This window comes from Lysobacter humi (ex Lee et al. 2017) (assembly GCF_054781815.1).
Window position 1 is genome coordinate 1 of sequence record NZ_BAAGTR010000007.1, and the last position, 54454, is coordinate 54454.

Annotated in this window: 52 protein-coding genes, 1 other RNA gene and 1 pseudogene (1 of these 54 cut by a window edge); 23 read left to right on the forward strand and 31 right to left on the reverse strand. The window is 70.7% G+C overall.

Features of this window, described 5'->3' with window-relative positions; all coding sequences use genetic code 11:
• Positions 1 to 526: 526 nt before the first annotated feature.
• The 7 genes from rpiA to ACYVJJ_RS06030 all read right to left on the reverse strand — a co-directional run bounded on the left by rpiA (position 527) and on the right by ACYVJJ_RS06030 (position 7629).
• Positions 527 to 1189 (reverse strand): ribose-5-phosphate isomerase RpiA, encoded by a 663-nt coding sequence (rpiA, locus tag ACYVJJ_RS06000; RefSeq protein ID WP_460831954.1) that lies wholly within the window; start codon positions 1187 to 1189, stop codon positions 527 to 529.
• Positions 1190 to 1194: 5 nt separating this feature from the next.
• A complete protein-coding gene (locus tag ACYVJJ_RS06005) occupies positions 1195 to 1665 on the reverse strand; it encodes an EVE domain-containing protein (RefSeq protein ID WP_460831956.1) in 471 nt (156 codons plus the stop codon).
• Positions 1662 to 2243: a 5-formyltetrahydrofolate cyclo-ligase gene (locus ACYVJJ_RS06010; protein ID WP_460832059.1), complete on the reverse strand. Its 582-nt coding sequence runs from the start codon at positions 2241 to 2243 to the stop codon at positions 1662 to 1664. The genes ACYVJJ_RS06005 and ACYVJJ_RS06010 overlap by 4 nt, the downstream gene beginning before the upstream one ends.
• 51 nt (positions 2244 to 2294) lie before the next feature.
• Positions 2295 to 2480, reverse strand: a non-coding RNA gene (gene ssrS / locus ACYVJJ_RS06015) — 6S RNA.
• A gap of 77 nt (positions 2481 to 2557) precedes the next feature.
• Positions 2558 to 2857 (reverse strand): cell division protein ZapA, encoded by a 300-nt coding sequence (locus ACYVJJ_RS06020; protein WP_460831957.1) that lies wholly within the window; start codon positions 2855 to 2857, stop codon positions 2558 to 2560.
• A gap of 44 nt (positions 2858 to 2901) precedes the next feature.
• Complete coding sequence (locus ACYVJJ_RS06025; RefSeq protein WP_460831959.1) at positions 2902 to 3129, reverse strand: TIGR02449 family protein; 228 nt, start codon at positions 3127 to 3129, stop codon at positions 2902 to 2904.
• 30 nt (positions 3130 to 3159) lie between these two features.
• On the reverse strand, positions 3160 to 7629 hold the full coding sequence (locus tag ACYVJJ_RS06030) for an EAL domain-containing protein (RefSeq protein WP_460831961.1): 4470 nt from the start codon (positions 7627 to 7629) through the stop codon (positions 3160 to 3162).
• A 108-nt stretch (positions 7630 to 7737) separates the two neighbouring features.
• Between ACYVJJ_RS06030 and ACYVJJ_RS06035 the strand changes: the two genes are divergently transcribed.
• The 3 genes from ACYVJJ_RS06035 (at position 7738) to ACYVJJ_RS06045 (ending at position 10169) form a co-directional block, all read left to right on the forward strand.
• Complete coding sequence (locus ACYVJJ_RS06035; RefSeq protein ID WP_460831963.1) at positions 7738 to 8286, forward strand: UPF0149 family protein; 549 nt, start codon at positions 7738 to 7740, stop codon at positions 8284 to 8286.
• An 87-nt stretch (positions 8287 to 8373) separates the two neighbouring features.
• Positions 8374 to 9696, forward strand: coding sequence for an aminopeptidase P N-terminal domain-containing protein (locus ACYVJJ_RS06040; RefSeq protein WP_460831965.1), 1323 nt, complete (start codon positions 8374 to 8376; stop codon positions 9694 to 9696).
• On the forward strand, positions 9693 to 10169 hold the full coding sequence (locus ACYVJJ_RS06045; RefSeq protein ID WP_460831967.1) for a GNAT family N-acetyltransferase: 477 nt from the start codon (positions 9693 to 9695) through the stop codon (positions 10167 to 10169). The genes ACYVJJ_RS06040 and ACYVJJ_RS06045 overlap by 4 nt, the downstream gene beginning before the upstream one ends.
• A gap of 81 nt (positions 10170 to 10250) precedes the next feature.
• On the opposite strand, the gene ACYVJJ_RS06050 is transcribed toward ACYVJJ_RS06045, so the two are convergent.
• The 3 genes from ACYVJJ_RS06050 to ACYVJJ_RS06060 form a co-directional block, all read right to left on the reverse strand.
• Entirely contained in the window at positions 10251 to 11189 is a 939-nt protein-coding gene (locus ACYVJJ_RS06050) for a histone deacetylase family protein (RefSeq protein ID WP_460832060.1), read from the reverse strand.
• Between the two features lie 121 nt (positions 11190 to 11310).
• Positions 11311 to 11868: a cob(I)yrinic acid a,c-diamide adenosyltransferase gene (locus tag ACYVJJ_RS06055; RefSeq protein WP_460831969.1), complete on the reverse strand. Its 558-nt coding sequence runs from the start codon at positions 11866 to 11868 to the stop codon at positions 11311 to 11313.
• Positions 11868 to 12446: a hypothetical protein gene (locus tag ACYVJJ_RS06060; protein ID WP_460831970.1), complete on the reverse strand. Its 579-nt coding sequence runs from the start codon at positions 12444 to 12446 to the stop codon at positions 11868 to 11870. The genes ACYVJJ_RS06055 and ACYVJJ_RS06060 overlap by 1 nt, the downstream gene beginning before the upstream one ends.
• An 87-nt stretch (positions 12447 to 12533) precedes the next feature.
• Between ACYVJJ_RS06060 and ubiH the strand changes: the two genes are divergently transcribed.
• Positions 12534 to 13769 carry a 2-octaprenyl-6-methoxyphenyl hydroxylase gene (gene ubiH / locus ACYVJJ_RS06065; RefSeq protein WP_460831971.1) on the forward strand — a complete coding sequence of 412 codons (1236 nt, stop codon included), beginning with the start codon at positions 12534 to 12536 and terminating at the stop codon, positions 13767 to 13769.
• Positions 13766 to 14941, forward strand: a complete 1176-nt coding sequence (locus ACYVJJ_RS06070; protein WP_460831973.1) for an FAD-dependent oxidoreductase — start codon at positions 13766 to 13768, stop codon at positions 14939 to 14941. Before ubiH ends, ACYVJJ_RS06070 begins: the two co-directional genes overlap by 4 nt.
• A 299-nt stretch (positions 14942 to 15240) precedes the next feature.
• Here the strand turns inward: ACYVJJ_RS06070 and ACYVJJ_RS06075 are convergent, their stop codons facing one another.
• The 5 genes and pseudogenes from ACYVJJ_RS06075 to ACYVJJ_RS06095 form a co-directional block, all read right to left on the reverse strand.
• Positions 15241 to 15849 (reverse strand): hypothetical protein, encoded by a 609-nt coding sequence (locus ACYVJJ_RS06075; protein WP_460831974.1) that lies wholly within the window; start codon positions 15847 to 15849, stop codon positions 15241 to 15243.
• A gap of 112 nt (positions 15850 to 15961) precedes the next feature.
• On the reverse strand, positions 15962 to 17041 hold the full coding sequence (rlmM, locus tag ACYVJJ_RS06080) for a 23S rRNA (cytidine(2498)-2'-O)-methyltransferase RlmM (RefSeq protein ID WP_460831976.1): 1080 nt from the start codon (positions 17039 to 17041) through the stop codon (positions 15962 to 15964).
• A 24-nt stretch (positions 17042 to 17065) separates the two neighbouring features.
• A complete protein-coding gene (locus ACYVJJ_RS06085; protein WP_460831977.1) occupies positions 17066 to 17641 on the reverse strand; it encodes a nucleoside deaminase in 576 nt (191 codons plus the stop codon).
• A gap of 32 nt (positions 17642 to 17673) precedes the next feature.
• Positions 17674 to 17913, reverse strand: a pseudogene (locus tag ACYVJJ_RS06090) (hypothetical protein); the annotation flags it as partial.
• Positions 17914 to 18188: 275 nt separating this feature from the next.
• On the reverse strand, positions 18189 to 19934 hold the full coding sequence (locus ACYVJJ_RS06095; protein ID WP_460831979.1) for a glutamine--tRNA ligase/YqeY domain fusion protein: 1746 nt from the start codon (positions 19932 to 19934) through the stop codon (positions 18189 to 18191).
• Positions 19935 to 20006: 72 nt separating this feature from the next.
• On the opposite strand from ACYVJJ_RS06095, the gene ACYVJJ_RS06100 reads away from it, so the two are divergent.
• The 3 genes from ACYVJJ_RS06100 (at position 20007) to msrA (ending at position 21676) form a co-directional block, all read left to right on the forward strand.
• The gene (locus ACYVJJ_RS06100) at positions 20007 to 20264 is read left to right on the forward strand and encodes a putative signal transducing protein (RefSeq protein ID WP_460831981.1); all 258 of its coding nucleotides are present in this window, start codon (positions 20007 to 20009) and stop codon (positions 20262 to 20264) included.
• A gap of 78 nt (positions 20265 to 20342) precedes the next feature.
• The gene (locus ACYVJJ_RS06105; RefSeq protein WP_460831983.1) at positions 20343 to 21002 is read left to right on the forward strand and encodes a glutathione S-transferase family protein; all 660 of its coding nucleotides are present in this window, start codon (positions 20343 to 20345) and stop codon (positions 21000 to 21002) included.
• A 23-nt stretch (positions 21003 to 21025) separates the two neighbouring features.
• Positions 21026 to 21676, forward strand: coding sequence for a peptide-methionine (S)-S-oxide reductase MsrA (gene msrA / locus ACYVJJ_RS06110; RefSeq protein WP_460832062.1), 651 nt, complete (start codon positions 21026 to 21028; stop codon positions 21674 to 21676).
• 19 nt (positions 21677 to 21695) lie between these two features.
• Here msrA and ACYVJJ_RS06115 read toward each other — a convergent pair whose 3' ends face one another.
• From ACYVJJ_RS06115 to ahpC, 4 genes are all read right to left on the reverse strand, one after another.
• Positions 21696 to 22340 (reverse strand): hypothetical protein, encoded by a 645-nt coding sequence (locus ACYVJJ_RS06115; protein WP_460831985.1) that lies wholly within the window; start codon positions 22338 to 22340, stop codon positions 21696 to 21698.
• Positions 22341 to 22371: 31 nt separating this feature from the next.
• A complete protein-coding gene (locus ACYVJJ_RS06120) occupies positions 22372 to 23310 on the reverse strand; it encodes a LysR substrate-binding domain-containing protein (RefSeq protein ID WP_460831986.1) in 939 nt (312 codons plus the stop codon).
• A gap of 172 nt (positions 23311 to 23482) precedes the next feature.
• The gene (ahpF, locus tag ACYVJJ_RS06125; RefSeq protein WP_460831988.1) at positions 23483 to 25072 is read right to left on the reverse strand and encodes an alkyl hydroperoxide reductase subunit F; all 1590 of its coding nucleotides are present in this window, start codon (positions 25070 to 25072) and stop codon (positions 23483 to 23485) included.
• Positions 25073 to 25204: 132 nt separating this feature from the next.
• Positions 25205 to 25768, reverse strand: a complete 564-nt coding sequence (ahpC, locus tag ACYVJJ_RS06130; protein ID WP_460831990.1) for an alkyl hydroperoxide reductase subunit C — start codon at positions 25766 to 25768, stop codon at positions 25205 to 25207.
• Between the two features lie 260 nt (positions 25769 to 26028).
• On the opposite strand from ahpC, the gene prmC reads away from it, so the two are divergent.
• From prmC to ACYVJJ_RS06165, 7 genes are all read left to right on the forward strand, one after another.
• Positions 26029 to 26850, forward strand: a complete 822-nt coding sequence (prmC, locus tag ACYVJJ_RS06135; RefSeq protein WP_460831992.1) for a peptide chain release factor N(5)-glutamine methyltransferase — start codon at positions 26029 to 26031, stop codon at positions 26848 to 26850.
• Positions 26851 to 26880: 30 nt separating this feature from the next.
• The gene (gene pip / locus ACYVJJ_RS06140; protein WP_460831993.1) at positions 26881 to 27825 is read left to right on the forward strand and encodes a prolyl aminopeptidase; all 945 of its coding nucleotides are present in this window, start codon (positions 26881 to 26883) and stop codon (positions 27823 to 27825) included.
• 274 nt (positions 27826 to 28099) lie between these two features.
• A complete protein-coding gene (locus ACYVJJ_RS06145; protein ID WP_460831994.1) occupies positions 28100 to 30412 on the forward strand; it encodes a glycosyltransferase in 2313 nt (770 codons plus the stop codon).
• Between the two features lie 8 nt (positions 30413 to 30420).
• Positions 30421 to 31209 (forward strand): ABC transporter permease, encoded by a 789-nt coding sequence (locus ACYVJJ_RS06150; protein WP_460831996.1) that lies wholly within the window; start codon positions 30421 to 30423, stop codon positions 31207 to 31209.
• Between the two features lie 8 nt (positions 31210 to 31217).
• Positions 31218 to 32351, forward strand: a complete 1134-nt coding sequence (locus ACYVJJ_RS06155) for an ABC transporter ATP-binding protein (protein WP_460831997.1) — start codon at positions 31218 to 31220, stop codon at positions 32349 to 32351.
• A 65-nt stretch (positions 32352 to 32416) separates the two neighbouring features.
• Positions 32417 to 35767 carry a glycosyltransferase gene (locus ACYVJJ_RS06160; protein ID WP_460831999.1) on the forward strand — a complete coding sequence of 1117 codons (3351 nt, stop codon included), beginning with the start codon at positions 32417 to 32419 and terminating at the stop codon, positions 35765 to 35767.
• Positions 35768 to 35919: 152 nt separating this feature from the next.
• Complete coding sequence (locus tag ACYVJJ_RS06165) at positions 35920 to 36831, forward strand: Stf0 family sulfotransferase (protein ID WP_460832000.1); 912 nt, start codon at positions 35920 to 35922, stop codon at positions 36829 to 36831.
• A gap of 64 nt (positions 36832 to 36895) precedes the next feature.
• Here ACYVJJ_RS06165 and ACYVJJ_RS06170 read toward each other — a convergent pair whose 3' ends face one another.
• From ACYVJJ_RS06170 to ACYVJJ_RS06190, 5 genes are all read right to left on the reverse strand, one after another.
• Positions 36896 to 37762, reverse strand: a complete 867-nt coding sequence (locus ACYVJJ_RS06170; RefSeq protein WP_460832002.1) for a methyltransferase domain-containing protein — start codon at positions 37760 to 37762, stop codon at positions 36896 to 36898.
• A gap of 86 nt (positions 37763 to 37848) precedes the next feature.
• The gene (gene galE / locus ACYVJJ_RS06175; RefSeq protein WP_460832003.1) at positions 37849 to 38820 is read right to left on the reverse strand and encodes a UDP-glucose 4-epimerase GalE; all 972 of its coding nucleotides are present in this window, start codon (positions 38818 to 38820) and stop codon (positions 37849 to 37851) included.
• 126 nt (positions 38821 to 38946) lie between these two features.
• Positions 38947 to 39507, reverse strand: coding sequence for an NUDIX hydrolase (locus ACYVJJ_RS06180; RefSeq protein ID WP_460832005.1), 561 nt, complete (start codon positions 39505 to 39507; stop codon positions 38947 to 38949).
• A 30-nt stretch (positions 39508 to 39537) separates the two neighbouring features.
• Positions 39538 to 40479: a 5'-3' exonuclease gene (locus ACYVJJ_RS06185; RefSeq protein WP_460832007.1), complete on the reverse strand. Its 942-nt coding sequence runs from the start codon at positions 40477 to 40479 to the stop codon at positions 39538 to 39540.
• The gene (locus ACYVJJ_RS06190) at positions 40476 to 41084 is read right to left on the reverse strand and encodes a nitroreductase family protein (protein ID WP_460832009.1); all 609 of its coding nucleotides are present in this window, start codon (positions 41082 to 41084) and stop codon (positions 40476 to 40478) included. Before ACYVJJ_RS06190 ends, ACYVJJ_RS06185 begins: the two co-directional genes overlap by 4 nt.
• Before the next feature lie 101 nt (positions 41085 to 41185).
• Here ACYVJJ_RS06190 and ACYVJJ_RS06195 point away from each other — a divergent pair, with 101 nt between their 5' ends.
• A complete protein-coding gene (locus ACYVJJ_RS06195) occupies positions 41186 to 43522 on the forward strand; it encodes a DUF1631 family protein (protein ID WP_460832010.1) in 2337 nt (778 codons plus the stop codon).
• A 114-nt stretch (positions 43523 to 43636) separates the two neighbouring features.
• The gene (locus ACYVJJ_RS06200) at positions 43637 to 44749 is read left to right on the forward strand and encodes an NAD(P) transhydrogenase subunit alpha (RefSeq protein WP_460832012.1); all 1113 of its coding nucleotides are present in this window, start codon (positions 43637 to 43639) and stop codon (positions 44747 to 44749) included.
• Between the two features lie 84 nt (positions 44750 to 44833).
• On the opposite strand, the gene ACYVJJ_RS06205 is transcribed toward ACYVJJ_RS06200, so the two are convergent.
• From ACYVJJ_RS06205 to ACYVJJ_RS06215, 3 genes are read right to left on the reverse strand one after another with little or no spacing between them, the layout of a single operon-like run.
• A complete protein-coding gene (locus ACYVJJ_RS06205; protein ID WP_460832013.1) occupies positions 44834 to 45259 on the reverse strand; it encodes a DUF3106 domain-containing protein in 426 nt (141 codons plus the stop codon).
• Between the two features lie 4 nt (positions 45260 to 45263).
• Positions 45264 to 45641 carry a hypothetical protein gene (locus ACYVJJ_RS06210; protein WP_460832014.1) on the reverse strand — a complete coding sequence of 126 codons (378 nt, stop codon included), beginning with the start codon at positions 45639 to 45641 and terminating at the stop codon, positions 45264 to 45266.
• Positions 45638 to 46186, reverse strand: a complete 549-nt coding sequence (locus tag ACYVJJ_RS06215; protein ID WP_460832016.1) for an RNA polymerase sigma factor — start codon at positions 46184 to 46186, stop codon at positions 45638 to 45640. The genes ACYVJJ_RS06210 and ACYVJJ_RS06215 overlap by 4 nt, the downstream gene beginning before the upstream one ends.
• 204 nt (positions 46187 to 46390) lie before the next feature.
• Here ACYVJJ_RS06215 and ACYVJJ_RS06220 point away from each other — a divergent pair, with 204 nt between their 5' ends.
• Complete coding sequence (locus ACYVJJ_RS06220) at positions 46391 to 46690, forward strand: NAD(P) transhydrogenase subunit alpha part 2 (RefSeq protein ID WP_460832017.1); 300 nt, start codon at positions 46391 to 46393, stop codon at positions 46688 to 46690.
• Positions 46687 to 48129 (forward strand): NAD(P)(+) transhydrogenase (Re/Si-specific) subunit beta, encoded by a 1443-nt coding sequence (locus tag ACYVJJ_RS06225; protein WP_460832019.1) that lies wholly within the window; start codon positions 46687 to 46689, stop codon positions 48127 to 48129. Before ACYVJJ_RS06220 ends, ACYVJJ_RS06225 begins: the two co-directional genes overlap by 4 nt.
• Here the strand turns inward: ACYVJJ_RS06225 and ACYVJJ_RS06230 are convergent.
• Positions 48095 to 48538, reverse strand: a complete 444-nt coding sequence (locus ACYVJJ_RS06230; RefSeq protein ID WP_460832021.1) for a hypothetical protein — start codon at positions 48536 to 48538, stop codon at positions 48095 to 48097. The genes ACYVJJ_RS06225 and ACYVJJ_RS06230 overlap by 35 nt on opposite strands.
• 94 nt (positions 48539 to 48632) lie before the next feature.
• Here ACYVJJ_RS06230 and sufT point away from each other — a divergent pair, with 94 nt between their 5' ends.
• From sufT to ACYVJJ_RS06245, 3 genes are all read left to right on the forward strand, one after another.
• Positions 48633 to 49190: a putative Fe-S cluster assembly protein SufT gene (sufT, locus tag ACYVJJ_RS06235; RefSeq protein ID WP_460832023.1), complete on the forward strand. Its 558-nt coding sequence runs from the start codon at positions 48633 to 48635 to the stop codon at positions 49188 to 49190.
• Positions 49191 to 49542: 352 nt separating this feature from the next.
• A complete protein-coding gene (locus tag ACYVJJ_RS06240) occupies positions 49543 to 51309 on the forward strand; it encodes a S8 family serine peptidase (protein ID WP_460832025.1) in 1767 nt (588 codons plus the stop codon).
• Between the two features lie 112 nt (positions 51310 to 51421).
• Entirely contained in the window at positions 51422 to 52663 is a 1242-nt protein-coding gene (locus ACYVJJ_RS06245; RefSeq protein WP_460832026.1) for a M12 family metallo-peptidase, read from the forward strand.
• Between the two features lie 72 nt (positions 52664 to 52735).
• Here ACYVJJ_RS06245 and ACYVJJ_RS06250 read toward each other — a convergent pair whose 3' ends face one another.
• Genes ACYVJJ_RS06250 through wrbA form a run of 3 tightly spaced genes read right to left on the reverse strand, consistent with a single transcriptional unit; the run spans position 52736 to position 54181 of the window.
• Positions 52736 to 53224: an asparaginase domain-containing protein gene (locus ACYVJJ_RS06250; RefSeq protein ID WP_460832027.1), complete on the reverse strand. Its 489-nt coding sequence runs from the start codon at positions 53222 to 53224 to the stop codon at positions 52736 to 52738.
• A 28-nt stretch (positions 53225 to 53252) separates the two neighbouring features.
• Positions 53253 to 53594, reverse strand: coding sequence for a DUF2069 domain-containing protein (locus ACYVJJ_RS06255; RefSeq protein ID WP_460832029.1), 342 nt, complete (start codon positions 53592 to 53594; stop codon positions 53253 to 53255).
• Positions 53591 to 54181 carry an NAD(P)H:quinone oxidoreductase gene (gene wrbA / locus ACYVJJ_RS06260; RefSeq protein WP_460832031.1) on the reverse strand — a complete coding sequence of 197 codons (591 nt, stop codon included), beginning with the start codon at positions 54179 to 54181 and terminating at the stop codon, positions 53591 to 53593. Before wrbA ends, ACYVJJ_RS06255 begins: the two co-directional genes overlap by 4 nt.
• A gap of 71 nt (positions 54182 to 54252) precedes the next feature.
• Between wrbA and ACYVJJ_RS06265 the strand changes: the two genes are divergently transcribed.
• On the forward strand, positions 54253 to 54454 hold the 5' portion of the coding sequence (locus ACYVJJ_RS06265; protein WP_460832033.1) for a YihY family inner membrane protein. 1067 nt of this gene lie beyond the right edge of the window; 202 of the gene's 1269 nt are visible here — the first part of the coding sequence; it begins with the start codon at positions 54253 to 54255; its stop codon lies beyond the right edge, outside the window.

Consider the following 54454-nt stretch of genomic DNA (forward strand, 5'->3'; position numbering starts at 1 on the left):
CCGATGGTAGTGTGGCTCAAGCCATGCGAGAGTAGGTCATCGCCAGGGTCTTTACCCCACGACCCCCATCCGTGAAAACGGGTGGGGGTCGTCCTTTTGGGGGGCGGAAACAGGGTGCGAGTGGGCCGGGGCTTATGGGCGCAATTGGCCTGCAGCAACGCGGCTGAAACGCGGTATGACTGGGCGCCGGTCGTAAGACCGCCGACGCGATTAGCGTTGGGCATGGTCCGCCGGGCAACGTCGCTGGTCGCGGTCATTTGTCGAGTTGACGCGTCGATTTCTGGGTCGGCTGCGTCGCCTCGACATTGCTACGTCGGTGTCTTGGCCCTAACGGTCAGACTGGCATGTACGCGCAGCACGAATGGCAACACTATTTCAGGTCCCGACGTGCGAACGTCGCGAGCTCGTCGGCGGCGCTTGGTGTAGCCGTGATCGCGCCCGACAACTTCGCGTGTCCTACACCGCGCTTGCTCCTTAGGCCTGCCCCACAGCGCGCGCCTAGGGGGCGTCGTCGCGCGTCTCGCCCTTAAAGGATCCGGGGTGGCTCGCCGCCCACGATCACCACATCCGCCCGCCGCCGCGCGAAGAGCCCGACGCTCACGACGCCGGGGATCTGGTTGAGCTGTGTCTCCAAGGCGACGGGATCCGTGATCGCTACGCCATGGATGTCGAGGATGGCATTGCCGTTGTCGGTGACGACTCCGCGTTCCTGCGCGTCCATCCGCCACACGGGCTGTCCGCCGGTGGTCTCGAGGATCCGGCGGGCCACGAGGCTTCGCGCCATAGGGATGACTTCGACAGGTAGCGGAAAGCGGCCGAGGACGTCGACCTGCTTCGACGGGTCGATGATGCAGACGAAGCGGTCGCTCGCCTCGGCGATGATCTTCTCGCGCGTGAGCGCTGCGCCGCCGCCCTTGATCAGGTGTCGCGCGCCGTTGCATTCGTCGGCGCCGTCGACATAGAGCGACAACGGTCCCGCGCTGTTGAGGTCGATGACGTCGATGCCGTACTGCCGCAGGCGGGCCGTGCTCTGCTCCGAGCTCGAGACCGCGCCGCGGATCCGTCGCGGCTCGCGGCCGAGGGCATCGATGAAGTAGGCGACGGTCGACCCGGTGCCGACGCCGACGATCATGTCGTCCTCGACGAACTCCATGGCTTTTTCGGCGGCGAGTCGCTTGGCGTCGGTCATCGGGATCACTCGAGGGAGAGGAGGAGGTTCCACTGCGCGGTGTCGACCGGCAGGACGGACAGGCGGCTGCCGCGACGGATCAGCGCGAACTCCTCCCCGAGATCGTCGGCGCGTGCGCGGATCTCCTCGAGCGGAATCAGCCGACTCATGCGGCGCTCGAAGGCGACGTCGACGAGGAACCAGCGCGGTTCCTCCTGCGTCGCCTTCGGATCGAAGTAGGGGGAGTCGCGATCGAACTGCGTCGGGTCGGGATACGCGTCGCTCGCGACCGTGGCCACGCCCGCGATCCCCGGCGGGCTGCAGTTGGAGTGGTAGAACAGCACGCCGTCGCCGCGCCGCATCGCATTGCGCATGAAATTGCGTGCCTGGTAGTTGCGCACGCCGGTCCAGGGCTCGGTGCCCACGCGCTCGAGATCGTCGATCGAGAAGCAATCGGGCTCGGACTTCATCAGCCAGTAGCGGCGGCGTGGACTCATGCGATCGAATAGGTGGTGGATTCAGTGCAGACGGCATCGAGCGGGACGTCCCAGGCGGCGGGGCTCAAGGCCTCGACGCGTTGCAGGTCGTACGCCGCACCGACTAGCCGCGGCGGGTCGCCGCCGCGGCGTCGCGCGAACGTGCGGTCGTACCACCCACCGCCCATGCCCAGGCGATTGCAGTTGGCATCGAAGCCGACCAGCGGGACAACGGCAAGCGCGAGGTCATCGGCCTCGACGCACGCGTTTTGGGGAACGTCCGGTTCCGGAATGCCGAACCGGTTGGTCACCAGCGGCTCGCCGGGTCGCCAAGGCGCGAAGCGCAGGCGTCCGTCCTCGGCGAGTACGGGAAGGCAGTAGGTGATCTCTGCAGGCAGGCGGCTCTGCCAGGCATGCAGCGCGATCTCGCCGCCGACGGCCCAGTATCCCGCGACGCAGCCATGCGACGGCATGAGCGGCGACGCGCGGAGCCGCGCACCGACCTGTTCAGCCGCGGCGAGGCGGAATGCAGGCGAGAGCGCCGCGCGCCGCGCGCGCAGGTCACGACGCAGCGCGTCGAGATCGAGAGCCGATGCCATCACGGGCGCAGGTCCCGGCTCGGCGGGAGGCCGTGATGCGCGCAGAAGAAGTCGTCCTCCACCATGCCGATGCATGCGAAACGACCTTGAACCCGAGGTTCAAGTGGGAACGCTCGGCGGCCTTCGGGCGTCCCGCTCGCGGGCGGGCATGCACTCCAGGCTGCGGTCACGTTCCCGGTGTCGTTTTTAAGGGCCAAGGCGAATGTTTGCACACGCCGTCGGACACAGCAGAGGACGTGGACGCAGTATAGCGCGCCGCCGTGTTCGCGACCGCGTGACTGCGGCCGTCGCTGGGCGCGGATTCATGACGGCCGTCAGCGCCCGGGCGGGTCGAGCAGTTCGTCGAGGCGCGCATTCAGTCGACCGAGCGAATGCGCGATCTCGTCCTCGCGGCTGCCCTCGCCCTTGAGCTGGAGCAGCTCATGCGCGAGGTTCAGTGCGGCGAGCACGGCGATGCGATCGACGGCCGCCATGCGGTTGGCGCCGCGGATCTCGAGCATGCGACCGTTGAGCATGCGCGCCGCGGCGAGGAGCCCGTCGCGCTGCTCCGGCGTGCAGCCGACCGTGTATTCGCGGTCGAGCAGGCGCACGTTGACGGGCTCGGTGGTACTCATGGTCGCGGACTCCGTCGTACTGCGGGACATCGGCATCGTGCGGCTCAGGTGTGCTGCTCGAGCGACTTCAGCCGCGCGATCATCGCCTCGACGCGCACGCGAGCCTGCTCGTTCTTCGCCAGCAGCGACGCGCGCTCCACGAGCCACTCCTGCTGCTGCTGCCGCAGCCCGCGGTTCTCGTCCTGCAGCCGGTGCATGCGCGCGGCGAGCGCCTCGATGCGCTGGGCGAGAAGATGCAGCTGTTCGAGCGACGGAGCAGGAGCACGTTCCATGCGGGCACGATAGCAGTGCCGCGGGGCGGGTCAAGGCGCTTCGTCGGCGACGTCGCGAACAGGCGTGCGCTCACGCAGGAAGGCCTCGCAGGCCTCGGGCGGCATCGGTCGCGCGAGCCAGTAGCCCTGGATCACGTCGCAGCCGTGGCGGCGCAGGAACTCGAGCTGGTCCGCCGTCTCGACGCCCTCCGCGACGACCTGCAGGCCGAGCGAATGGCCCATTGCGATGACCGCGCTGGTGATCGCCTCGTCGTCGGGATCGCGCGTGAGGTCGCCGATGAATTCCTTGTCGATCTTGAGCGTGTTGATCGGCAGGCGCTTGAGGTAGGCGAGCGAGGAATAGCCGGTGCCGAAATCGTCGATCGCGGTCTGCACGCCGAGCGAGCGGATCGCATGCAGCGCCGACCACGTCGCCTCGGCCATCACCACGCTCTCGGTGAGCTCGATCTCGAGGCAATGCGCCGGCAACCCGGTGGCGTGCAGCGTCTGCTCGATCACTTCGGGCAGGTTGCCGCGAAGCAGCTGCAGCGCGGAGACATTGACGGCGATACCGATGTCCAGCCCGCCGTCGCGCCAGGCCTTGAGCTGGCTGCAGGCCTGCCGCAGCGCCCATTCGCCGATCTCGAGGATGAGGCCCGATTCCTCCGCGAGCGGGATGAACTGCGCGGGCGAGACCGGGCCGAACTCGCTCGAATTCCAGCGCAGCAGCGCCTCGACGCCGATCATGCGGCCGTCGGCGACCGCCATCTTCGGCTGGTAGACCAGGCTCAGCTCCTGGCGATCGAGCACCTTGCGCAGCGCGGCGGAGAGCGTCGCGCGGCGGCGGATCTCGGCGTCCATCGAACCGGCATATCGCATGTACGTGCGGCGGCCGACGGCCTTGGCCTGGTACATCGCGGTGTCGGCATGCTTGAGCAGGTCGGAAGGCGTCTGCGCATGGTCGGGGAAGACCGCGATGCCGATCGACGGCGTGACGATGACGTCCCGCAGCTCGCCGGCGTCGAGCGGCGCCTGGAACGCGGCGAGGAGTTGGCGCGCGACGTCCTCGGCTTCCTCGATGCTCTCCAAGTGCTCGAGAACGATCGTGAACTCGTCGCCGCCGAGGCGCGCGACGGTGTGCTGGCCGCCGACGGTGTGCTGCAGTCGCGCGGCCGTCGCGCGCAGGATCGCATCGCCCGCCGCATGGCCTAGCGAATCGTTGATGTCCTTGAAGCGGTCGAGGTCGAGGAACAGCAGGCCCAGGCGCGTGTCCTGCCGCCGTGCGCGCAGGATCGCGCGCGACAGGCGCTCGCCGAGCAGCGTGCGGTTGGGCAGGCCGGTGAGCGTGTCGTAGTTCGCGAGGTAGCGCAGCTCCTGCTCGGCGCGCTTCTGGTCGGTGATGTCCGACAGCACGGCGACCCAGTTGCCGCGCTGGCCCGCGCTGTCGAGCACGACGCTCGCCTGCAGCCAGCACAGGAATTCGCTGCCGTCCTTGCGGCGTTGCCAGAGCTCGCCGGACCACCGGCCCGCCTTGCGCAGGTCGTCGCGCATGTGGCGGTAGACGCCCTCGTCGTGCTGGCGGCTGTCGATCAGCGACGTCGACTGCCCGACCACTTCCTGCTCGACGTAGCCCGTCATGCGGGTGAACGCGGGGTTCACCGAGACGAAGCGGAAGTCGTCGTCGAACACGGCGACCGCCTCGGCCATGCTGCGCAGCACTTCGCTGGCGACGCGCCGGTCGCGCTCGGCGCGGCGCGTGGCGGTGATGTCGCGTGCGGTGCCGGCGAGCCGCAGCGCGCGGCCGTCGGGGCCACGCTCGACGACGCGTCCGCGCGCGCGCACCCACAGCCAGCCGCCATCGGGGCCGACGATGCGATGCTGCGACTCGAATTGCGGGGCCTCGCCGCGCAGATAGCGCCGCAGCTGCTCGCGCACGCGCTCGATGTCGTCCGGGTGGATGCGGTGGTCGCTCTCGGACGCCTCGACGATGCCGAGCTCGGGCTCGGCGGAGGTCGGGTCGCTGGTCTGCGTGCGCTGCAGGATTCCGCGCACAAGGTCGTAGTCCCAGAACTGTTCGCCCGAGGCCCAGAGCGCGAGCTTCAGGCGCTCCTCGCGCTCATGCAGCACGCGCAGGTGCTCGCGCTCGCGCCGCCGACGCTGCACCGCCTGCCAGACCGCCATCGCCGCCGGGCCGAGCAGCAGTGCGGCGAGCAGGATCAGCACGATCGGATGGCGCCACAGCGGCGTGGCCACATTGACCGCGAGGCGCAGCTCGCGGGGCGACCAGGCGCCGCTGCGATCAGTGCCCTGCGCGCGCAGCACGTAGCGCCCCGGCGGCAGGTGGGTGTAGGTGATCTCGCCCTGCGGGCCGTTGTCGATCCAGGCGTCGTCGAAGCCGTCGAGCCGGTAGCGGTAGCGCGGGCGCAGGGCCGGCGCGAAGTCGAGCATGCCGATCTGCAGCCGCAGCAGCTCCGAGCCGGCGGGCAGGTCGAGCCGGTCGACGCCCCATGCATCACGCGGCGCCTGACCGTCGATACGGACCGACAGCAGCGCGAGCGGGCCGGCGAAGGCGTCGTCCGCGGCGCGAGCGGGGTCGACGAGGTTGAGCCCGCGCACGCCACCGAAGGCGAGCCGGCCGTCGTCGAGGACCCCGGCGGCCCCGCCATTGAATTCGAGGTCCTGCAGGCCATCGCCGACGCCGAACAGGCGCGCCTGCGCCGGCTCGGGGCGGTAGCGCAGTAGGCCCGCGTCGGTGCCCGCCCAGAGCGTGCCCCGCGGGCCTTCGCGCAGCGAGAAGATGGTGAGTGCGCGGTGCTCGGGCAGGGCGGCGTCGAGCGGATGGCGGAAGGTGATGCCGCCCCGGGGGTCCTCGATGACTTCGCTCAGGCCGGCGTGGGTACCGACCCAGACGCGGCCGCGCGCGTCCTCGAAGACGGCGCGCACGACGTTGCTCGGCAGCGAATCGGGCTGGTCGACGACCTGGCGGAAATGCCGCAGGCGACCGCTGCGCGGCTCGAGCAGGTCGAGGCCGTCGCCGGTGCCGAACCAGACGCGGCCGCGGCGGTCCGCGAGCACGGCATGCACATTGGGATGCGATAACCCCTGAGGGCCAGCCGGGTACGGGGTGATGCGGCCATCGCGGGGCGAATAGCGCAGGCCGCCGGCGCCGGAGGTGCCCAGCCAGAGGTCGCCGCGCGCATCGCCTGCGATCGCGCGCAGTACCGGCCAAGTCCCGGGCGGGCGGCGAAGCGCGCTCGTGGCGGGGTCGAGCTCGACGAGCCCGGTCGCCGTCGCAAGCCACAGTCGTCCGCCCGGTGCACGCTCGAACCCGGCGACGCGCCCGAGGGCCGGCATCGACTCGAATCGGCCGGTGGCGAGGTCGTAGCGCAGCAGGCGGTCGCCGTCGGTCGCGAGCCACAGCGCCCCGGGCGTACCCGTCACGGCGCGGATGCTGTCGTCGGCTGCCGCGCCGCCGACCGCCGCGGCCGTGCCGGTGATCAGCGGAAACCGGCTGCCGCGCGGATCCGCGACCGCCGCGCCGCGGTACTGCCCGCCGGTCCAGAGGATTCCGCCGCGGTCGACCAGCAGTGCGTTGATGGAGTTCTCGGGCAGGCTGCCCGGCAGGGCGCGATCCTCGCGGACGACGTCTACGGCACCGCCGGACGACGCATAGCGGCGCAGACCATCGGGAAATACCGACAGCCACAGCCGCCCGTCCGGGGCTTCGGCGAGGGCGCGGACCTGCGTGGGCGCGCCGGGGCCATTGGACCAGACGGGTACCCGGCGGCCCCCGTCGAGGCGTTCGAGGCCCGACTCCGCGCCGATCCAGAGCTGCCCCGCGCGGTCCTCGAGGACGGTGTGGGCGGCGCGGTCGTCGCCGATCCGGCGGGGGCCGCCGGCGCCGACCTGGAACAGGCCCTCGCCGGTCGCGAACCAGAGGCGGCCGCGGCGGTCGCGCAGCAGGCGCTGCGGCGGCGCGCCGGTCCGATGCGGGCGTTGCAGGTCGAGCACGCGCTGGCGCTTGCCCGTGGCGGGATCGAGGCGGTCGAGCCCGGCGACGGTGCCGACCCACACCGCGTCGCGCTCGGCGAGCAGCGCGAGTACCTGCCGATCCGGGCGACGGTCGGGCGCCGATGCGCCGTGGCGACGGATCGCGCCGGTGTGCAGGTCGAGCTTCGCCACGTACTGCGAATACGTGCCGACCCACAGCGCCTCGCCGTCGACGGCGAGCGCGGTGACGAAGTTGTCGGGCAGGCTGCGCGGGTCGCGCGGGTCGTGGCGGATCACGCGGTAACGCTGGCCATCGAAGCGGTGCAGGCCGCCCTGCGTGCCGACCCAGACGATGCCGCGCGTGTCCTGCGCGAGGGCGCCGACCGTGCTCTGCGCGAGGCCGCGATCGCTGCCCAGCGGCTCGAAGTAGAACTCGCGCGTGGCCGCGATCGCCGGTGCGGCGAGCGCCAGCGAAAGCAGCACGAGCGCGGGAAGGACCCGCAGCGCACGGACGACGGACGGGGCGCGCACGGAACCTGCGGCCGAGGGAGGCATCACGCAGTGTAGGCGTGGCCCGCGAGGGGCCGCAAACCGCTGCATTGCTACACTGCCCACCCGTTTTCCGCAGGGTGCGCACCGGTGTCCGAACTCGATTTCCCGTCCGTCGACGCGCTGGACGCCGAGGCACGGCAGCTCGGCCTGGCGACGAGCGTGCACGAGCTGCACGGCGCGCTCTGCGGCTGGCTCGCCGGTGGCGGCAGCGATGCGCCGGCCTGGCTCGCGCCGGTCATGGCCGACCCCGCGCTGCCCGCGCCGGCGCCGGGCGGCCCGCTCGACCGCCTGCGCGCCGCCACCGCTGCGCAGCTCGCCGACCGCAGCTTCGAGTTCGAGCTCCTCCTGCCCGACGCCGACGCCCCGCTCGTCGACCGCAGCGGCGCGCTGTTCGACTGGTGCCGCGGCTTCGTCGGCGCGTTCGGCCTGGCCGCGGGTCGCGCCGAACACCTCTCGGGCGAGAGCCGCGAGGCGCTTGCGGACCTCGCCAAGCTCGCCTCGGCGGAGCCGCAGGACGAAGGCGACGAGGAGGACGAGGAAGCGCTGGTGGAGATCGAGGAATTCGTCCGTGTCGCGGCGCTGCTGCTGCATGGTGACTGCGTGCTCGCCGCCGAGCACCGGCGTCGCCTGAACTGACGCGCACGCCGACGGCCGCGCTGCATCGCGCCGCCGCCCGACCTGCCACGATCGCCCCGAGATCCCCACGCCGCGCGCCCGCCCCCGATGCAAAAGCCCCGCTCCACGCCGTATCCGCGCCGCCGCCGGCAGCTCATGCGCATGGCCGGCGAGGACGCGATCGTGATCGTCCCGGCCGCTCGCGAGCACGTGCGGAGCCGGGACACCCACTTCCCGTATCGGCAGGACTCCGACCTGCTTTATCTGACCGGCTTCCCGGAGCCGGACGCCGTCCTCGTGCTCATTCCGGGGCGCCGGCACGGCGAGACCATCCTGTTCTGCCGCGAGCGCGATCCCGAGCGCGAGGGCTGGGACGGTCCGCGCCATGGCCCGGAAGGCGCGGTCGAGGCCTTCGGGCTGGACGATGCCTACCCGATCACCGACCTCGACGACATCCTGCCCGGCATGCTCGAGGGGCGGTCGCGCGTCTACTACCACTTCGGCCGCGACGCCGAGTTCGACCTCAAGCTGATCGGCTGGCTCAACCGCGTGCGCGCGCAGGTGCGCACGGGCGCGCAGCCGCCTCACGAGTTCCTCGAGCTCGGCCACCTGCTCGACGAGATGCGCCTGTTCAAGGACGCCGGCGAGCTGAAGCTCATGCAGAAGGCTGCCGACATCTCGGTCGCCGCGCACGAGGCGGCGATGCGTGCCGTCCGGCCCGGCATCACCGAATACCAGCTGCAGGCCGAGATCGAATACGTCTTCCGCCGTAGCGATGCGGTGCCGGCCTACGGCTGCATCGTCGGCGCCGGTGCGAACGCCTGCGTGCTGCACTACCACGCGAACGCCGCGACCGCGCGCGACGGCGAGCTCGTGCTGATCGATGCCGGTGCCGAGTTCCGCGGCTACGCGGCGGACATCACGCGTACGTTTCCGGTCTCCGGCCGCTTCTCGCCGGCGCAGCGCGACCTGCACGACCTCGTCTGCGATGCGCAGGCCGCGGCGATCGCCCAGGCGCGCCCGGGCGTGCCGTGGGCGTCCATCCACGATGTCGCCGTGCAGGTGCTCACGGACGGCCTCGTGCGGCTCGGCCTGCTCAAGGGCAAGCCGGCGACGCTGATCGCCGACGGCAGCTACAAGCGCTTCTACCGCCACAAGACCGGCCACTGGCTCGGCCTGGACGTGCACGACGTCGGCGACTACCGCGTCGCGGGCGAGTCCCGCCTGCTCGAGCCGGGCATGGTGCTGACCGTCGAGCCCGGGCTCTACATCGGCGCCGACGACATGTCGGTCGATCCGAAGTGGCGCGGCATCGGCATCCGCATCGAGGACGACGTGGCGATCACGAAGGACGGGCATCGCGTGCTCACCGATGCGCTGGTGCGGCGCGCCGACGAGGTCGAGGCCTTCATGGCCGACGCGCGCGCGTGAGCGCCGTGACGGCGCCGCAGGTGCGGCCGGTGCAGGCCGGCGATCGCGAGGCGGTGCTCGCGCTCGTGCCGCGCCTCGCGGCGACCGGGACGCCGCCGGGCCGTGACCGCGCGCAGGTGGAGCAGGCCGACGTCGCCTCGCTTCGCGAGGCACTCGCGGCGCCGACGGCCGATGCTGCGGTGCTGGTCGCCGAACTCGACGGCGCGGTCGCGGGTTTCATCCACGTGCGGACGGTGCGCGACTACTACACACAGGCCGGCATCACGCATGTCTCGGATGTCGTCGTCGCGGCGCATGCGGAAGGCCGTGGGATCGGTCGCCTGCTGATGGACGCCGCCGAGCGGTGGGCGCGCGATCGCGGCCATGCGCTCGTCCAGCTCTACGTGCTGCCGGAGAACGTGCCGGCGCGCAGCCTGTACGAGAAGGCGGGCTACCGGGCCGAGTGGCTGAAGTACATCAAGCCGGTCGCCTGACCGCCGGTCCCGGCGGCGGTCCCTGTCGCGATACCGAGCCGGGCCCGATCGACGTTCGTCACCGCGCCAGTGGAGTTCCGATTACCAGCTCGCGCCATCGGCCACGAGCGCGCCGACGTGCGCGGCGGCACTCTCGCCGAGCGCCTGCAGGTCGTAGCCACCCTCGAGCATCGAGACGATGCGGCCTTCGCAGTGGCGGCGCGCGATGTCCCGCAGCTGGCCGGTAATCCAGAGGTAGTCGACCGCCTCGAGCTCGAGCTGCGCGAGCGGATCGCGCTGGTGCGCGTCGAAGCCGGCGGAGATGAAGAGCAGCTGCGGGCGATGCGCCTCGATCGCCGGCAGGAGCGTCTCCGCCCATGCCGCGCGGAAGCCTTCGCTGCTGGTACCGGGCGGCAGCGGTGCATTGAAGATGTTGCCGACGCCGCGCTCGTCCGCATGGCCTGTCTCCGGATACAGCGGCAGCTGGTGCGAGCTGCAGAAGACCACGCGCGGATCGTCCTCGAATATCGCCTGCGTGCCGTTGCCATGGTGCACGTCGAAGTCGACGATCGCCACGCGCTCGAGCCCGTGCACGTCGAGCGCATGCGCGGCCGCCACGGCGATCGAGTCGAAGAAGCAGAAGCCCATCGCGGTGTCGCGCGTGGCGTGGTGGCCCGGCGGGCGCACCGCGCAGAAGACGCGGCGCGCCCGGCCGGACATCACGGTGTCGACCGCGGCGACACCGGAGCCCGCGCAGCGCAGCGCGGCCTCGGCGGCGCCGGGGGAGAGGAACGTGTCGGGATCGAGCTGGACCGTGCCCGCCGCGACCGGCGTGTCGAGCACCTGCCGGATGAGTGTCTGGTCGTGCACGCGGGCGAGCTGCTCGCGCGTGGCCAGCGGCGCCTCGTCCCAGGGCAGGTCCGGATAGGTATCGCGGATGGCGTCGACCACCGCGGCGAGGCGCTCGGGGCGCTCGGCATGGCCCGGGGGCGGGACGTGCGAGCCGCAGGCGGGGTGGGTGAGCAGCAGGAGCGGGAGCATTTCGGTCATGCGGCGGATTGTCGCCGATGGCGGGCGCGAGGGCGGCCGTGCGTCGACGCGCTGCGGATGGAGCGCCGCCCGTCAGCCGTGCGCGGCCGCAGGGGTATGCAAAGCGCAGCGCTCAGCCATGGCGACGCTCGTGGTTCCAGAGCACCTCGCCGTGCCCGCTCGCCCGCGCAAGCACCCGGGCCAGGACGAACAGCAGGTCGGAAAGGCGGTTGAGGTAGCGGATCGCTTCCGGGCGCACGGGCTCGATCCGCGACAGCGCGACGCACTCGCGCTCGGCGCGGCGCACCACCGTGCGCGCGATGTGGCAGCGCGCGGCCGCTTCGCCGCCGCCCGGCAGGATGAAGTCCTTGAGCGGCGGCAGCGGCTCGTTGAAGGCGTCGAGCCGCTGCTCGAGGCGTTCGATGTCGACGTCGAAGATCGCCGCATGCCCCGGAATGCAGAGCTCGCCGCCGAGGTCGAACATCTGGTGCTGGATCGACGTGAGCAGCGCGGCGACGTCCTCGGGCAGGCCGGGCGTGGCGAGCACCAGGCCGATGCAGGAATTCGCCTCGTCGACCGTGCCGTAGGCATCGACACGCGGCGAGTCCTTGCCAGTGCGTGTGCCGTCGCCGAGGCCGGTGGAGCCGTCGTCGCCGGTGCGCGTGTAGATCTTCGAGAGGCGGTTGCCCATCAGCGCGCGACGGCGCGGCTGCGGGTGCCGGCGAGCAGCGTGGCCGCCACGTGCAGGCCGGCGGCGACGCCGACGTACTTCGCCGTCGTGGCCATGTAGGGCAGCAGCCAGGTCACGTAGTTGTCCCACCAGCCGGCGAGCGTCGGCTGCGCGACGGCGTCGGAGATCCAGTAGAAGCTGCCCTGGCTGATCAGCTGGCACACCACGGTGGAGGCGACGACCGTCGCGCCGAGCAGGCCGAGCGAGCGCAGGTCCACGCCGACGCCGCGGCGCTGCAGCCACAGGCCGCCCGCCCACATCGAGAAGTACGCCGGGATCAGGCACCAGTAGGCCGGCGACACGCAGTAGTGCTGCCAGAAGCTCTGGCCGCTGCGGGTGATCACGACGTAGTCGATCGCGACCGCGAGCGCCATCAGCAGCGGGAACGCCCAGCGCGTCCACGTCGACAGGTAGAAGCCGCCGATCAGGAACACCGCCCACGAGGCGTCCGGCAGCGGCGCGAAGTGATTGATGCGCGTGGCGACCATCAGCGCGGCGAGCAGGCCGAGGATCAGGGAGCGCTGGGCGGTGGGGCTCATCGGGGACTCCGGAAACATGGGCGGGCGGGCGCCCGAGACCCGCGCATTCTAGCGGAGCCCGGCGGGGCAGGCCGTATCATCCGCAGGATGGAAACCGGTCTGGTGCGCATGCATGACGTGGTGATCGTCGGAGGCGGCCTGGTCGGCGCCAGCCTGGCGATCGCACTGGAGCCGCTCGGTCTCGACGTCGCGCTCGTCGACGCGACGCCGCCGGGCGAGATGCCGGCCGTCTTCGACGAGCGTTCGCTCAGCTTTGCCGAAGCGACCGTCAACGCGCTCGACGCGCTCGGCGTGATGGCGCGACTGCAGCTCGGCGGCGGGCCCATCCGGCGCATCCGCATCAGCCGGGAGGGCGACTTCGGCCAGGCACGGCTCGAGGCGGCGAACTACGGCCGCAGCGAGTTCGGCCGCGTGGTGGTGGCGCGCGACTTCGGCGAGGCGCTCGAGGCGCGGCTCGCGCAGGTGGCGCGGCTCACGCGCTATCGACCGGCCCGGTTCGCGGAAACCCGGATCGACGGTGACGTGCGCGTTGTCGAACTCGTCGGCGAGGACGGAGCGACGTTTGCGCTGCGCACGCCGCTCCTGGTCGGCGCCGATGGCACCACGAGCGGCGTACGCGATGCGCTCGGCATTCCCGCCGAGACGCGCGACTACGGACACGAGCTGGTGGTCGCCCGCATGCGTGCCGCGCAGCCGCCCGACGGCACGGCCTACGAGCGCTTGACGGACGACGGCCCCACCGCGCTGCTGCCGCGCGCGGATCGCCATTACGGGCTCGTGCACGGCGTGGCGCACGCCGACGCGACGGCCGTCGCCGCGCTCGACGAGGTCGCGTTCCTGGAGCGCCTGCAGCCGCGCCTGGGCTGGCGCACCGGCCGCCTGCTCGCCTGCGGGCCGCGCAGCCGCTATCCGGCGCGCCGCGTCATCGCCGCGCGTACGACGGCGGCGCGTGCGGTGCTCGTCGGCAATGCGGCGCAGACGATCCATCCACTCGGCGCGCAGGGCTTCAACCTGGGCCTGCGTGATGCGCTCACGCTGGCCGAGGAGGTCGCCCGCGCCGACGGCGACGTCGGTGCGGATGCGATGCTCGCCCGCTACCGCGCGCGGCGCGAGGAGGACCGCCGGCGCACGCTCGCCTTCTCCGACCGTCTGCTGCGTGTCGGCATGCGCGACGGCCCGTTGATGCGTCCGCTGCGCAGCATCGCGATGCTCGCCCTCGACCACCCGGCGTCGCTGCAGGCCTGGCTGGTCGGTGGCGCGATGGGTTATCGCGGCGACGTGCCCGCGCTGTGTCGCGCGCCCGACGGACGCCGCAGCGCATGAGCCGCCGCGAGATCCACGACATCGCGGTGGTCGGCGGCGGCGTGGTCGGCGCCGCGGCGGCGCTCGCCTTCGCGCGCGACGGCTGGAACGTCGCGCTGGTCGAGGCGCGCACACCGGCTCCCTGGCAGGCGACCACGCCCGACCTGCGTGTCTACGCAATCGCACCGGATTCGATGGCGCTGCTCGACGACCTCGGCGTCGGTGCGGGCGTGCGGGCGACCCGCGCGACTCCGTACCGGCGCATGGACGTCTGGGACGCGGCCGGCGGCGGAACGCTCGTCTTCGATGCGGACCGATTCGCGCGTCGCGAGCTCGGGCACATCATCGAGAACGCGCTGCTCGTCGACCGGCTCTGGGCCGCGCTGGGCGCCGCCGGGGTGGTCGTGCATGCGCCCGCGAGCGTCACCGGCTTCGAGCAGACCGATGAAGCCGCCGCGCTGCAGCTCGACGATGGCATGCGCCTGCGCGCGCGCCTGGTGGTCGCCGCGGACGGCGGACAGTCGCCGCTGCGCGAGCTTGCCGGCATCGAGGCCCCCGCGCACGACTACGGCCAGGGCGGGCTCGTCGCGTTCGTGCGCACGCAGCGCGCGCACGGCAACGCGTGCTACCAGCGCTTCCTGCCGACCGGGCCGGTCGCCTTCCTGCCGTTCGCCGACGGGCTCAGCTCGATCGTGTGGACCCTGCCGATGGACGAAGCGACGCGCCTGCGCGAGCTCGAGGCCGAAGCATTCGCGCGCGCGCTCGAGGATGCCTCGGGCGCGCGCCTCGGTGCCGTCGAGCTCGCCTCGGCACGCGCCGTGTTCCCGCTGCGGCGCCAGCTCGCACGCTCGCAGTCGGCGGGACGGCTCGCCGTCATCGGCGACGCGGCCCATGTGGTGCACCCGCTCGCCGGCCAGGGCGTGAACCTGGGCCTGCGCGACGTGACGACGCTGCGCGCGCTGCTGCAGCCGCTGGCGCGCGGTCCCGGCGACCCGGGCCGTGCGCGCCTGGAGCGCTGGTCGCGCGCGCGCCGCAGTGCGGTCGCGCGCGCCGCGTATGCCTTCGAAGCGATCGACCGCGTGTTCTCGAACGATGCGCTGGCGCCCGTGCTGCTGCGCGGGCCGCTGCTCGGGCTCGCGGGGCGGATGCCGCCGTTGCAGCACCTGCTCTGGAAGGAAGCGGCCGGGCTGTAGCGCCGGCGTACCGGGTCGATCCGCGTGGGTCGTCCGGGCCGCCCTATGTCGCATCGCACCAGTGGTGGTTCGCGGACCGGCGTAGCGCTGCCCGCCGGGTTGCGTCTTGACCCCTGGCGGTTCGGCGAGCACGCGGTGCGAGGCTCGGCACCATGGTGGCGTAGTCGCTGCTGCGCGATATCCGCGTGCCGTGCAGCCGTGTAGTCCGCAATCGGCGAGCCCCGCAGCCGCAATTCCTTGGCGCCGGAAACGACGATGCCCCGCCGGGGCGGGGCATCGGTGCGCCGTGCAACCGCGCCTTAGCGCGTCGTGCGGCGGGTGCGCGCGCCGCGTTCGAAATCGCGGCCTTCCGGTCGCTGGTTGAGGCTAAGCCCACCGGCCTGGATCCACGCGCGCAGCTCGGTGGCGGCGAGGCGGCTGTCGCGGTCGGTGTCGATCGTCGCGAAGTTCTGCGTGAGCGTCTGGTTCGACCCGACCTCCGCGGTGGTGAGATAGCCATCGCGGTCGGCGTCGAGCAGCGTGGTGTCGAGGTGGTAGCGGCCGGCGCCGCTCATCTGGCGCTGCGCGGCCATGGCGCCCGGTGCCGATGTCGCGATGCCGGCGCTGGCCGAAGCATTCGCGGAGGCGGGGACCGTCGCGGCAGTGCTGCCGGTCACGGCGGTGGTGTCGATCTGGGTGCCCGCCTGCGCGTCGGTGTCGACGCGGACCGTCTCGACTTCGCTCCCGCGTGCGTTCTCCTTCAGCACCGGGCGGACCGGGCCCTTGGCGGCATTGTCGGAGCGCTGCTCGCTCTGGCGGGCGTCGGCTTCGCCGGTGACAGCCGCACGCGTGCCCTGGGCCGTCGCCGTGCCGCACAGGCCGAGCGCCGCGAGCAGCGCGAGGGTGAGGGTGGTCTTGGTCGTCGTCATGATCGTGCCTTCCTGCGGAGGGGATTTCCCGAACGTAGGCGCGTGCGGATCAACCGTGCGTCGAAGCGGCGGCGTCCGGCGGAGTGCCGGTCAGCCCGTGGACAGCGATGTCTCAGCGCCGTAAGCGCGCGAACACCGTGATCTCTTCACGATCGTGGTAGAGCTGGCGCGCACGCCATTCCACCGGTCGTCCGACCTGCTGCTCGAAGAGGGCGAGGCATTGGCGCGTCTCGTCCCAGCGCTTCTTCATCGGCAGCTTGAGGTTGAAGATCGTGTGGCGGCACCAGCCCTCGCGCAGCCAGACGCCCATGCGTTCGGCGACGCGTCGCGGCTGCTCGACCATGTCGCAGACCATCCAGTCGAGCGTGCGCTTGGGATGCCAGACGAAGCCGTCGGCGCGCAGGTGCTCGACGCGGCCGCTGTCGAGCAGGTGCTGCGCGAGCGGGCCGTTGTCGACGCTGACCACGTGCAGCCCCTCGCGCATCAGCACCCAGCTCCAGCCGCCGGGCGCCGCACCGAGGTCGGCGCCCCACATGCCTTCGCGGAACCAGGCGGCGCGCTCGTCGGGCGTGATCAGGGTGATCAGCGCCTCCTCGAGCTTGAGCGCGGAGCGGCTCGGCGCCTGGGGATTCGCGCGCAGCCGCGGGATGCCCATCGGCCAGGGCGAGCTGTCGTCGGGGATGGCGATGCCGATCTGCGCGGCATCGCCGGAGGTCAGCAGCACGTGCAGGCGTGGGCGGTAGGGATCGTCGGTCGAGCTCAGCCAACCGTGCTCGCGCAGGCCGGCGCGCAGTGCGTTGCCGAGCCCGCGGGCCAGTGCGGCGAGCGGCTTGCCGTCGTCGTTGTCGGGATGCTCGACGCGGATCTCGCCGAACAGCACGCGCGGCATGCCGTACTGCGCGGCGAGCGCGTCGCGGATCGCGCCGACGCGGTCGGGCCGCACCTCGCCACGCGCGGCGAGGCCCGAGAGCGCGGCGACGCGCACCAGCTTCTGGCGCGCGAAGATGAGCCGGTCGTATGGGACGGCGCGCGAGAGTGCGGTGGCGTCCTCGCAGACGAACTCGACGTAGCCGTCGCCGCGCTGCGTGCGTGCGTAGCCGGAATGGCCGGCCTCGGCCGCGCGCTCGGTGAGCTCGGCCGCGAGCTCGGGCTCGAAGCCGGCTCGGCAGTAGGCGAGCAGCGCCTGGTCCATCAGCGGGACGTCCGACCGGCCACGTCAGTAACGCCGCCCGCCGGTCTCGCCATATCGGGCGAGCACCGCGCAGGCGGCCTCGCGATGCACGTCGCGCACCACCTCGATGCCGCGGCGCGCGAGCTCGCCGATCCAGTCCGCGGGCAGCGGGCCTTCGTCGAACTCGGTAAGCGCCTCGACGTCCTCGGCGCGCGCGCCGATCAGAAGACGGTCGACGCCCGCCCAGACCGTCGCGCCGTAGCACTGGCAGCAGGGCTGCGCGCTGGTCGCGAGCGTGACGGGGCCGATGCGCGTGCCGTCCGCGTCCTCATTGAGGCGGGCGCGTTGCGTGCGCTGCTGCGCGAGCATGTAGGCCATCGTTTCGGCATGCGCGAGCGAGCACGAATGCGGCAGCACGCGGTTCACACCGACGGCGACGATGCGGTCGTCCGGGCCGAACACGGCGGCGCCGAAGGGGCCGCCCGAGGCGTGCTCGACATTGAGCGCGGACAGGCGGACGGCGAGTGCGACCTTGTCGTCGTCGGTGGGATACGCGGGCGCCGTGTCGACGAGCTCGTGGACCCAGGCGGGCAGGGTGAGATGGATCTGCGCGTAGAGCATCAGCGGTCGACCGCGCCTCCCGAACCGTCCTGGCACGTGCCGGCCACGCAGGCGCAGCCCTGGATCTCCTTGAAGCCGCAGACGGACGACATGCCTTCGCGCTGGCACTGCGCCTGCACCGCGGCTACGTCGGGCTTCGCGCCGACGTTGACGCAGGCCGGCATCGCGCCGCAGCAACTGCCGACGTTCTTGACCGCGCAGTCCGCATCGGTGCGGCAGCTCCGGTCGACCGCGCCCGCCGAGGCGCCTGCAGGCGGCGTCGGGGCGCTCATCGGGGGTGCCTTGACCTCCCCCTCGAGGCGCGCGGCGGCGCCCGGCTTGACCGCCGCGGCGTCGCTCGCCGGCGCGGGTGCGGCGGGCGTGGACGCCGCCGTGTCACCGGCCGCACCACGACCCGCGTCACGCTCGGGGGCGTCGGCGCGGGTGTCGCCGGTGGCGGTACCGTCCGTGGACCCGCCGGGCATCGTGCAGGCGCCGAGGGCGAAGAGGGACGTCAGCAACAGCACGAGAAGGGGCGTACGCATGGCGGGTCTCCCGGTGGGTGCGATCAAGCCTTGCCGGACCGCGTGTCACGCAGCGTGACGCTGCGGTTGAACGCGGGGCGCTCGGCCGTGTGGTCGTAGCGGTCGGCGACGAAGTAGCCGATGCGCTCGAACTGGAAGCTCGTCTCCGGCGCGGCCTGCGCGGCGGCGGGCTCGACGTAGCCCGTCACGACGCGGCGCGATTCCGGATTGAGGTAGTCCCGGTAGGTCTTGCCGTCCTCGTCCGTGTCCGGATTCGGCACGGTGAAGAGACGGTCGTACAGGCGGATCTCGGCTTCGACGGCATGCGCCGCACTCACCCAGTGGATCGTGCCCTTCACTTTGCGGTTCGCGCCCTCCATGCCCGGGCGCGATTCGGGATCGAGCGTGCAGCGCACCTCGACCACCCGGCCGGAACCGTCCTTGATGACCTCGTCGCAGCGCACGATGCCCGCGCCGCGCAGGCGGACGTCGCCGCCGACGGTGAGGCGCTTGAAGCCCTTCGGCGGCACTTCCTCGAAATCCTCGCGCTCGATCCACAGCACGTTGGAGAACGGCACGGTGCGTTCGCCAGCGGACTCGTCCTTCGGATGGTTCGAGAATGTGAGCGATTCCTCGTGGCCGTCCGGCAGGTTGGTGATGACGAGCTTCAGCGGATCGACCACGCCCATGCGGCGCTGCGCGGTGGCGTCGAGGTCGTCGCGCAGCGCGCCTTCCAGGATCGAGATGTCGAGCAGCGAGTTCTGCTTGGAGATGCCCACGCGGTCGACCATGAGCCGCAGCGCGCCCGGCGTGTAGCCGCGGCGGCGGATGCCCTGCAGCGTCGGCATGCGCGGATCGTCCCAGCCGTCGACGAGCCCGTCGTTCACCATCGCGAGCAGCTTGCGCTTGCTCATGACGAGGTAGTTGAAGTTCAGGCGCGAGAACTCGATCTGGCGCGGGCGCGCGGCTTCCTTCGGCAGCCCCTTGTCGAGCAGCGGCTGCAGCAGCGCCGGCGTGCCGACGAGGTCGACCTTCTCCACGCACCAGTCGTAGAGCGGGCGATGGTCCTCGAACTCGAGCGTGCACAGCGAATGCGTGATGCCCTCGATCGCGTCGGACAGCGAATGCGCATAGTCGTACATCGGGTAGATGCACCAGGCAGCGCCGGTGTTCTGGTGCTCGACGTGCTTGATGCGGTAGAGCGCCGGATCGCGCAGGTTGATGTTGCCGCTCGACATGTCGATCTTCGCGCGCAGCGTGCGTGCGCCGTCGGCGAACTCGCCGGCACGCATGCGGCGGAAGTGGTCGAGGTTTTCTTCGACGCTGCGCTCGCGGAAGGGCGATGGGCGGCCGGGCTCGGTGAGCGTGCCGCGGTACTCACGCACCTGCTCGGCGGTGAGGTCGTCCACGTAGGCGTCGCCCTGCCGGATCAGCTTCTCGGCCGCGAGGTAGAAGACTTCGAAATAGTCCGACGCATGCCGCAGCGCGTTCCATTCGAAGCCGAGCCACCGTACGTCATCCTGGATCGCCCGCACGTACTCGGGGTCTTCCTTCGCGGGATTGGTGTCGTCCAGGCGCAGGTTGCAGCTGCCGCCGAACTCCGCGGCGACGCCGAAGTCCAGGCAGATCGCCTTCGCGTGGCCGATGTGCAGGTAGCCGTTCGGCTCCGGCGGAAAGCGCGTGCGGATCGCCGCGTGCTTCCCGCTCGCGAGGTCCTCGCGGAGGATCTGGCGGATGAAGTCGTTCTTCACGCCGATCTCGGGCGTGGCGTTCTCGGGCGATGCGGACATGTGGCGCTTGCGTTGCTGCGGGGTAGCCACGCAGTGTAGCGGGAGCCGACCCGGCCGGCCTCGGATGCGCCCATGCTCGTCATCTACGACGCGGCGAACCTGATCGACGCGCACCTCGTGCGCCATGCACTGGAGGACGCCGGCATCCCGGCGTTCGTCCGTGGCGAGGCGCTGATGGGTGGAGTCGGCGAACTGCCGGCCTTCGGCGTGGTGCAGGTCTGTGTGCCCGAGTCGGCGCAGGCCGAGGCCGCGGCGATCGTGCAGGCACTGGGCTTCGGCGAGGGCCCGCCGCCGGAGCCCGATGCCGATGCCCTCCCGCAGCCGGCCTGAGCCGACCCGGCCTTCCGGCACTCGCGCGCCTGCCGCGGCGCCGGCAACCTCGCGGGCCGTCGTCCACCGGCATTGCGAATGACCCGTCCCCTGCTCGTCATCGGCAACAAGAACTACTCGTCCTGGTCGCTGCGTCCGTGGCTGCTGCTGCGCGAGGCCGGCGTGGACTTCGAGGAGCGCCGCCTCGCGCTCGGCACGGCCGAGTACCACCATGCGATCGCGGCGCTGTCGCCGACCCGGCGCGTGCCGGTGCTGCACGATGGCGACGTGGTGGTCTGGGACTCGCTCGCGATCTGCGAATACGCCAACGAGCGCTGGCTCGACGGTACGCGCTGGCCGGCCGACCGCGCACGCCGGGCGTTCGCGCGCGCCGCGGCCGCCGAGATGCACTCGGGCTTCGCGCTGCTCCGCAGCCGCCTGCCGATGAACTGCCGGCGCCGGCCCGACGCCTACACCTGGGGCGAGGCCGCGCAGGCCGACATCGACCGCGTCATCGAGCTGTGGACGGCACTGCTGGCGAAGGCGCCGGCGGACGGCCCGTTCCTCTGCGGCCGCTTCGGCATCGTCGACGCGATGTTCGCGCCCGTGGTGATGCGCTTCGCCGGCTACGGCGTAGCGGTCGATGCGACGGTCGCGCGCTACATGGAGGCGATCCGCGCACTGCCGGCCATGCGGGAGTGGGAGGCCGCCGCGGCCGCGGAGCCCGAAGTCATCGAAGCCAGCGAGAAGCTGGCCTGAGGAGAAGCGACATGCTCGACAAGCTGCTCGGAATCGGCGCCTGGAAGCAGCGCCTGCCGCGTGCGGGCGAAGCCCTGCCGGGGCGCGACGTCGCGCTGCCGCTCGACAATCGCCACCACGTCCATGGCCGTCCGCTGCGGGATGCCTTCGAGGGGCTCGAGCAGGTGCAGTTCGGCCTGGGCTGTTTCTGGGGTGCGGAGCGCCTGTTCTGGACGCTCGACGGCGTGTACACCACGGCCGTCGGCTATGCGGGCGGGGAGACGCCGAACCCGACGTATCGCGAGGTGTGCAGCGGCCAGACCGGTCATACCGAGGCCGTGCTCGTGGTCTACGACCCGGCGCGCATCGGTTTCGACGCACTGCTGCGCGCGTTCTGGGAGGGCCACGACCCCACGCAGGGCATGCGCCAGGGCAACGACGTCGGCACGCAGTACCGCTCGGCGATCTACTGCACCACGCAGGCGCAACACGAGGCGGCGCTGCGCAGCCGCGATGCCTACCAGGAGCGCCTGCACGAGGCCGGGCTCGGCAGCATCACCACCGAGATCCGTTACCCGGCGCCGCCGTTCTACTACGCCGAGGACGAGCACCAGCAGTACCTGTCGAAGATTCCGAACGGCTACTGCGGGCTCGGGGGGACCGGCGTGAGCTGCCCGGTCGGCACGGGCGCCTGATGCGACTGCGCGGCCTGCGTCAGAGCACCTGCAGCGAGCAGACGTAGACGACTTCGCAGGCGCCGTCGCCACTGTCGTCGCGCGTGAGCGAGCTGCGCCAGCTCCAGCCGTCGCTCGCCTGCGCCTCCACCAGCCAGCCCTCGATGCGCACGCGCTGGTCGGCATCGACGCGGGCGAGTGCGCGCGCGACCGACGCGTCGGCCGGAATCATGTGCATGTTCGCGCTGGTGCGCACGATCTCGTCCGGCGGCAGCGGCGGGGCATCCTGCCAGCGGTAGTAGTACCAGCGGCCGGACTGGCTGATGTCGAGCCGCGACAGCACGTCGTCGTCGCGCATGCGGCCCCAGCCCAGCGCGAGGTCGGTGGGCGAGAGATCCGACTCGCGGCCGAGGCGATAGTCCTCACGGCCGAGCACGCGTGCGTCGATGGAGATGCCGGCGAGCGGCTGCAGCGTGGCCGCCGACAGCCGGAATGCGCCGAGGCCCCGCGGCACGGGGCTCTGCAGCGGGGCGGCGAACGGTGCCCCGCGTGGCGGCGGCGGGCAGCGCGCGAGCCCGGTCGCCGTTTCCGGCAGGACCGAGGCCTCGCGCGGCGACAAGGGCGACAGCCACCAGACCCAGGCCGCGAGCAGCAGCACGAGGACGATCAGCACGCGGCCGTTCACGGCAGGCGCCTCAAGTCGACGGCCGACGCCTTCACGTACGCGCCCTGCGCCGGCGCGTGGTGGCCGCCGGCGGCGTCAGCAGCGTGGTGGGGATCGCCCGGAAATGCGCGGCGAGCTGGCCCAGGAACGTGCCCATCGCCGAGCTGCGCCGCCAGACCATCGCGATACGCCGGTGCGGCGCCGGCGCTTCGAACGGTACGAGTGCGATTTCGGGCGAGGGCGGCACCGGCGGCTGCACTGCGAGCACGGGCAGCAGCGTGAGGCCGACGCCGGCGGCGACCATCTGGCGGAGCGTCTCCAGCGACGTCGCGCGGAAACCATCGCGCTCGCCGGCGCCGACGGTGTGGCAGACGTCGAGCGCCTGGTCGCGCAGGCAATGGCCTTCCTCGAGCAGCAGCAGACCGAGGTCGCGCAGGTCGTCGGGCAGCAGCGTGGCCTGCGCGGCGACCGGATGCTCGCGCGGCGCGGCCAGCACGAAGGGCTCGTCGAACAACGGCTCGACGTTCAACTGGTCGTCGTGCACGGGCAGGGCGAGGATGCCGGCGTCGAGCCGGCCGTCGCGCAGGCGCGCCAGGATCTGGTCGGTCTTCTCCTCGACCAGCAGCAGCTCGAGCCGGGGAAAGCGCCTTCGCACGCCCGGCAGTACGTGCGGCAGCAGGTAGGGGCCAAGCGTCGGGAACAGGCCGAGCCGCACCGTGCCCGCTTCGGGATCGCGGCTGCGTCGGGCGAGCTCGCCCATCTGTTCGACGTCGGAAATGATCTTGCGGGCGCGCTCGGCGACCTCGCGGCCCACCGGCGTGAGCATCACGCGGCGCGGCGCGCGCTCCACGAGCGCGACCCCGAGTTCGTCCTCCAGCTTGCGGATCTGCGTGGACAGCGTGGGCTGGCTGACGAAGCTCGCCGCCGCCGCGCGTCCGAAGTGGCGGTGGTCGGCGAGGGCGACGAGGTATTTGAGGTCGCGCAGGTTCAAGGTGTTCCGTCTCCGGCGGCCGTGCCGCGCAAGTATTGCCGATCGGCACGCGGGCCCGCGGCGGAAAAGCGAAGGGCCCGCACGCGCCTTCGGCGCACGGGCCCTCCCGGGCGACGACCGCTTCGGTCGGTCGTCGCAGCCACTCGCCCGGGTGATGCCCGGCCCCTTGCTGTTACGCGGCCGCGGCCTGGACGGATGCTTCGGCCGGCGCGGACGTGCGGATCAGGTGGTCGAACGCACTCAGCGCCGCCGTCGAGCCCGCGCCCATCGCGATCACGATCTGCTTGTAGGGCACCGTGGTGGCGTCGCCCGCGGCGAACACGCCGGGCAGGTTGGTGGCGCCGCGGTCGTCGATCACGATCTCGCCGCGCGGGCTGAGCTCGACCGTCCCCTTGAGCCACTCGGTGTTCGGCAGCAGGCCGATCTGCACGAAGACGCCTTCAAGCTCGATCGTGCGCAGTTCGCCGGCGGCGCGGTCCCGGACGACCAAGCCCGTCACCTTCGCACCGTCGCCCAGTACCTCGGTGGTCTGGCCGTTCACCACGATCTCGACGTTCGGCAGGCTGCGCAGCTTGCGCTGCAGCACCTCGTCCGCACGCAGCTTCGTGTCGAACTCGATCAGCGTGACGTGCGCGACGATGCCCGCGAGGTCGATCGCGGCCTCCACGCCCGAATTGCCGCCGCCGATCACCGCGACGCGCTTGCCCTTGAAGAGTGGACCGTCGCAATGCGGGCAGTAGGCCACGCCCTTGTTCCTGTACTGCTCCTCGCCGGGCACGCCCATCTGCCGCCAACGCGCGCCGGTCGAGAGGATCACGCTCTTCGCGCGCAGCGTGGCGCCGTTCTCGAGCTCGACGCCAACCAGACCGTCGCGCCCGGCGGGATGCAGCTTCGCGGCCCGCTGCAGGTTCATCACGTCGACCTCGTACTCACGCACGTGCTGCTCGAGCGCGATCGCGAGCTTCGGGCCCTCGGTATGCGAGACGGACACGAAGTTCTCGATGCCCATCGTGTCGAGCACCTGGCCGCCGAAGCGCTCGGCCACGACGCCCGTGCGGATGCCCTTGCGTGCGGCATAGATGGCGGCCGCAGCACCCGCCGGGCCGCCGCCGACCACGAGCACGTCGAAGGCCTCCTTCGTCCTGAGCTGCTCGGCGGCGCGTGCGCCGGCGCCGGTGTCGAGCTTGGCGAGCACCTGCTCGACGGTCATGCGGCCATGGTCGAAGGGCTGCCCGTTGAGGAGGATCGTGGGCACCGACATGATGCCGCGTGCCTCGACCTCGTCCTGGAACAGCGCGCCATCGATCGCGACGTGCTTGATGTTCGGATTGATCACGCTCATCACGTTGAGCGCCTGCACCGTGTCCGGGCAGCTCTGGCAGGAGAGCGACATGTACGTCTCGAAACGGAACTCGCCCTCGAGGTCGCGGATCTGGTTCTGGACCGCTTCCTCGATCTTCGGCGGATGCCCGCCCACCTGCAGCAGCGCAAGCACCAGCGAGGTGAACTCGTGGCCCATCGGGATGCCGGCGAAGCGCACGTCGATGTCGGTGCCGGCGCGCACGATGGCGAACGACGGCTTGCGTACGTCGTCGTCGCGGCGCTGGTACTCGACCTTGTCCGAAAGCGTGGCGATGTCCTGCAGCAGCGCCTCGAGCTCACGCGAGGCATCGCTGTCGTCGAGCGAGGCGACGAGCTGGATCGGCTGCTGCAGCTTCTCGAGATAGGCCGCGAGCTGGGTCTTCAGGCTGGCGTCGAGCATGGGGCGTCCTCCACGTGGGGGAAGTGGAATCGGGATGCGGGTGCTTACGAAAATCGTCGACCGCGCGTCGACGCCTTGCGGAAGCAGCCGCGGGGGAGGGAACCCGGGCCGGAGCCCGGGTTCCGCGATGCATCAGATCTTGCCGACGAGGTCGAGCGACGGCTTGAGCGTGTGCGCGCCCTGCTGCCACTTGGCCGGGCAGACCTCGCCCGGATGCTCGGCGACGTACTTGGCGGCCTTGAGCTTGCGCAGCGCTTCCTTCATGTCGCGCGCGATCGCGTTGTCGTGGATCTCGTAGGCCTTGACCACGCCGTTCGGGTCGACGATGAACGTGCCGCGCAGCGCGAGACCTTCCTCGTCGATGTGCACGTCGAAGGCGCGGGTCAGCGCATGCGTCGGGTCGCCGACGAGCGGGAACGTCGCCTTGCCCACGGCCGGGGACGTCTCGTGCCACACCTTGTGCGAGAAATGCGTGTCGGTGGTGACGATATAGACCTCGGCACCGTTGGCCTGGAACTCGGCGTAGTTCTCCGCGGCGTCTTCCACCTCGGTCGGGCAGTTGAAGGTGAACGCGGCCGGCATGAAGACGATGACGGACCACTTGCCCTGCAGGTTCTTCTCGGTGACCTCGACGAACTTGCCGTTGTGGAAGGCCTGCGCCTTGAACGGCTGGACCTGCTTGTTGATCAGCGACATCCGGAACTCCTCGTGGGGGTGGGGAAGCGGAAAGCCTGCATGGTAGTGAGACCGCAGCCATCCATCAAATTGATGGTTGGTATCGGCACGATAGAAGGTGGCTATCAATGATGCGCGCCGGTCGCGGGGGGCGACTGCCGATGCCGGAAGGCGGGCCTGCGCTCGCGCGGGGGCCGCGCTGCTCGCGCATGGTCGTCCGCGATGGCGCGCGGCCTGCGACCAGCGCCTACCATGGCCGCCTCCGAATCCGTTCGCCCTCCATGCTCCGAGTCGACGACCTGCTGCGAAGCGCGCGTGCACGGCTGCCCGTCGGGGAGGCGGAACTGCTGCTGGGCCACGTCCTCAGTCGCCCTGCCGCTTGGCTGTTCGCCTTCGGCGACGCGGCCGTCGACGCATCCGTCGCCGCGGACTTCCTGTGCATGGTCGATCGTCGCGCCGATGGTGAGCCCGTCGCCTACCTCACCGGGCATCGCGGCTTCTGGACGCTCGACCTCGTCGTCGGCCCGGCCACGCTGATCCCCCGGCCCGAGACGGAGCGGCTGGTCGAGCTCGCGCTCGAGCGGCTGCCGGCCTGTCCGCGCGCCGTCGCGGACCTCGGCACCGGCAGTGGCGCGATCGCGCTCGCGATCGCCGCCGAGCGGCCGCAGGCGCGGGTGGTGGCGACGGACGCCAGCGCCGATGCGCTCGAAGTCGCGCGCCGCAATGCCGCCGCGCACGGGCTGTCGCAGGTCGAGTTCCGCGAAGGCGACTGGCTTGCGCCGCTCGCCGGCGAGCGCTTCGACCTGATCGCCAGCAATCCACCCTACATCGCCGAGGGCGACCCGCACCTCGTGCAGGGCGACCTCCGCCACGAGCCGATGTCGGCCCTCGCCTCGGGCGCCGATGGGCTCGATGCGATCCGCCGGATCGTCGCCGATGCGCCGGGGCACCTCGAGCCGGGCGGCTGGCTGCTGCTGGAGCATGGCTGGGAGCAGGGCGCAGCCGTGCGCGCGCTTCTCGAGGCAGCGGGCTTCATCGACGTCGGGACGCACCCGGATCTGGAACGGCGCGACCGCGTGAGCCTCGGCCGTCGGCCGGGCTAGACTGCGGAACCCGCACGCCGAGGCCGCTCCATGCGCACCCTGTATCCCGAGATCGAACCCTTCGACACCGGATACCTGCAGGTCGACGAGCGCCATCGCGTCTACTACGAGCAGTGCGGCAATCCGCAGGGCAAGCCGGTGGTGATGCTGCACGGCGGCCCGGGCGGCGGCTGCAGCACCAAGATGCGCCGCTTCCACGACCCCGCGAAGTACCGGATCGTGCTCTTCGACCAGCGGGGCGCGGGCCGCTCGACGCCGCATGCGGATCTCGTCGACAACACGACCTGGCACCTCGTCGCCGACATCGAGACGCTGCGCGAACACCTCGGCATCGAGCGCTGGCAGGTCTTCGGTGGCTCCTGGGGCTCCACGCTCGCGCTGGCCTTTGCGCAGACGCATCCGCATCGCGTCACCGAGCTCGTGTTGCGCGGGATCTTCATGCTGCGCCGCTGGGAGTTGGAGTGGTTCTACCAGGAGGGCGCCTCGCGCCTGTTCCCGGACGCCTGGCAGCACTACATCGACGCGATCCCGCCGGTGGAGCGCCACGACCTGATCAGCGCCTACCACCGCCGGCTGACCAGCGACGACGAAGCCACGCGCCTGGCCGCCGCGCGCGCCTGGAGCGTCTGGGAGGGCGCGACGAGCTTCCTGCACTTCGACGCCGACTTCACCGCCGGCCACGAGGAGCCGGCCTTCGCGCTCGCCTTCGCGCGCATCGAGAACCACTACTTCGTCAACGGCGGCTTCTTCGACGCCGACGACCAGCTGCTGCGCGACACCCCGCGCATCGCGCACATCCCGGGCGTGATCGTCCACGGCCGCTACGACGTGGTCTGCCCGATCCAGAACGCGTGGGACCTCCATCGCGCCTGGCCGCAGGCCGAGCTCGTCATCACGCCGACGTCGGGCCATTCGGCCTTCGAGGCCGAGAACACCGACGCGCTGGTGAAGGCGACGGACCGCTTCGCCGGCTGACGGATTTCCGGCGCCGGCGAGGTCGGCCGGCCTCTGTCGACAGCGGAGCGGTGCGTCCGGTCCGTGATGCCCGTCCTCCCGGCGTCGCGCGCGCGGCGCGGACCGCCCCATTCAGGCCCCTGCGCCGGCGGGTGCGTCGTGACATCGGCCGCGGACCATGCCCCTGCGCCTGCACTCGGAGCAGCGCCTTCGAGCGCGGGCCGGGGGCCGGGGCCGGCGCGGCACACGACTTGCACTGGGCCCGTCGTCTGATTCGACGACAGGGACGAATTCCATGGACCCGCGGCCCCGCAGGCTCGACCTGAGCCTGACTCCGCTCCACCAGATCGACGCCGTCGACGTGGACGACGGCGCCGGCTGGCTGTCGACCGGCGAGGATCCCCAGTTCGAACTGCGGTCCGGCAATGACCCCGCCGCCGTGGCGCCGGGCTGGTACCGGCTGAGCCTGCGCGTCCGGGTGGCCGAAGGCTTCGTCATCGCGCCCTGCCTGTACCCGGATTACGGCGAGGGGCTGTCCGAGGCGACACGCATCGACCTGCCCGAGCCCGATCCCGACGGCTGGATCCACGCGATCCTCGTGTTCCCGGCGCGGCTGCGCTTCCTGCGTTTCGACCCGACCCTGCATCGCGCGCGTTTCGGCGTCGAACGGCTCCAGCTCCAGCGGATCGGCCGCCTGCAGGCGGCGACCGCGATGATCCGTACGATCGCCGGGCGCTCCGGCGACAACGTCGCGACCGCGGCGGCCTGTGTCCGCCAACTCGTCGCGGCGCTCGTCCGCGGCCGCGTCGGCCATGCGGCGCAGGCGCTCGTGGCGCGCTATCAGGACGGCCATCGCCGTGCCGACCGCGGGTACGCCGAGTGGCTGCGGCTGTTCGCGGCGGAAGCGCCCCCGGCCGCCGAGCCCATGCCCGTCGCAGCGCTCGAAAAAGCGGGCGTGCCGCTCATCTCCCTGCTGCTGCCCGTCCACAACACGCCGCCGCGCCTGCTCCAGGCCTGCGTCGAGAGCGTGATCGCACAGTCGTGGCCGCACTGGGAGCTGTGCATCGCCGACGACGCCTCCACCGACCCTGACGTGCTGCGCCTGATCGAGGGTTACGTCGCCGCCGACCGGCGCATCCGCATCGTTTGCGGCGAGCGCCAGGCGGGCATCAGCGCCAATACCAATCGTGCGCTGGGCATTGCCCGCGGCCGCTTCGTCGGCTTCCTCGACCACGACGACGAGCTCGCCGCCGACGCGCTGCAGGAGATCGCCTCGGCGATCGACCGCTTCCCGGCCGCACGCCTGTTCTATACCGACGAGGACAAGATCGACGACGCCGGCAACCGCCACGCGCCCCATTTCAAGCCGGCGTGGAATCCCGACCTGCTCACGTCGCTCAACTACATCTGCCACCTGATGGTGGTGGAGACCGCGCTCGTCCATCGAGTCGGCCGCCTGCGCAGCGCCTTCGACGGCGCGCAGGACCACGACCTCGCGCTGCGCTGCACCGAGACGCTCGACGCCGAGCAGATCGTGCACATCCCCAAGGTGCTCTACCACTGGCGTGCGACGGCGGGCTCGACCGCGCTCGGCGCGCCGCAGAAGCCCTACGTGCTCGACGCCGGCCGCCGCGCCGTCGCCGACCATCTCGCCCGCACCGGCGTGCGTGGCGAGGTGCACCTGCTCGCCGACGGCCGCTACCGCGTCGAGCGCGCACTGCCGGCCAAGGCACCCCACGTCGTCGTGGTGGTCCCCACGCGCGACCGCGTGGACCTGCTGCAGACGTGCGTGGACTCCGTCCTTGAGCACACGGACTATCCGAGCTTCGAGATCGTGATCGTCGACAACGGCTCGACCGACCCCGCCACGCGCGCCTACCTCGCGCAGGCGCAGGACCATCCGGCCGTGTCGGTGCTCGACTACCCCGCGCCGTTCAATTTCTCCGACATCGTCAACCGCGGCGTGCGCGCCGCGCGGGGCGACGTCGTCTGCCTGCTCAACAACGACATCGAGGCGATCCACGGCGACTGGCTGCGCGAGATGGCGAGCCACGCGGTGCGCCCGGAGGTCGGTATCGTCGGTGCGATGCTCTACTACCCGAACGACACCATCCAGCATGCCGGTGTCATCCTCGGCATCGGTGGCGTGGCCGGGCATTCGCACTGCCGCCTGCAGCGCGGCGCGGACGGCTACATCAGCCGCGCGCGCGTCGTGCAGAACCTGAGCGCGGTCACCGCCGCCTGCATGGTCTTCCGCCGCGACGTCTTCGAGCGCGTCGGCGGCTTCGACGACCGGCTGGCCGTCGCGTTCAACGACATCGACTTCTGCATGCGCGTGCGCGCGATGGGCTACCTCAACGTCTGGACCCCATTCGCCGAGCTCTACCACCACGAATCGGCCTCGCGCGGCACCGAGGACACGCCCGCCAAGCAGGCGCGCTTCGCGATCGAGGCCGACTTCATGAAGCGCCGCTGGGGCGGAGCGCTCGCGCAGGACCCGTCCTACAACCCCAACCTCTCGCTCGACAGCCAGTGCTTCGAGCTCGCCTTCCCGCCGCGTGAGCTCGACAGCCGGATCAGCCGGCTCGAGATGCCGAGCGCCGCCTGAGGTCCGCCATGTCGCTTTTCGCCCACCTCGCGGCCAGCCTGCGCCGACCGGATCACTGGATCTATGCCAGCTGGCTCGACACGGTCAGCCGCTACCGTCGCAACCGTCTAGGCCTGCTGTGGCTGTTCGTGCCGACCGCCGTGTACATCTGGGGCATCGGTGGGTTCATGGGGGCCATGCAGCCGGGCTTCGACCTGCCACGGTTCTATGCGCATATCGGCCTGGGGTTCGCGGTCTTCCGGTTGGCCTCGACGGTATTCACGGACGCGACCAGCGTCTTCAGCGCGAGCCAGGCGTACATCTACGACGGAAGCCTGCGCCTGACCGACTTCCTGCTGCGCTCCCTCGGCCGCTCGGTCTACTACTTCGTGCTGACTCTGCCCATCGTGGCGATCGTGGTGCTCGGTTCCCCTGATTTCACCTGGGCGGGTGTCGCGCCGGCCGCACTCGGGCTCGCCGTCGTGCTTGTGAACCTGGTGTTCCTGAGCGTGCTGCTCGGCCTGCTGGGGGCGCGGTTGCCGGACCTCCATGAGCTGACCGGCAGCGCGATGCTGGCGCTGTTCCTCTTCACGCCCATCGTCTGGCTTCCAGACGCCGCGCCCGAAGGCACCCTGCGCGGTGCGCTGATGCGCGCCAACCCGCTCTTCCACATGGTGGAGGCGGTGCGCGCGCCGGTCCTCGGCCAGCCGATCGAGATGCTCACGTACGCATATCTCGGCGCGTTGACACTCGGCGCAGTAGTCCTGTCGACCGTCCTGTACGGGCGGTTCGCCCGTCGCGTGCCGGTGTGGCTGTGAGGTCGTCGATGAACGCGTATCTGCGCGCCCAATCCATTTCACTCGAGCTGCCGCTCGACCTCCAGCGGGAGGGCGTGACCGCCGACGCCGGAAGCCTGAAGGCCTCGCTCGGCGGGCGCGAGCGACTCCACCGCCGCATCCTCTCGGGTATCGACTTCACTGCGGAGGAGGGGGACCGCATCGGCCTGCTTGGGCTCAACGGCGCGGGCAAGACCACGCTCCTGCGGGTACTGAACGGTGCCTTCCCGCCGACGACAGGCCGCGTTGAGCGCCGCGGCAGCACGCAGTCGCTGCTCAACCCCACCCTCGGCTTCGACGAGCATGCCACCGTCGTCGAGAACGTGTTCCTGCGTGGTACCGCGATGGGGCTACGCCGTGTGCAGCTCAAGTCGGTTCTCGCGGACATCCTGCAGTTCGCCGGGCTCGCCGCGAAGGCAGGGCATCCGCTGCACACCCTGTCGGCAGGTCAGCGCATGCGGCTCGGCTTCGCCATCTCGACGGCAATCCAACCCGACATTCTGCTGATGGACGAGTGGCTCAGCACTGGCGATGCGGCATTTCTCGAGCGCGCGCAGCAACGCATGCGCAGCCGCTTCCAAGGCAGCCGGATTGTCGTGCTGGCGAGCCATAGCCCCGCATTGGTCCGCATCATGTGCAATAAGGCACTCGTGCTCGACGAAGGCCGGATGGCGTTCTTCGGCCCGGTCGAGGACGCGATGGGCGCTTATCGCCAGATCGTGTCCGGTGCGAGTGCCGCGATGCGAGAGGAGCTCGCCAAGGACGATCCCATGCTGTTTGGAGGGGTCGCCGGTGTCATCGAGCGTATTCGCCTAGATCACGAGGTCCTCGCCATAGAAGGCTGGGCCGCGGATGGGCAAGAGCGCGAGGTCGCTGTGGTCTGCGTCGAAGTTGACGGCCGCGCGCAGTTCTTCGAAGACTTCGAGCGACTCGATCGCGACGATGTCCGCTTGCATCTCGGTCGCAAACGGGGCCGCTTCGGTTTCCGGATCGAGCTGCGAGTTCCTATCACCGCGGTCGCCCACGAGCTCGCTGAGCGTGTCAGCGTGAGCACCGGGGCTTCTCGACAGAAGCTCGGCCGGCCGCTCCCGCTGGCGCGTGCAGGCATCGTCGAGATCGCCTGAACTTTGGTGGCGGTGCTTTTGCAAGCGGACCGGCAAGAATTTGAGGGGATCGGAGATTCATGGTCATGGATTCGCAAAACTCGTCGGTCGTACTGTTTCATGTCGATGAGACCGGCGTGCTTACCCGCGGCTGGGCGTTCGACGCACGCCAGGCCGGCCCGGCGCGCATTGCACTCTGGATCGATGGCGTCGAGCGCTGTCAGTTCGTGGCCGACGAATTTCGCCCGGACCTCCAGAAGCTCGGCTATCGCGATGGCTTCTGTGGCTTCCGGTTCGTCATCCCTGCCGCGCTATGCGACGGACACGAGCACGATGTAATGCTCACTCTCGGTACCGAAAACCGGCCCATGCTTCCGGGAACGCTTCGCGTGCGTCTCGACGCCGCGGAGTTTCGCGAACCCATCGAGGGGAGCCTCGATGCAATCGACGAACGCTTCCATGTCACCGGCTGGGTCGGGGGCGACCGAGCGGGACGCGAAGTCGGGATATACCTGGGGGAGGAACGGATCGCGTCGGGCACGGCCGATCTGCCGCGACCGGATCTGGTGCTTGCAGAGAAGACTGGCTATGGCTTCAGGATCAAGATCGATCCGGAGCGTTTGACCACGGCCGAAACGACCCTTGTCGCGTACTGCGAGGAGGAGTTGCTATCGGGGTCGGTGGTGGTCGACGCCGAGAAGCGTGCGGTCCTCACCGCGGAGCCGACCTACGACGGGCGAATGAGGGTCACGCTGTCGGGCTGGCCGGTCGAGTCTGCACGGCTCGATATCCTGGTCGATGGGGAGTTCCATTCACCGCTTACGTTGCGCAAGGGGCTTCCAACGGGCGTTGGTGCCCACGACCAGACCCTTGTCGGGTACTGGGACGCCTCTGGCGAGCTGCTCGACGCGCGGCGCCACGTGGTGCAAGTGCGCGGAACCGGTGCATTGGCGTCACTTGCCACCGATCCTCTCTTCGTCAGATGGCCGGACTACCGCGTCAATATCGATCGGGTGGATGACCGTGCGATTGCCGGTTGGGCGATACGGTTGGCGCAGCCGCGAAGCCTGCGGCTCGAGGTGCGTGCGGCTGGAATGGCCCCTGTGGAGGTTTATGCCAATCAGCGGCGAACGGACGTCGCACAGGCCCTCGGGCTGCCAAACGACCTCGTCGGCTTCCATGTGAACTTCGGTGCCTCGCTAGACGGACGGCACATCGAGATCGTCGATGCCGATACCGGCACGGTGCTGGTGGTCGTCCGTCTCGACGATCCTTCGGCGGCACTGGTTGCACTGAGTCAAAGTGCGTTCTCGGCCGAATCGAGCGGCGACCCGGGGCCCCGTAGGCTGATATCAGCGGCCCGCGCCCTGCTACCCGTCGAGCCGATCGTTTCGGTCGACTACCTCCCCGATCGTTCGGGGGAGGCGGACGGAATCGGCGTTGACGTAATTGTCCCGGTCTACTCCGGCGCTTCCGAGACCGTGGAGTGCATTGAGAGTGTCCTCGCCAGCCGCAACGAGAGCGACTACCGCCTGATCCTCGTCAACGACCGCTCGCCGGATACACGCATTACCGAGTACCTCCGTCGCATCGCAAGCAGACATGCGGGCCGGGTGATCCTGATCGAGCGCCAGCGCAACGGCGGCTTCTCGGAGGCGGTCAACATCGGTATGACGGTCGCTGGTCGTCGTGACGTCATCCTGCTCAATGCCGACACCGTCGTGCAGGGCGATTGGGTCGATCGGATACTCGGCGTCGCTGCGAAAGATCTGACGATTGGAACAGTCACGCCGTTCTCCAACAACGGCGAGGTCTGCAGCCTGCCTTACCTGTGCAAGTCGCTCGCGGTCGAGGAGCGGTCGCAGTTGGTCAGCCTCGATCGACACGCCGCGAGCGGAAGCGGCGAGCCGATCGACCTGCCGGTCGCGGTCGGCTACTGCATGTACATCCGCCGTGCGTGCATCGACGAGCTCGGGCTGTTCGACGCAAAGACCTGGGGGCGCGGCTATGGGGAGGAGGTGGACTTCTGCCTGAAGGCATCCGCGCGCGGGTGGCGGCACGTGCTCGCGCCTAATGTGTTCGTCGTGCACCGCGGTGGCGTGTCATTCGGGGACGAGAAGCTCGTGCGCATCCAGGAGAGCTCTCGCAAGATTGCCGAACGCTATCCGTTCTACGACCGGCTTATACAGGTGTTCCTGCGCAAGGACCCGCCGGCCCGTGCTCGCCGACAAGTCAACCTCGCCGTGCTTGGAGAGCGCCTGCCGTGCCCACGTGTGCTGCACATCACCCATGACTTCGGTGGTGGCACCGAGCGATATGTCCGTGACTTGGCCCGCCTGTACGAGAACGAGGGGCATGTGAATGCCGTCCTCTCCTTCGGCGCAGAGGGCCAGGCCGTGCTTCGCCTCGACACGCAGCGGGCTCGGATGCCGGGTCTGTTCATGGCGCGTCATGACGAGGCCTACGACGTCGACGAGGTCACCACACTGGTCGACCAGCTCGACGCGCTCGCCTTCGAGCGCGTGCACCTGCACGCACCGTTCGGCGTACCCGACGCGCTCATGCAGTGGGTTGTCCGTCAGCCGCATTTCGACGCGACTATCCACGACTATGCCTGGATCTGTCCTCGCGTCACGCTCCGGGATCGGGCTGGTCGACCCTGCGACGCCGACGGCGTGCTCTGTAGCCAGTGTGCTGCGTATGACGAGGCCCACCCGGGCCTGCGTGCGGTGCTGCGCGCGGCTGGCCACGATATTCGCCGCTATCGCGAGTATTTCGCATGGGTTCTCGGACAGGCAGAACGCGTGTTCGCGGGTGGACACGACGTCGTTGGCCGCATGCGCAATGCGGGCATCGACGCAGCCTTTCGCGTCGTCGCCCATCCCTACCCGGAGCAGGTCGCCTCGCGTCGTCGCGCGCGCGCGGCGCCGCCTGCGGGCACGGGTCCGTACCGTGTGGCGCTCATCGGCGGCATTAGCGAAATCAAGGGTTATTCGCGCCTCGTCGAATGTGCACGCGAAGGGCTCCGACTGCGCTCGCCCCTGGAGTTCATCGTGTTCGGGGAGACCGAGGACAACGCCGGCCTTGCCGGCTACAGCAATGTGAAGATTCTCGGGCGCTACACCGACGATGCTCTACACGATCTTCTAGACAGCCGGATGCCTGACGTCGCACTGTTCCTGAATCAGGTGCCCGAGACTTTCTCGTACACGCTCACCTCGGCGTTCGAGCATGGGCTATGGCCGGTGGTGACGGACCTCGGCGTGCCGGCAGAGCGCGTACGTAACGCCGGATTCGGCGACGTGGTCCCCGTCGACATTCCGGCCGAAGAACTCCTGGGGCGGCTTCAGCAGATCATCCGCGAGCGCCGCGCGTCCGTATCAGAGATCCCCGAGTTTGATCGCCCGCGTACGCTCAAGGAGTATCGAGGCCAGTGAGTCCCAAAGCGAAGGATCGGCAGAAACCCGCCACGCCGGCGAAGCGTGCAAGTGCGCGCAAGTCGCCTGCTTCGGTCACGGCACCCGTCGTGGAGCCGGCGCGGCCGACGGTCCCGCTCCCGAGGCCGACGCGCACACGGGCATTTCCAATCGTGCCCGAGGTCTACCCCGACGAACATGCCTTCGAGATTCGCAATCAGTTCGCCAGGACCGCGGATGGCTCGACCCCAGTGGCGCTGCAGCCGTGCAAGGTCGTTTTCATTTGCTTTACCAATCGCTGCGGATCGAACTTCCTCGCGCAGGCGATCGCGTCGGATGGACAGCTACGCCAGGCCGACGAATTCATGTGCTGGGACGTTGTCCGTGCGCTTGCAGACCGCAACGGCCTTCGTTCGCTGGAGGAGTACCTGAACTGGCTGGCCCGCGACCAGATGTCGCCATCAGGCTACTTCGCTTGCAAGGTCTCCCTGAGCCAGTTGCTCCTGCTCTACGAGGAGGGCGTGCTCGACCAGTGGGCGTCGGACGCGCGTTTCGTACACGTCTACCGCGACGACATCATCGGACAGGCTGCGTCGCTCAACGTCGCCTGGCATACGAAGCGATGGACCAGCGAGGACAAGGGGATCGAGGCGCAAGTGCCCTATGACCCCGAGCAGATGTTCGGGATCGCCCGCTCGATCGCCCTTCGGAATGCGTACTTCCCGCTCGTGTTCGAACTGATGGGGATCGAGGCGCTCCGTGTTCGCTACGAGGATTTTGTGGCGGATCCAACGGCCGGCACGCGGCGGGTGGGCGAGTTCCTCGGACTGCCTACGCTGCGCTACGAGCCGCATCAGGTGAGCTACCGCAAGCAAGCGGGCGATACGAACCGCGATCTTGTCAGGCGCCTTCGTGAGCATTACCGGCTCAAAGGCCTTGGTCTAGGGGCTCCCGTCGATGCGAACCCGGCGCCCGGCGGACAGGATGCCCGCAAGAAGTGTGCGCCGAGAAGGCGTCTCTCGCAGCCAGGGTCCGAACCTTTGGTCGCTCGGCCACGCAAGACGGTAAGCAAGAAGGATCGCTAGCGGTGGCGGGGCCGGCGGCGGCGCAGTGCAGTGGTGCCGATCAACGTGTAGCCCGCCCTGTCCGTCAGGTGGCCGGCTTGCAGGCGAACAGGGCGTGCGCCGAGGCCAGTTCCGTGAGTGCAGCGGGCGCCATGTCCGTGGCGAACGTCTCGCGTTCGAGCGCGGAGGCATCGCACATGAGATCGGCAACTGTCATCGACTCGAACGCTGAACGCTGCATGGGCTCGAGGGACGCTGCGTATCGCTGCAGGAACCAGTTCAATGCCCAGACGGGCCGCATCGCTCCATAGACCGCAATGGATTTCTCGACCAGCGGCTCGAACAGGTTCTCCAGCCCGCGCGCCGTCATGTTGTAGTAGTGATGCGGATACCCGTGTAGCGGTTGCAGAAACGGTGCGACTGCCATCAGCTCCGCGCCGGGCTTCATCACGCGCATGATCTCGCGCGCAGCTTCGAAGGGGTCCTTGACGTGCTCGAGCACGTTGAGCGAGAGCACGGCCTCGAAGGTCGCGTCCGCGAACGGGAGACGCTCCGCCGCGCCGAGCACGTCGGTGGTGTCGTAGGCGACGATCTCGTAGTTGACGACGTTCGGGTAGTACGTATTGCGCAACCCTGCGCCGCAGTCGAGAACCAGCCCGTCCCGATGCTGGTCGATCAGGGCAAGCGCCCGCTCGTCGTATTCGTGTGCGCTGACATTGTCCGTCGGGTCGAGGTGCAGTTCCGCCCGCGTCGCGTCCGGTAGGCAATCAATGAGCATGTCGCGGTCGGCGACGATCGCGCCGTCGCGCAACAGCGGGCGCACGCGCGCGAGCTTCTCGGCCTTCATCGCGTCTGGAACGCGGCGGCGCAGCGCACGCTGCTCCGCAGATCCGAAGGCATCGAAATGCACCCGCCCCGACGGCATCACGCCCCGCGTCACCGCCGCCGCCACATCCGGATTCGCCGCCAGATACCCCGCCTCGTCGAAATTCTCGTTCGTCGCGGGAACGAGCAGGCGGTACGGCTCCATCGGAAACCTCAGTAGGCGGGCGCGCGGTGCCAGGCCCAGGCGGTCTCGATAATAGGTTCGATCCGGTCGAACCGGGGCGTCCAGCCGAGCTTTTCGCGTGCCAGCCCGCTCGACGCCACGAGTACTGGTGGGTCGCCGGCACGGCGCGGGCCGATGTCGAAGGGGATGTCGCGGCCGGTGACCTTGCGCGCGGCCTCGATCACCTCGAGCACCGAGAAGCCGTTGCCGTTGCCGAGGTTGAAGCGGTGCGCGCCGGGCTCGCGGTCCATCCAGTCGAGCGCGCGCAGGTGCGCGTCGGCGAGGTCGAGCACGTGCACGTAGTCGCGCACGCAGGTGCCGTCGCGCGTTGGATAGTCGTTGCCGAACACCTTGAGGCCCGCGCCGCCGCCGGCCGCGGCCTTGAGCGCGTTCGGGATCAGATGTGTTTCCGGCTCGTGCGACTCGCCAATGCCTTCGTCCGCGGCGGCGCCGGCGGCATTGAAGTAGCGCAGTGCGACCGACCGCAGGCCGTAGGCCGTGGCCGCATCGCGCAGGATCTGCTCGACCATCAGCTTCGACGCGCCATACGGATTGATCGGCGCCTTCGGGTGCTCCTCGTCGATCAGGTCGCCGACGGGCACGCCGAAGACGGCGGCGGTCGACGAGAACACGAGCCGGTCGACGCCGTGCCGGCGCATCGCTTCGAGCAGGTTGAGCGTGCCGGTGACGTTGTTCTGGTAGTAGGCGTAAGGGTCGGTCATCGACTCGCCGACGAGCGAGCGCGCGCAGAAGTGCATCACCGCGTCGACCTTGCGCTCGAAGCCGGCGTCGAGCGTCTCCGGGCGGAGGATGTCGGCATCGACCAGGCGGCCCCAGCGGACCGCCTCCCGGTGGCCGGTCAGCATGTTGTCGAGGACGGTGACTTCATGGCCGGCGCGTGCGAGCGCGAGGGCCGCGTGCGAGCCGACATAGCCGGCGCCGCCGCAAACGAGTACGTGCATGGATCGCTTCCCTTCTAGGCTGCGCGATTCTAGGAAAAGCGGCTGTTACCGACGCGAGAAGGCGGGCGGCGCATGCAGCAGCGACCGATCGCATCGCGCGGTCGATCGGCTCGCCGGGACACGGACTCAGCGCGTGAGCGGCCGTCCGTCCGGCTCGCGCTCGAGCATCCAGAGCCCGCCCCAGAGCTTGAGGTCGACCTCGTAACCCTCGGCGGCCTTGCGCATCAGCCAGGCCGGCGCCTCGGCACGCGGGATGCGATGCACGAGGATCTGCTCGTCGTCGACGCCGCCGCCGTCGCCCACTTTCGTCAGGCCGGTGGCACGCACGAAGGCGATGCGCTCGCTGCTCATGCCCGACGAGGTCGGGCCGATCAGCAGGACCTCGACATGGGCCGGCGACCAGCCGGTCTCCTCGATCAGCTCACGGCGCGCGGCTTCGGCGAGCGTGTCGTCGTCGCGCTCGTCGCCGACGAGCCCCGCGGGCATCTCGATGGTCGGCTTGCCGAGCGGGATCCGGAACTGCTCGACGAACAGCACCTCGTCCGCCGGCGTGACCGCGATGATGATCACCGCCATGCCGCCGCCGTGGACGCGCTCGGCATATTCCCAGCGTCCGCGCTGGACCAGGCGCAGCCAGCGGCCTTCGTGCAGCACTTCGCGGGGGGCGTCGGCGTCGGGATGTCTCATGGGCGCAGGCGTCGGGAGGTGCCTGCGATCCTAGACGGCTTCGGGTGCCGCGGGCATGAAGTCGAGGCCGCACGCGGCGTGCATGCGCCGGCGCGTGAGCGGGCCGAAGCGCAGGTGCTCGGCGAGCGCGAGCAGGGCATCGCGGTCGGCGGCGCCGCGCGCGTAGTGCGGGCTCGCCGTGGCGCAGGGCGCGTCGAGCGCGATGGTGGCGAGCTGCCGGCAGAGCAGGGCCTGCTCGCGATGGGTGCGCAGCTGCTGCGCACAGCGCGCGGCGCCGCGGATCGACGACAGGTACGGCACCTCCTCGATCCGCCGCAGGATCTCGTCGAGCGAGCCGAAGTGCCCGAGCAGCGCGGCGGCGGTCTTCGAGCCGATGCCGGGCACGCCGGGGATGTTGTCGATCGCATCGCCGGTGAGGGCGAGGTAGTCGGCGATCTGGTGGGCCTCCACGCCGTGCCGCGCCGGCACGCCGGCCGCGCCCCAGCGCTGGCCGCGCGCGAAGTCCCACTGCTCGTCGCCGGCGCCGAGCAGCTGCGAGAGGTCCTTGTCGGCCGAGACGATCACGCCGCGATAGCCACGGGCGCGCATCGCATGCAGCGCGCTGCCGATGAGGTCGTCGGCCTCGTAGTCGCTGTGCGCGACGGTGGCCAGGCCCATCGCCTCGCAGAGCGCGCGGCAATGCGCGAACTGGCGCTTGAGTTCCTCGGGGGCCGGATCGCGGTTGGCCTTGTAGGCCGGGTACAGGCGATTGCGGAAACAGGTATCGAGCGCCTCGTCGAAGGCGACCAGCACGTGCGTCGGCTGGGTGCGCTCGAGCAGCTCGAGCAGGAACCGCGCGAAGCCGTGCACGGCGTTCGTCGGCCAGCCGTCGGCGTCATGGAACTCGTTGGGCATGGAGTGCCATGCCCGGAACACGTAGACGCTCGCGTCGACCAGGTGGACGGTGTTCGGGGTCGACGCGGCGGGGTTCATTCGGGAATCCAGTCGGTGAGCAGCGCGGCCGGATCCGGCCGGTCGCGCTCGGGTGCGCGCTGGCGGATCGTGCCGATGTGGATGTAGCCGGCGACAACCTCGTCGTCCGCGACGCGCAAGGTCCGGCGGATACCGTCGTCGTACGCCGCCCAGCCGGTGTACCAGCAGGCGCCGTAGCCGAGGGCCTGCGCGGCCTGCAGGAGCGCGAAGCATACGCAGCCCGCGCTGAGCAGACGCTCACTGGCCGGGATCTTGGGATCCTCGCCCTGCCTGGCGAGCACGGCGACGACCACGGGCGCGTGCAGGAAGCGCTGGCGGTCCTTCTCGATCACGGCGTCGCTGGCGGCGGGATCCCGCTCGCGGCTGCGTGCGGCCAGTCGCTCGCCGAGCGCGGCACGGGCCGCGCCCTGGATGCGGACGAACCGCCACGGCACCCGCTTTCCGTGATCGGGGACACGCACGGCCGAGCGCAGCATGCGCAACAGCGCCGCGTCATCGGGACCGGGGTCACACAACTGCATCGCGGGCACCGAGCGGCGTGCGTCGAGCACGTCTAAGTCGGGAAATTCACCGCCTGTCGGCGTATCGAGCGGCTGCTGGGACATGGCTCACAGATCGCGTTTTCAAGTCATTTAGTGACGCAGATTGCCACTATGCTGCGGTTCGAGTCGATGTCATGCATCGACCATCTGGGAGAGGAAATCCCGTGATCGGTCACTTCGAAGAACCCGGTTTCGACCAGCGCCTCGAGCCCGCGCGCGTGCTCGAAGCCCTCAAGCGGCTGTCGGTCGAGCGCCTCGGCACGTTCCCGACGGCGCTCTACGTGCCCGCCGAGCGCGAGCTCTCGGAAGCGGGCCCGGAGATGTACCCGGAGCTCGCCGGCGTGGCGGTGCTGCGCTCGCGTGGCGCCACCGACACGATGAGCTATCGCCAGCAGATCGCACAGGGCTTCGAGGAGTTCCGCAATCCCTTCATCCGCTCGGGAATGACGCTCGGCCTGATCGACGAGGAGCTGATCGACCTGCACCTCGCGGGCCAGCGCCTGACGGAGATCCTCGACCAGCGCTACCAGACGCAGCTGCTGGCGCTGCGCACGCAGTTCGAGGAACTGGCGCTCGCGATGCGCGTGCCCGCCGGCCCGAATCCCGTCGCGCCGTCGCGCCTGTGCTCCACGCTGGTGTCGGCGCTCGCCGCCGGCGGCGGCGTGTCCGAGACGTTGGTGCGCGTCCTGTTCCGCCAGTACCAGCAGCAGCTGGTGCCGATCCTCGACGCGCTCTATCCGAACCTCGGCGCCGTTCTCGACCGCGCCGGATACGGCGTGAGCGCGTGGGCGCCGAGTGCGCTCAAGGGGTATCCGGCGCTCGACGAGACGCCCGCGCCGCTGCCCGAACCGGCACCGCAGGTGCAGGCGCCGCTGCCGCAGCAGGGCTATGCGGCCGCACCCGTGTACGCGCCGCCCCCGTATGCGCCGCCGGCACCGCTCGCACCGTCGCCCGGCTACATGGCCGAGCCGCTCGCGCGTGGGCCGCACGAGGAGCGCGGCCTTCGCCATTCCCAGGAGCTCGAGCCCCTGCGCGAGCAGCTGCGCCTGTGGCGCATGGAGCGCCGCAGCGAGGGCCCGCGCACGCTCGCGCAGGCGCCCGTGGGCCTGTCGACGGGCGTGCCCGGTTACCGGCCGACGTCCCCGGCCGGGTACGGCTATGGCGCGGCTGCCGGTCCCGGCACGCTCCGCGAATTCGACTCGCGCGAGGTGACGAGCATCGCCTCCGTGCTCCAGGCCGAGCCGCCGGACGTGTTCGCGCGTGCGCTCGCCAGCTCCGGCAAGCTGTCCGACGCGATCCGCGGCTACCTCGCCGAAGGCGCCCGCCGTCTCGGGCTGCACCCGGAGTACACGGCCCTGTCGCCCGATGACGAGGACGCGATCGACATGGTCGCGCTCCTGTTCGAATCGCTGTTCCGCACGCATTCGCTGCAGGAGCGCGCGCGCCGCGTCTATGCGCGGCTGGTGCTCCCGTACGTGAAGGTCGCCATCAATGACGACTCGATGTTCGTCGAGCGCGATCATCCGGCACGCCGCCTGCTCGACGCGCTGACGGAGGCCTGCGAGGACAACGCCGGCGCGACGCCGCAGGACCGCGAGCTGCTCGATCGCGCCGCGGCCGTGTCGCAGCGCGTCGTCGCCGAGTTCAACGAGGACCTCTCCGTCTTCGAGATGGCGCATGCCGAGCTCGAGGAGCTGCTGTCGCAGCAGCGTCGTCGCGTCGAGCTGCAGGAGCAACGCGCCGCAAAGGCGAGCTTCGGCCGCGAGCGCCTCGGGCAGGCGCGCGCGCAGGCCGATGCGGTGCTGCAGCGCCGCCTGGCGAGCGCGCCACTCACGCAGGCGATCGGCGACTTCCTCTGCACGCCGTGGCGGCATCACCTCGTCCAGACGCTGTTGCGCGAAGGCGAGGAAGGCCCGCGCTTCCGCGAGGCGATCGCGATGGGCGACGGCCTGATCCGCGCCGACGTGCTCGCCGCGCGGGCCGATGGCGAGGCGCTGGTGCGCCAGCTGATCGCGCTCGAGGGGCCGCTCACCGAATGCCTCGCCTCGTCCGGGCTCGATGCCACGGCCGCGAGCCATGGCCTTGCCGGCATCGTGCGCGGGCTGTCCGACCCGGACGCGCCGCGCCGCATCCGCCCGATGCCGCCTGCCGTGCGCGACGAGCCGGAACAGGAAGGTCGCCTGTGGCTCGTCGGCGGTACCGACACCCTGCAGTGCGACCCGGCCTGGGTGGCGAAGATCCGCCAGCTCGAAGTCGGCGCGTGGGTGCGCCTCAACGACACGCAGGGCGAGCCGATCTCCGCCAAGATCGCCTGGATCAGCCCGCTCACCTCGCGCCTGCTGCTGGTGAACCGCCGCGGCATGCGGGTGATCGCGGCGAGCGTCGAGGAACTCGCGATGCTCGGGGCGGAAGGTCGCCTCGCGATCGACGCAGGCCGCTCGCCGTTCGACGCGGCCATGCAGCAGCTGCAGCAGCAACTGCGGGTCGCCGTCGCGCACTGACCGCGCCCGCAATGGAGAACGAGGGCGGCTTCGGCCGCCCTCGTCGTTTGGGCGACCGTCGCCGTGGACGGTCGCTCTGGTTAGGATGCAGCCGACCCTCGACGGAGTGCCCGCATGACCGCAGTGACGGTAGGTGTCCCGCGCGAGCGCGCGCCCGGCGAGCGCCGCGTGGCTGCCACGCCCGAGACCGTGCGCAAGCTCGTCGCCCGCGGCGCGGCGGTGCGCGTCGAGACCGGCGCCGGCGCCGCGGCGGGCTTCCCGGACGCCACCTATGTCGAGGCCGGCGCCGACGTGGTCGCTGCGGAGGAGGTGCTCGCGGCCGACCTGCTGCTCTGCGTGCAGCCGCCGCAGGCGCATGTGCTCGACGGCCTACGCGCCGGCACCACGCTGGTCGGCCTGCTCGCGCCTCAGGCCGAACCGGCCCGCGCGGAGGCGATCACCGCGCGCGGCCTCGTCGCCTTCCCGCTCGAGCGCCTGCCGCGCACCACGCGCGCCCAGGCCATGGACGTGCTCAGCTCGCAGGCCGGCATGGCCGGCTACAAGGCGGTGCTGATCGGCGCGATGCTCGCGCCGCGCTTCTTCCCGATGCTCACCACCGCGGCGGGCACCATCCGCCCGGCCAAGGTGCTGGTCATCGGCGCCGGCGTCGCCGGCCTGCAGGCGATCGCGACCGCACGGCGCCTCGGCGCGCAGGTGGAAGGCTTCGACGTACGTCCCGAGACGCGCGAACAGATCGAGTCGCTCGGCGGTCGCTTCCTCGACCTTGGCGTCAGTGCCGCAGGCGAGGGCGGCTACGCGCGCGCGCTCACCGACGAGGAGCGCGCGGAGCAGCAGCGGCGGCTCGGCGCGCACCTCGGGCAGGTCGACGTCGTGATCTGCACCGCCGCCGTGCCGGGCCGGCCGGCGCCGCGCATCGTCAGTCGCACGATGGTGGAGGGCATGCGGCCGGGCAGCGTCGTCGTCGACCTCGCGGCCGAGAGCGGTGGCAACTGCGAGGCGACGGTGCCCGGCGAGACCATCGACGTTGGCGGCGTGACGGTCGCCGGGCCGCTCGGCCTCGCGAGCCTCGGCGCGATCCACGCCAGCGAGATGTACGCGCGCAACGTGCTGAACTTCGTGAGCCTGTTCCTGGTCGATGGCGCGCTGCGCTTCGACTGGAGCGACGAGCTGCTCGCGAAGACCGTCTGGCCGGAGCGCGCGGGCGAGGCGGCGCCGGACGCGGCCTAGCCGGTCGCGCGATCCGCGGCCGCGCGGCGGATCGCGTCATCGGGCCGAGCCGATCGGCCCGGCGGACACCGTCGGCGCGGTCGCTCAGCGACGCGGCGCCGTCGGTTTCGCTTGCGACTCCAGCCACGCGCGGCGCTGCTCGGGCGTCATCGCCTTGAGCTTCTCGCGCAGCGCGCGGCGCTGGGCGGGATCGAGGTGGCGGGCCTGCTCGAACGCGGCGCGCGCCTGTGCACGCTGCTCGGGACTCATGTGCTGCCAGCGCTCCGCGCCATGGCGCGCTCGGGCGCGCTGCTCGGGCGTCATCGACTGCCAGCGCTGCGCGTGCTGGAGCATGCGGGCGCGCGAAGCCGGATTGCTGTTCCAGCGCTCGCGCAGTGGCGCGATCAGCAGCTCGCGCTGTGCAGGCGTGAGCCGCTCCCACTCCGGCAGGGGCGCGGGGTCAGCCGCGAATGCGGGCACCGCGACGGCGAGCAGCAGGGCGGCAAGGGCGGGGGCGAGGCGTCGCTTCATGGGGTCACTCCGCATACGGCCCGCCCTCGTTCGAGGCGAGCCACAGGTACAGGTCGGGATCTTCGGCCAGCAGCGCATCGGCGGCGGGCGCGGGGTCGAGCACCGCGAGCACGACCGGCGAAGCGTCCATCGTCGTCGGCGTCGCCGGCCGGGGGGCGTCGGGCCGCGGCAGCTGCACGGCCATCACCAACGCCAGGGCGCCCACCGCCGCCGTCGCCCACGGCCAGGCCGCGCGACGCGGTGCCGGGCGCGGTCCGAGCGCTGCGCGGCGGCGCTGCGCGAGCTGCGCACTCACGCGTGGCGACACGTGCTCCAGCGATTCCACGTGCAGGGCGCGCGCCTGCAGGTCGAGGCCGGCGGGCCCGGTGCGATCGGCGGTCATCGAAATTCCTCCAGTTGCCTCGCGAGCGCTTCGCGCGCTCTCGAGAGATGCGTCTTGACCGACCCCTCGCTGCAGCCCATGACCCGCGCGGTGGTCTCCACGTCGAGTTCCTCCAGCACACGCAGGCTGAAGGCCTCGCGCTGGCGTGCGGGCAGGCCGCGCAGGGCATCGACGAGGCGGGCATAGGCCTCGCGCGAGTCGTTGCTCCGCGAGGGATCGGGTCCGGGATCGGCCCAGTCGATCGGCGCGTCGTCCGCGTCCTGCGCCGACGTCGTCAGCCAGCGCAGGCGGAAGTTGCGGCGCCGCTGCATGTCGACGATCCGGCTCCGCAGCACGCTCCAGAACAACGGGGTCCATTCGGCGGCGGGGCGATCGGCGTAGGCGAGCATCCGGATCATGGCGTCCTGCACCGCGTCGAGGGCGTCGTCGCGATGCCGCAGGCCGAGCTCCGCGAAGCGGAAGGCGCGCGCGGACACGGTGCCGAGAAAGGCGTCCAGCGTCGGCGCCGCCACCGTGCCTGCGAGCATGCCGTCGGCCACCGTCATCGCCCGCGCTCAGGCCCGGCGCCGCGCATGGGGCACGGGCAGGGGGGCGGACTTCGGTACGCGGCGGCTGGGCATGGCGGACGGGTCGATGGGGCAGGCGCTCCGGGCCTGCATGGAAACGCACGGCCGCGGCGGAGGTTGACGCTTGCGCGGCGACATTCATGCCTCGTTATGATGCGGCGACCGGGCATCGGGGAGCGGGGCATGGCGGACGGGATCGTGGCGCTGTACATCTTCATGCTCGCGGCGATCGCCGGGCACGTGATCATCTCGCGGGTGCCGGTGATCCTGCACACGCCGCTGATGAGCGGCTCGAACTTCATCCACGGCATCGTGCTGATCGGGGCGATGGTCGTACTCGGCCATGCCGACACGCTGCTGGAGAAGATCATCGGCTTCGTCGCCGTGCTGCTCGGCGCCGGCAATGCCGCCGGCGGCTACGTGGTGACCGAGCGCATGCTCGACATGTTCAAGGCCTCGAAGAAGCCGGGGGCGGGCGCATGACGGCCGCGGACGGCGGACTCGACCCGCGCGCGCTGATCGCCGCCATCGCCTACTTCGTCGCCGCCACGCTGTTCCTGCTCGGGCTGCAGCGCATGGCCTCGCCGGTGACCGCGCGCAGCGGCATCCGCTGGGCCGGCGCGGGCATGGTGATCGCCACCGTCGCCACGTTCCTGCTGCCCGGGCTGCACAACCTCGGCCTGATCCTGGTTGCGCTCGGGCTCGGTACGGTTCTGGCGTGGGTCTCGGGCAAGAAGGTGGCCATCACCGACATGCCGCAGATGGTCGCGCTCTACAACGGCATGGGCGGCGGCTCGGCGGCGGCGATCGGCGCGGTCGAGCTGCTGCGCTGGTCGCGCGGTGGCACCGCGGAGACACCGGTGGTGGCGATGGTGCTCGCGGTCGTCGGCGCGCTGATCGGCGCGGTATCGCTGTCGGGGTCCGTGATCGCCTGGGCCAAGCTCGACGGCCGGATGGACAAGCGCTACGTGTTCCCCGGCCAGCAGGCCTTCAATGCGCTGGTCTTCTTCGCCGCGCTCGCCTTCGGCGCGCTCGCGGTGTTCGACCTCGCGATGCCGGCGTTCGGCACGCCGAACGACATGCGCGTGTGGGTGATCGGCTTCTTCGTCGCCGCGCTCGCCGTCGGCGTGCTGATGACGCTGCCGATCGGCGGCGCGGACATGCCCGTCGTGATCTCGCTGTACAACGCGTTCACCGGCCTCGCCGTCGCGTTCGAGGGCTACGTGCTCGGCAACGAGGCATTGATCATCGCCGGCACGATGGTGGGCGCTGCGGGCATGCTGCTGACCCGGCTGATGGCCAAGGCGATGAACCGACCCATCAGCGGCGTGCTGTTCGGCAGCTTCGGCGGCGGAGGCGAGGCGCAGGCGATCACCGGCAGCCAGAAGCCGATCGAAGCCGGCGACGTCGCCGCGCTGATGGGCTATGCCGAGCGCGTGGTGATCGTGCCGGGCTACGGCCTGGCGGTGGCGCAGGCGCAGCACAAGATCTGGGAGCTCACGCAGAAGCTGATGGACCGCGGCGTCAAGGTGAAGTTCGCGATCCACCCGGTGGCGGGGCGCATGCCCGGGCACATGAACGTGCTGCTCGCCGAGGCCGGCGTGCCGTACGACCTCATCGCGGACATGGACGACATCAACCCGGAGTTCCGCAATACGGACGTCGCCCTCGTGATCGGCGCGAACGACGTGGTGAATCCGGTCGCCAAGACCGACCCGGCGAGCCCGATCTACGGCATGCCGATCCTGGACGTGGTGGATGCGAAGAACGTCGTGGTGATCAAGCGCGGCCGCGGCACGGGCTTCGCGGGTATCGAGAACGCGCTCTTCTATGCCGACAACACGCGAATGCTGTTCGGCGACGGCGCCGAGATGGCGGCAGCGCTCGTCAGCGAGCTGAAGGCGCTCGAAGGCGGGCACTGAGGAACGGCCCTCCGGCGGCGAGCGCGAGCGCGAGCGCCAGCCAGACGCCGTCCTGCCAGCGGTTCGCGATTCCCAGCAGCACCCAGCCGTGGCGGGCGCCAAGGCGGGTCATCGAAGCGAGCGGGTCGAGGCCCACCATCCCGCCCACCTGCGCCGCGGCCACGCTCCAGTTCGCGAGCGCGATGAGGGCGGCGGTGGCGAGCACCGCGACCGCCGCGGTGCGCAGCGGCGGGCGGCGGCCGGACAGCCCGAGCACCCACAGCACGTCGATCGCGCCGATCACCGCCATCCAGCTGCACTGATGGCCCGAATAGAGCGCGGCGAGCGTCCACAGCGCCGCGAAACCCGCGACGACCACGGGCAGCAGCAGCCAGGCGAGCCGGCGTCGAGTCGGGAAGGCGGTCGGCATGCGGACATCGAGGGGGCGAGCCCGACAGGATAACCGGGGCCGCCGGGGAAACTGGACTAGAATGGTCCGAGTTCCGAGCCGGCTTCCCTCACCGATGTATTCCCGTTCCAGCGAGCCCGTGCGCTTCGAGCGCGACTGCGCCGCGGTGCTCGTGCCGCAGGGCGAGGCCGTGAACCTGCCGGCCGGCAGCGTCGGCTACATCACGCAGGCGCTGGGCGGCAGCTTCACGGTGTTCGTCGAGGGCAACCTGTTCCGCATCGCCGGCCGCGATGCCGACGCGATCGGCAAGGAGCCGCCCGCGCCGATCGAGCTGCCGGCCGGGGCGGACGACGCCGCCGTCGAGCAGCTCGTCTGGAAGCAGCTGCGCACCTGCTTCGACCCCGAGATCCCGATCAACGTCGTCGAGCTCGGCCTGGTCTACCGGGTCGAGGTCGCTCGTGCGGAGGCCGACCCCGCGCAGCGCGTGGTGCGGGTCGAGATGACGCTCACCGCGCCGGGCTGCGGCATGGGCGACGTCCTGGTGGCCGACGTGCGCGACAAGATCGAGCTGATCCCGACGGTGGCGGAGGCCGATGTCGAGCTGGTGTTCGACCCGCCGTGGAACCGCTCGATGATGTCCGAGGCCGCTCGGCTCGAGACCGGGATGCTGTGACCGGGGTCACCCGGCCAGTGTGATCCGGACGTTGGCCGGAATCGGCACCGGATCGCGTTTTGCGCAACAGTCTGTTGCGACGCAACATAAAACACGACCTGAACGGGGACTGTTAATGCCCCGTCAAGAGCACGTTTTCTTTGCAAATCAATGACAAACGCAAATCCGGCTCCATACCGGACAGAATTTTGCGAGCGCAGCGTGCAAGTGCGCCGTCGAGCCTCCTAGTGTCGGTCGGGCCATGGCGACGCCGTGGTCGTCCGCATCGAGCTCCCCACCGTGCCTTCGGCCGGACTGCTGCGATGCTTCCCCCGCAGGACGCGGAACTCCACTCGCAAAGGGTCCCTCACCGATGTCGCAGTCCAAGTCCCACCGCATGCACGCGCTCGCCGCCGCGACCGCCCTGGTCCTCGCTTCCACCGCCACGACGGCCGCCGCCGCGGGCCGCGTCAATGCCTCCGGCCTGCAGTCGCAGCCGACACACGACCGCTTCATCGTGAAGTACCGCGACGATGCAGCCGCCACGGCCAGCACCGCCGGCATGCAGCAGTCGCTCAGCCGCGCCGCCTCCGCGGTCGCCGGCGGCCGTGCGCTCGGCCTGCAGCGCGTGCGCCGCATCTCGACGGGCGCCGAGCTCGTCCGCGCCGACCGCAAGCTCGACCGCATCGAGGCCGAGAGCCTGATGCGCCAGATCGCGGCCGATCCGAACGTCGAGTACGTCGAGGTCGACCGCCTGCTCAAGCCGGTGCTCACCCCGAACGACCCGAGCTATCCGCAGCAGTGGGGCTACCAGGACGCCGATGCCGGCATCCGCGCCAACACCGCCTGGGACGTCGCGACCGGCACCAACACGATCGTCGCCGTGCTCGACACGGGCATCACCAGCCACAGCGACCTCAACGCGAACGTGATCGCGGGCTACGACTTCATCACCGACACGTTCGTTTCGCGCGACGGCAACGGCCGCGACGCGGACGCGAGCGACCCGGGCGACTGGAACACCGACGCGACCCAGTGCCAGACGTCGAACTCCAGCTGGCACGGCACGCACGTCGCCGGTACGGTCGCCGCGCGCACCAACAACGGCGTCGGCGTGGCGGGCACCGCGTTCAACGCCAAGGTCATGCCGGTGCGCGTGCTCGGCCGCTGCGGCGGCTACACGTCGGACATCGCCGACGCGATCACCTGGGCCTCGGGCGGCGCCGTCACCGGCGTGCCGAACGTGGCCACGCGCGCCGACGTGATCAACATGTCGCTCGGCGGCGGCGGCACCTGCGACGCCACCACGCAGACCGCGATCAACGGCGCCGTCAGCCGCGGCACGACGGTCGTCGTGGCCGCCGGCAACAGCAATGCCGACGCGACGAACTTCTCGCCGGCGAGCTGCAACGGCGTGATCACCGTGGCCTCCGTCACCAGCGCGAGCGCCCGTTCGAGCTTCTCGAACTACGGCGCGAAGATCGACGTCTCGGCGCCGGGCTCGAACATCCTCTCGACGCTCAACAGCGGCACGCAGTCGCCGAGCACCGAGAACTACGCCTCGTACAACGGCACCTCCATGGCCAGCCCGCACGTGGCCGGCGTGGTCGCGCTGGTGCAGAGCCGCCGCAAGGCCCTCGGCCTCGCGCCGCTGAGCCCGGCCGACGTCGAATCGCTGCTCAAGACGACCGCGTATCCGCTCGCCGGCGCCTGCTCGGGCGGCTGCGGCGCGGGCATCGTCGACGCGCGCAAGGCGGTGGACTCCGCCAACGGCGGCGGTGGCGGCGGCGGCACGACGACCACGTACACCAACAGCGGCGACTACACGGTCAGCGACAACGTGACCGTCGACAGCCCGATCACGGTGTCGGGCCGCACCGGCAACGCGCTGAACCCGACCGCGGTGGCCGTGGACATCCGCCACACCTACCGTGGCGACCTGCAGATCGACCTCGTCGCGCCGGACGGCTCGCTGTACCGCCTGAAGAACACGTCGAGCTCCGACAGCGCGGACAACGTGATCACGACGTACAACGTGAACCTCTCGGCCGAACTGAAGAACGGCACGTGGCGCCTGCGCGTGCGTGACATCTACTCCGGCGACACCGGCTACATCAACAGCTGGTCGATCACGTTCTGATCCACCACGACCGCCCCGGCCCGCGCCGGGGCGGTCTTTTTCGTGACTCCCTGACCTTCACGTCGCCCATCGACCCGATGGGCGCGCCCCCCTGCTGTCTAAGGAGAGACCCATGAAGTCGCAGTCGATCAAGTTCACCGTCGCCACCGCGCTGCTCGCGACGAGCGGCGTCGCCCTCGCGGGCCAGCCGCTCTTCACCGGCACCGCCTCGCCGCGCGCGAGCGCCGCCGTCTCGGCGCTCGCCGCCAAGCCCGACACCGCGAACATGCGCGTGATGCGCGCGAACGCCGCGGTCGTCAGTGCGAACACGCGCGAGATCCTGCTCGACCTCGGCCACCGCCAGGTCAATGCCGTGCTCGACAGCGCGCAGTCCACCGGCGACGGCGGCCTCGTCTGGACCGGCCAGATCAAGGAGACGCGCAAGTCCGCCGCGCTCACCGCGCGCGAGTCCCGTTTCGACGCCGGTAACAGCGCGACGCTCGTCAGCCGCGACGGCAAGGTCACGGGTAACGTGCGCGTGGACGGCAAGCTCTTCCGCATCCGCCCGCTGCCCGATGGCAACCACGCGGTCGTCGAGGTCGACGAGTCGCGCATGCCGAAGGACCACCCGTCCGCCTTCGCCGACCTGCCGAGCATCCAGATGGCGGGCAAGGACAAGCCGGGCACGATCTCGCCGACCGGCACCAGCTCGGGCACCGCGCAGACGATCCGCGTGATGGTCGTGGCCACGCAGAACGCCATCAACGCGTACGGCGGCGACATGCGCGCGCTGGTCGACCTCGCGGTGTCGGAGTCGAACCAGGGCTATCGCAACTCGAACGTCGGCATCACCCTGCAGCTCGCGGGCTACTACACCACGACGTACAACAGCGTCGGCATGAGCACCGACCTGTCGCGTTTCCGCGGCACGTCCGACGGCTACATGGACACCATCCACGCCACGCGCAATTCGGTCGCGGCGGACGTGATGATGCTCGTCGGCAACGACAGCTCGTCCTGCGGCCTCGCTTCGGGCATCGGTTCGACCGCCTCGACGGCGTTCGCGACGGTGTACTGGGACTGCGCGACGGGCTACTACTCGTTCGCCCACGAGATCGGCCACCTGCAGTCGGCGCGCCACGATCCCGCGGCCGATCCGACCAACACGCCGTACGCCTACGGCCACGGCTACCAGGCCCCGAACAAGGCCTGGCGCACGATCATGGCGTACAACTGCTCGCCGAGCTGCCCGCGCATCAACTACTGGTCCAACCCGAACATCACGTACGGCGGCCAGGCGATGGGCACGGCCACGCGCAACGACAACCAGCGCGTGCTCGTGAACACCAAGGCGACGATCGCCGGCTTCCGCTGATCGCTGCGAGGTGAAACGGAAAACCCCGGCTTCGGCCGGGGTTTTTCTTTGCGCGGCCGGAAACGTTGGCGGTCAGTCGATCGCCTCGAAGCGGTTGGCCTCGACGTTCTTGCGCACGCGCAGCGGGTTCCAGATGCGGCCGTTCATCGCGATGTAGACGCCCGGTGGCAGGCACTGCACGGCACCGACGGCGGTGCCGATGTTGAAGACCGCATCCGAGCCGTGGAAGCGCGCCGGGTTGAGCGCGCCGGTGAGCACGATCGTCTTGCCCTCGACCGCGGCGAGCACGCGCGCGGTCTGCACCATGCTGTCGGTGCCGTGCGTGACCAGCACGTGCGACGCGGGCTGCGCCTCGATCGTGGCGCGCACGAGTTCGCGGTCGGCATCGGTGATGTGCAGCGAGTCCTTGCGGATGATCGGAATCACGCTGTAGCGGAAGGCCACGCCGATCTCGTCGAGGATGCGGCCGATCTGCGGCTCGCCGACCTGGAAGTCCGACTTGTCGTCGAAGTAGATCTTGTCGATCGTGCCGCCGGTGGTGACGATGCAGAGCGAATCCATGGCGCGGGTCGGTGAGGCGGGAGCGCGATTATAGGCGCGTGCCGCGACGCGCCCCGAAGCGGGACCGCAGGCCGGGCAGGCTCGCCGCGCCGACGACCACCAGCGACAGCGCGATCTCGACGAGCGCATGGCCGAGCTCGGCCGGCCGCGTCCACGCGACCATGATCCCGTGGCTGAACCAGGCGAGCGCGAGCACGCCCGCCCAGAAGCCGGCGCGCGATGCACCCCGCTGCACGCCCATGGCGAGCAGCAGCGGCGGCACCCCGAACACGAGCACGGCGGCGATGTCGCGCTGCGGCCCGAACCAGGCGCCGTAGAGCGCGACGAGCGCGAGCAGGGCGGCCACCAGCAGGCGATGGGCGGGCGTCATGCGAGCCGCCCTGCGATCTGCGCGATGCGCCGGCCGAGCACGCGCGCGAGGTGGGCCTCGTCGTCGTCCACGGGGCGGTCGTCACGCACGCCGGCGACGTGGCTCGCGCCATAGGGCGTGCCGCCGGTGCGGGTGCTGCTCAGCACCGGCTCGGTGTACGGGATGCCCGCGATCACGCAGCCGTGGTGGAGGAGGGGGATCATCATCGACAGCAGCGTCGACTCCTGCCCGCCGTGCTGCGTCGAGGACGACGTGAACACGCCCGCGGGCTTGTCGACCAGCGTGCCGCTCGCCCATTCGCCGCCGAGGCCGTCGAGCCAGTGCTTGAGCGGCGCGGCCATGTTCCCAAAGCGCGTCGGGCTGCCGATCACCAGCCCCGCGCACTCGGCAAGGTCGCGTGGCTCCACGTAGGGCGCGCCCTCGTCGGGCACGGGCGGGGCGGCAACCTGCGTCACCGGCGCGACGGGCGGCACGGTGCGCAGCCGCGCCTGCATGCCGGACACCTCGCCGACGCCACGCGCGACATGCCGCGCCAGGCGCGCGACGGAGCCGCCACGGCTGTAATAGACGACGAGCACGTCGGGCATTGGGCACCTCGGGCGACAGGGGCGCCAGCATACCGCCGGCCGCGACGGACGATCGGTTAGTCTGCCCCGCGATGGAGCCCCTGTACCTGCTCGACCTGCTCAGCCCGCGCCTGCGCGACCGCGCCCGGGCCGCGGCGTTCTTCCGGTTCCTTGCGCGGCGAAGCCTCGACGACAACCTGTTCCAGGCCGCCGGCGCGCTGTCGTTCACCACCGTGTTCGCGCTGGTGCCGCTGTCGATGGTGGTGTTCGGCGTGCTCGCGGCGTTCCCGGTCT

Excerpts from the sequence above, each read along its gene's own strand:
- ACYVJJ_RS06225 (WP_460832019.1), top strand. The coding sequence starts at position 46,687 with ATGACGGCCGCGGACGGCGGACTCGACCCGCGCGCGCTGATCGCCGCC.
- ACYVJJ_RS06005 (WP_460831956.1), bottom strand. The coding sequence starts at position 1,665 with ATGAGTCCACGCCGCCGCTACTGGCTGATGAAGTCCGAGCCCGATTGC.
- ACYVJJ_RS06160 (WP_460831999.1), top strand. The coding sequence starts at position 32,417 with ATGGATTCGCAAAACTCGTCGGTCGTACTGTTTCATGTCGATGAGACC.
- ACYVJJ_RS06185 (WP_460832007.1), bottom strand. The coding sequence starts at position 40,479 with ATGAACCCCGCCGCGTCGACCCCGAACACCGTCCACCTGGTCGACGCG.
- ACYVJJ_RS06055 (WP_460831969.1), bottom strand. The coding sequence starts at position 11,868 with ATGGGCAACCGCCTCTCGAAGATCTACACGCGCACCGGCGACGACGGC.
- rlmM (WP_460831976.1), bottom strand. The coding sequence starts at position 17,041 with ATGGACCAGGCGCTGCTCGCCTACTGCCGAGCCGGCTTCGAGCCCGAG.
- ACYVJJ_RS06025 (WP_460831959.1), bottom strand. The coding sequence starts at position 3,129 with ATGGAACGTGCTCCTGCTCCGTCGCTCGAACAGCTGCATCTTCTCGCC.
- rpiA (WP_460831954.1), bottom strand. The coding sequence starts at position 1,189 with ATGACCGACGCCAAGCGACTCGCCGCCGAAAAAGCCATGGAGTTCGTC.
- ACYVJJ_RS06215 (WP_460832016.1), bottom strand. The coding sequence starts at position 46,186 with ATGACGGTGGCCGACGGCATGCTCGCAGGCACGGTGGCGGCGCCGACG.
- ubiH (WP_460831971.1), top strand. The coding sequence starts at position 12,534 with ATGGAAACCGGTCTGGTGCGCATGCATGACGTGGTGATCGTCGGAGGC.
- ACYVJJ_RS06190 (WP_460832009.1), bottom strand. The coding sequence starts at position 41,084 with ATGTCCCAGCAGCCGCTCGATACGCCGACAGGCGGTGAATTTCCCGAC.
- ACYVJJ_RS06085 (WP_460831977.1), bottom strand. The coding sequence starts at position 17,641 with ATGCTCTACGCGCAGATCCATCTCACCCTGCCCGCCTGGGTCCACGAG.
- ACYVJJ_RS06060 (WP_460831970.1), bottom strand. The coding sequence starts at position 12,446 with ATGAGCCCCACCGCCCAGCGCTCCCTGATCCTCGGCCTGCTCGCCGCG.
- wrbA (WP_460832031.1), bottom strand. The coding sequence starts at position 54,181 with ATGCCCGACGTGCTCGTCGTCTATTACAGCCGTGGCGGCTCCGTCGCG.
- ACYVJJ_RS06020 (WP_460831957.1), bottom strand. The coding sequence starts at position 2,857 with ATGAGTACCACCGAGCCCGTCAACGTGCGCCTGCTCGACCGCGAATAC.
- ACYVJJ_RS06050 (WP_460832060.1), bottom strand. The coding sequence starts at position 11,189 with ATGCTCCCGCTCCTGCTGCTCACCCACCCCGCCTGCGGCTCGCACGTC.
- ACYVJJ_RS06210 (WP_460832014.1), bottom strand. The coding sequence starts at position 45,641 with ATGACCGCCGATCGCACCGGGCCCGCCGGCCTCGACCTGCAGGCGCGC.
- ACYVJJ_RS06095 (WP_460831979.1), bottom strand. The coding sequence starts at position 19,934 with ATGTCCGCATCGCCCGAGAACGCCACGCCCGAGATCGGCGTGAAGAAC.
- pip (WP_460831993.1), top strand. The coding sequence starts at position 26,881 with ATGCGCACCCTGTATCCCGAGATCGAACCCTTCGACACCGGATACCTG.
- prmC (WP_460831992.1), top strand. The coding sequence starts at position 26,029 with ATGCTCCGAGTCGACGACCTGCTGCGAAGCGCGCGTGCACGGCTGCCC.
- ACYVJJ_RS06205 (WP_460832013.1), bottom strand. The coding sequence starts at position 45,259 with ATGAAGCGACGCCTCGCCCCCGCCCTTGCCGCCCTGCTGCTCGCCGTC.
- ahpF (WP_460831988.1), bottom strand. The coding sequence starts at position 25,072 with ATGCTCGACGCCAGCCTGAAGACCCAGCTCGCGGCCTATCTCGAGAAG.
- ACYVJJ_RS06040 (WP_460831965.1), top strand. The coding sequence starts at position 8,374 with ATGCAAAAGCCCCGCTCCACGCCGTATCCGCGCCGCCGCCGGCAGCTC.
- ACYVJJ_RS06200 (WP_460832012.1), top strand. The coding sequence starts at position 43,637 with ATGACCGCAGTGACGGTAGGTGTCCCGCGCGAGCGCGCGCCCGGCGAG.
- sufT (WP_460832023.1), top strand. The coding sequence starts at position 48,633 with ATGTATTCCCGTTCCAGCGAGCCCGTGCGCTTCGAGCGCGACTGCGCC.
- ACYVJJ_RS06075 (WP_460831974.1), bottom strand. The coding sequence starts at position 15,849 with ATGACGACGACCAAGACCACCCTCACCCTCGCGCTGCTCGCGGCGCTC.
- ACYVJJ_RS06010 (WP_460832059.1), bottom strand. The coding sequence starts at position 2,243 with ATGGCATCGGCTCTCGATCTCGACGCGCTGCGTCGTGACCTGCGCGCG.
- ACYVJJ_RS06240 (WP_460832025.1), top strand. The coding sequence starts at position 49,543 with ATGTCGCAGTCCAAGTCCCACCGCATGCACGCGCTCGCCGCCGCGACC.
- ACYVJJ_RS06100 (WP_460831981.1), top strand. The coding sequence starts at position 20,007 with ATGCTCGTCATCTACGACGCGGCGAACCTGATCGACGCGCACCTCGTG.
- ACYVJJ_RS06250 (WP_460832027.1), bottom strand. The coding sequence starts at position 53,224 with ATGGATTCGCTCTGCATCGTCACCACCGGCGGCACGATCGACAAGATC.
- ACYVJJ_RS06105 (WP_460831983.1), top strand. The coding sequence starts at position 20,343 with ATGACCCGTCCCCTGCTCGTCATCGGCAACAAGAACTACTCGTCCTGG.
- galE (WP_460832003.1), bottom strand. The coding sequence starts at position 38,820 with ATGCACGTACTCGTTTGCGGCGGCGCCGGCTATGTCGGCTCGCACGCG.
- ACYVJJ_RS06150 (WP_460831996.1), top strand. The coding sequence starts at position 30,421 with ATGTCGCTTTTCGCCCACCTCGCGGCCAGCCTGCGCCGACCGGATCAC.
- ahpC (WP_460831990.1), bottom strand. The coding sequence starts at position 25,768 with ATGTCGCTGATCAACAAGCAGGTCCAGCCGTTCAAGGCGCAGGCCTTC.
- ACYVJJ_RS06070 (WP_460831973.1), top strand. The coding sequence starts at position 13,766 with ATGAGCCGCCGCGAGATCCACGACATCGCGGTGGTCGGCGGCGGCGTG.
- ACYVJJ_RS06145 (WP_460831994.1), top strand. The coding sequence starts at position 28,100 with ATGGACCCGCGGCCCCGCAGGCTCGACCTGAGCCTGACTCCGCTCCAC.
- ACYVJJ_RS06155 (WP_460831997.1), top strand. The coding sequence starts at position 31,218 with ATGAACGCGTATCTGCGCGCCCAATCCATTTCACTCGAGCTGCCGCTC.
- ACYVJJ_RS06230 (WP_460832021.1), bottom strand. The coding sequence starts at position 48,538 with ATGCCGACCGCCTTCCCGACTCGACGCCGGCTCGCCTGGCTGCTGCTG.
- ACYVJJ_RS06245 (WP_460832026.1), top strand. The coding sequence starts at position 51,422 with ATGAAGTCGCAGTCGATCAAGTTCACCGTCGCCACCGCGCTGCTCGCG.
- ACYVJJ_RS06220 (WP_460832017.1), top strand. The coding sequence starts at position 46,391 with ATGGCGGACGGGATCGTGGCGCTGTACATCTTCATGCTCGCGGCGATC.
- ACYVJJ_RS06255 (WP_460832029.1), bottom strand. The coding sequence starts at position 53,594 with ATGACGCCCGCCCATCGCCTGCTGGTGGCCGCCCTGCTCGCGCTCGTC.
- ACYVJJ_RS06180 (WP_460832005.1), bottom strand. The coding sequence starts at position 39,507 with ATGAGACATCCCGACGCCGACGCCCCCCGCGAAGTGCTGCACGAAGGC.